Source organism: Nocardia sp. TBRC8007 (assembly GCF_056629435.1).
Window position 1 is genome coordinate 1 of record NZ_JBWSOR010000037.1, and the last position, 40,641, is coordinate 40,641.

At 64.1% G+C, this 40,641-nt stretch carries 38 protein-coding genes and 1 pseudogene; 12 read left to right on the forward strand and 27 right to left on the reverse strand.

The window, feature by feature from the left end:
- Positions 1 to 182: 182 nt before the first annotated feature.
- The 16 genes from ACX4ZE_RS19930 to ACX4ZE_RS20005 form a co-directional block, all read right to left on the reverse strand.
- Complete coding sequence (locus ACX4ZE_RS19930) at positions 183 to 2,432, reverse strand: hypothetical protein (protein WP_480274983.1); 2,250 nt, start codon at positions 2,430 to 2,432, stop codon at positions 183 to 185.
- A gap of 1,522 nt (positions 2,433 to 3,954) precedes the next feature.
- The gene (locus tag ACX4ZE_RS19935; protein ID WP_480274984.1) at positions 3,955 to 4,329 is read right to left on the reverse strand and encodes a hypothetical protein; all 375 of its coding nucleotides are present in this window, start codon (positions 4,327 to 4,329) and stop codon (positions 3,955 to 3,957) included.
- Between the two features lie 167 nt (positions 4,330 to 4,496).
- Positions 4,497 to 4,835 carry a hypothetical protein gene (locus ACX4ZE_RS19940; protein WP_480274985.1) on the reverse strand — a complete coding sequence of 113 codons (339 nt, stop codon included), beginning with the start codon at positions 4,833 to 4,835 and terminating at the stop codon, positions 4,497 to 4,499.
- 94 nt (positions 4,836 to 4,929) lie between these two features.
- Positions 4,930 to 5,073: a hypothetical protein gene (locus ACX4ZE_RS19945; protein ID WP_480274986.1), complete on the reverse strand. Its 144-nt coding sequence runs from the start codon at positions 5,071 to 5,073 to the stop codon at positions 4,930 to 4,932.
- A 98-nt stretch (positions 5,074 to 5,171) separates the two neighbouring features.
- The gene (locus ACX4ZE_RS19950; protein ID WP_480274987.1) at positions 5,172 to 5,837 is read right to left on the reverse strand and encodes a phage tail tube protein; all 666 of its coding nucleotides are present in this window, start codon (positions 5,835 to 5,837) and stop codon (positions 5,172 to 5,174) included.
- Positions 5,838 to 5,877: 40 nt separating this feature from the next.
- Positions 5,878 to 6,330, reverse strand: coding sequence for a phage tail termination protein (locus ACX4ZE_RS19955; RefSeq protein WP_480274988.1), 453 nt, complete (start codon positions 6,328 to 6,330; stop codon positions 5,878 to 5,880).
- A gap of 391 nt (positions 6,331 to 6,721) precedes the next feature.
- Entirely contained in the window at positions 6,722 to 7,018 is a 297-nt protein-coding gene (locus ACX4ZE_RS19960) for a hypothetical protein (protein WP_480274989.1), read from the reverse strand.
- A 1-nt stretch (position 7,019) separates the two neighbouring features.
- Positions 7,020 to 7,232 carry a hypothetical protein gene (locus tag ACX4ZE_RS19965; RefSeq protein WP_480274990.1) on the reverse strand — a complete coding sequence of 71 codons (213 nt, stop codon included), beginning with the start codon at positions 7,230 to 7,232 and terminating at the stop codon, positions 7,020 to 7,022.
- On the reverse strand, positions 7,229 to 7,702 hold the full coding sequence (locus ACX4ZE_RS19970; RefSeq protein WP_480274991.1) for a hypothetical protein: 474 nt from the start codon (positions 7,700 to 7,702) through the stop codon (positions 7,229 to 7,231). Before ACX4ZE_RS19970 ends, ACX4ZE_RS19965 begins: the two co-directional genes overlap by 4 nt.
- Positions 7,703 to 8,217: 515 nt before the next feature.
- Positions 8,218 to 8,355 carry a hypothetical protein gene (locus ACX4ZE_RS19975; RefSeq protein ID WP_480274992.1) on the reverse strand — a complete coding sequence of 46 codons (138 nt, stop codon included), beginning with the start codon at positions 8,353 to 8,355 and terminating at the stop codon, positions 8,218 to 8,220.
- A 375-nt stretch (positions 8,356 to 8,730) separates the two neighbouring features.
- Positions 8,731 to 8,937 carry a hypothetical protein gene (locus ACX4ZE_RS19980; RefSeq protein ID WP_480274993.1) on the reverse strand — a complete coding sequence of 69 codons (207 nt, stop codon included), beginning with the start codon at positions 8,935 to 8,937 and terminating at the stop codon, positions 8,731 to 8,733.
- Positions 8,938 to 9,443: 506 nt separating this feature from the next.
- Positions 9,444 to 10,166, reverse strand: a complete 723-nt coding sequence (locus ACX4ZE_RS19985; protein ID WP_480274994.1) for a hypothetical protein — start codon at positions 10,164 to 10,166, stop codon at positions 9,444 to 9,446.
- Positions 10,163 to 10,909 (reverse strand): hypothetical protein, encoded by a 747-nt coding sequence (locus ACX4ZE_RS19990; RefSeq protein WP_480274995.1) that lies wholly within the window; start codon positions 10,907 to 10,909, stop codon positions 10,163 to 10,165. Before ACX4ZE_RS19990 ends, ACX4ZE_RS19985 begins: the two co-directional genes overlap by 4 nt.
- Positions 10,909 to 11,700 carry a PE-PPE domain-containing protein gene (locus tag ACX4ZE_RS19995; protein WP_480274996.1) on the reverse strand — a complete coding sequence of 264 codons (792 nt, stop codon included), beginning with the start codon at positions 11,698 to 11,700 and terminating at the stop codon, positions 10,909 to 10,911. The genes ACX4ZE_RS19990 and ACX4ZE_RS19995 overlap by 1 nt, the downstream gene beginning before the upstream one ends.
- 186 nt (positions 11,701 to 11,886) lie before the next feature.
- A complete protein-coding gene (locus ACX4ZE_RS20000; protein WP_480274997.1) occupies positions 11,887 to 12,099 on the reverse strand; it encodes a hypothetical protein in 213 nt (70 codons plus the stop codon).
- 288 nt (positions 12,100 to 12,387) lie between these two features.
- A complete protein-coding gene (locus tag ACX4ZE_RS20005) occupies positions 12,388 to 12,612 on the reverse strand; it encodes a helix-turn-helix domain-containing protein (RefSeq protein WP_480274998.1) in 225 nt (74 codons plus the stop codon).
- Between the two features lie 141 nt (positions 12,613 to 12,753).
- On the opposite strand from ACX4ZE_RS20005, the gene ACX4ZE_RS20010 reads away from it, so the two are divergent.
- Positions 12,754 to 13,011 carry a helix-turn-helix domain-containing protein gene (locus tag ACX4ZE_RS20010; RefSeq protein WP_480274999.1) on the forward strand — a complete coding sequence of 86 codons (258 nt, stop codon included), beginning with the start codon at positions 12,754 to 12,756 and terminating at the stop codon, positions 13,009 to 13,011.
- A 96-nt stretch (positions 13,012 to 13,107) separates the two neighbouring features.
- Here the strand turns inward: ACX4ZE_RS20010 and ACX4ZE_RS20015 are convergent, their stop codons facing one another.
- Both ACX4ZE_RS20015 and ACX4ZE_RS20020 read right to left on the reverse strand, forming a co-directional pair.
- Positions 13,108 to 13,290, reverse strand: coding sequence for a hypothetical protein (locus tag ACX4ZE_RS20015; protein WP_480275000.1), 183 nt, complete (start codon positions 13,288 to 13,290; stop codon positions 13,108 to 13,110).
- 262 nt (positions 13,291 to 13,552) lie between these two features.
- The gene (locus ACX4ZE_RS20020) at positions 13,553 to 15,559 is read right to left on the reverse strand and encodes a VanW family protein (protein WP_480275001.1); all 2,007 of its coding nucleotides are present in this window, start codon (positions 15,557 to 15,559) and stop codon (positions 13,553 to 13,555) included.
- 329 nt (positions 15,560 to 15,888) lie between these two features.
- On the opposite strand from ACX4ZE_RS20020, the gene gnd reads away from it, so the two are divergent.
- A complete protein-coding gene (gnd, locus tag ACX4ZE_RS20025) occupies positions 15,889 to 16,917 on the forward strand; it encodes a phosphogluconate dehydrogenase (NAD(+)-dependent, decarboxylating) (protein ID WP_480275002.1) in 1,029 nt (342 codons plus the stop codon).
- A 74-nt stretch (positions 16,918 to 16,991) separates the two neighbouring features.
- Here gnd and ACX4ZE_RS20030 read toward each other — a convergent pair whose 3' ends face one another.
- The gene (locus tag ACX4ZE_RS20030) at positions 16,992 to 18,314 is read right to left on the reverse strand and encodes an acetyl-CoA C-acetyltransferase (RefSeq protein WP_480275003.1); all 1,323 of its coding nucleotides are present in this window, start codon (positions 18,312 to 18,314) and stop codon (positions 16,992 to 16,994) included.
- Positions 18,315 to 18,520: 206 nt separating this feature from the next.
- On the opposite strand from ACX4ZE_RS20030, the gene ACX4ZE_RS20035 reads away from it, so the two are divergent.
- Positions 18,521 to 19,879, forward strand: coding sequence for a 3-oxoacyl-ACP reductase (locus ACX4ZE_RS20035; protein ID WP_480275004.1), 1,359 nt, complete (start codon positions 18,521 to 18,523; stop codon positions 19,877 to 19,879).
- An 8-nt stretch (positions 19,880 to 19,887) separates the two neighbouring features.
- Complete coding sequence (locus ACX4ZE_RS20040) at positions 19,888 to 20,766, forward strand: MaoC family dehydratase (RefSeq protein WP_480275005.1); 879 nt, start codon at positions 19,888 to 19,890, stop codon at positions 20,764 to 20,766.
- A gap of 60 nt (positions 20,767 to 20,826) precedes the next feature.
- On the opposite strand, the gene ACX4ZE_RS20045 is transcribed toward ACX4ZE_RS20040, so the two are convergent.
- Both ACX4ZE_RS20045 and ACX4ZE_RS20050 read right to left on the reverse strand, forming a co-directional pair.
- Entirely contained in the window at positions 20,827 to 21,426 is a 600-nt protein-coding gene (locus tag ACX4ZE_RS20045) for a TetR/AcrR family transcriptional regulator (RefSeq protein WP_480275006.1), read from the reverse strand.
- A 96-nt stretch (positions 21,427 to 21,522) separates the two neighbouring features.
- The gene (locus ACX4ZE_RS20050) at positions 21,523 to 22,683 is read right to left on the reverse strand and encodes a glycoside hydrolase family 3 N-terminal domain-containing protein (RefSeq protein ID WP_480275007.1); all 1,161 of its coding nucleotides are present in this window, start codon (positions 22,681 to 22,683) and stop codon (positions 21,523 to 21,525) included.
- Between the two features lie 105 nt (positions 22,684 to 22,788).
- Here ACX4ZE_RS20050 and ACX4ZE_RS20055 point away from each other — a divergent pair, with 105 nt between their 5' ends.
- The 4 genes and pseudogenes from ACX4ZE_RS20055 to ACX4ZE_RS20070 form a co-directional block, all read left to right on the forward strand.
- Complete coding sequence (locus ACX4ZE_RS20055) at positions 22,789 to 23,262, forward strand: universal stress protein (RefSeq protein ID WP_480275008.1); 474 nt, start codon at positions 22,789 to 22,791, stop codon at positions 23,260 to 23,262.
- Positions 23,263 to 23,351: 89 nt separating this feature from the next.
- A complete protein-coding gene (locus ACX4ZE_RS20060; protein ID WP_480275009.1) occupies positions 23,352 to 24,446 on the forward strand; it encodes an isochorismate synthase in 1,095 nt (364 codons plus the stop codon).
- A gap of 188 nt (positions 24,447 to 24,634) precedes the next feature.
- The gene (locus ACX4ZE_RS20065) at positions 24,635 to 24,805 is read left to right on the forward strand and encodes a DUF2613 domain-containing protein (RefSeq protein ID WP_480275010.1); all 171 of its coding nucleotides are present in this window, start codon (positions 24,635 to 24,637) and stop codon (positions 24,803 to 24,805) included.
- Positions 24,786 to 28,151 (forward strand): annotated as a pseudogene (locus ACX4ZE_RS20070) (alpha-(1->3)-arabinofuranosyltransferase); the annotation flags it as partial. The gene ACX4ZE_RS20065 and the pseudogene ACX4ZE_RS20070, both read left to right, overlap by 20 nt.
- An 830-nt stretch (positions 28,152 to 28,981) precedes the next feature.
- Here the strand turns inward: ACX4ZE_RS20070 and ACX4ZE_RS20075 are convergent.
- Positions 28,982 to 30,217, reverse strand: a complete 1,236-nt coding sequence (locus tag ACX4ZE_RS20075) for an acyltransferase family protein (protein WP_480275011.1) — start codon at positions 30,215 to 30,217, stop codon at positions 28,982 to 28,984.
- 219 nt (positions 30,218 to 30,436) lie between these two features.
- Here ACX4ZE_RS20075 and pgfA point away from each other — a divergent pair, with 219 nt between their 5' ends.
- Positions 30,437 to 31,612 (forward strand): cell envelope lipid trafficking protein PgfA, encoded by a 1,176-nt coding sequence (gene pgfA / locus ACX4ZE_RS20080; protein ID WP_480275012.1) that lies wholly within the window; start codon positions 30,437 to 30,439, stop codon positions 31,610 to 31,612.
- Between the two features lie 103 nt (positions 31,613 to 31,715).
- Here pgfA and ACX4ZE_RS20085 read toward each other — a convergent pair whose 3' ends face one another.
- The gene (locus ACX4ZE_RS20085) at positions 31,716 to 32,957 is read right to left on the reverse strand and encodes a polysaccharide biosynthesis protein (protein WP_480275020.1); all 1,242 of its coding nucleotides are present in this window, start codon (positions 32,955 to 32,957) and stop codon (positions 31,716 to 31,718) included.
- 180 nt (positions 32,958 to 33,137) lie between these two features.
- Between ACX4ZE_RS20085 and ACX4ZE_RS20090 the strand changes: the two genes are divergently transcribed.
- Positions 33,138 to 34,916, forward strand: coding sequence for an MmpA family trehalose lipid delivery protein (locus tag ACX4ZE_RS20090; RefSeq protein ID WP_480275013.1), 1,779 nt, complete (start codon positions 33,138 to 33,140; stop codon positions 34,914 to 34,916).
- Positions 34,917 to 35,004: 88 nt separating this feature from the next.
- Here ACX4ZE_RS20090 and ACX4ZE_RS20095 read toward each other — a convergent pair whose 3' ends face one another.
- Entirely contained in the window at positions 35,005 to 36,177 is a 1,173-nt protein-coding gene (locus ACX4ZE_RS20095) for a glycosyltransferase family 4 protein (RefSeq protein WP_480275014.1), read from the reverse strand.
- A 118-nt stretch (positions 36,178 to 36,295) separates the two neighbouring features.
- Between ACX4ZE_RS20095 and ACX4ZE_RS20100 the strand changes: the two genes are divergently transcribed.
- Positions 36,296 to 37,081: a class I SAM-dependent methyltransferase gene (locus ACX4ZE_RS20100; RefSeq protein ID WP_480275015.1), complete on the forward strand. Its 786-nt coding sequence runs from the start codon at positions 36,296 to 36,298 to the stop codon at positions 37,079 to 37,081.
- Between the two features lie 6 nt (positions 37,082 to 37,087).
- On the opposite strand, the gene ACX4ZE_RS20105 is transcribed toward ACX4ZE_RS20100, so the two are convergent.
- Entirely contained in the window at positions 37,088 to 37,390 is a 303-nt protein-coding gene (locus tag ACX4ZE_RS20105; protein ID WP_480275016.1) for a hypothetical protein, read from the reverse strand.
- A 210-nt stretch (positions 37,391 to 37,600) separates the two neighbouring features.
- On the opposite strand from ACX4ZE_RS20105, the gene ACX4ZE_RS20110 reads away from it, so the two are divergent.
- A complete protein-coding gene (locus ACX4ZE_RS20110) occupies positions 37,601 to 39,046 on the forward strand; it encodes an aldehyde dehydrogenase (RefSeq protein ID WP_480275017.1) in 1,446 nt (481 codons plus the stop codon).
- On the opposite strand, the gene ACX4ZE_RS20115 is transcribed toward ACX4ZE_RS20110, so the two are convergent.
- Positions 39,047 to 39,259 carry a hypothetical protein gene (locus tag ACX4ZE_RS20115; RefSeq protein ID WP_480275018.1) on the reverse strand — a complete coding sequence of 71 codons (213 nt, stop codon included), beginning with the start codon at positions 39,257 to 39,259 and terminating at the stop codon, positions 39,047 to 39,049.
- A gap of 180 nt (positions 39,260 to 39,439) precedes the next feature.
- Positions 39,440 to 40,216, reverse strand: a complete 777-nt coding sequence (locus ACX4ZE_RS20120; RefSeq protein WP_480275019.1) for a hypothetical protein — start codon at positions 40,214 to 40,216, stop codon at positions 39,440 to 39,442.
- Positions 40,217 to 40,641: the final 425 nt, after the last annotated feature.

Consider the following 40,641-nt stretch of genomic DNA (forward strand, 5'->3'; position numbering starts at 1 on the left):
AGTACTGGGTCGGGTTTTCGGGTCCGGCGCAAGGCCATCGGCTTGGCCCCGAATAGGCAATGTAGTCGCCTCCGCTGACGCGCCCGTACACTCGGCCGGAAACGGGGCCTCGGCAGAGCGCCGCAACGAGCCCCCGCCCTTCAACCCCAAGAGCGCGCCAACGCATGACGCCCCCTCCCTGATCACCCCCACCGACTGGTATAGGTCAGCGCGCGTTGCGCTTCCCAGGTCTTGGCTTTCTGGAACGCGGTATCCACATCAGGAGTGGACAGATGGATGGTCGTCGACTGATCGAGACTCTCGCCACCGACACCCGCCCCCGCCAGGGCGCGGGTCGGGATCGGGGTGGGTTGGGTCAGGGTGGACAACGCGCTCGCGTCCTGGTTGATCGCATGCAGCAGTGAGCGGTTGGCGTCTGCGGAGCGGGCGTTGACCACGAACTCTCCATCCGACAACCATGCCGGGATCAGGTCCCCGATCGAGGACCCCGCACCCGACACCGACCCCCCTGCGGCCAGGAACATTCCCGGTGGGAAGTGGGCATGCGTAGTGAACTGCGGGTGGTCGGCGCCGGCGGCGAAGCCACCGTATTGGCCGTTACCACGGCGGCCTCCCATCTCGAAGTGCACACCGTTGGGCAGGGTGGCGGCGGTATGCCCGTCCTCGCCGCCGCGGTGGTACCAGCCGATGTTCAAGCTGCCGGTCGGCCCCAGGCCGGGTCTAGCGCCGCGGGCGGCCAACTCCTCGCGTTGAGTGGCGGTAGCGAAGCGGGAACCGAAGGGCGGCAAGCCCACTGCGAAGTTCGCCAACGCTGATACCGCCCCCGAACAATCACCCCAGTTCACCCCGCCCCGGTCGTAGCGGGCGCCTTCGACCCTTTTGGCGAGATCGATCAACCGCGCGGCCTTCGTCGGCAGACCCGCTTCGTCTTCCGGCATGGTATCGGTGTCGGTCTCCGCGTCACCGTCATCGGTCGAGTTCTCCGCGTCTTCTTGTGCTTTCTGCTCGGCGCGGGCCTCCTCCCCCTCCTTCGTGTGCTCGTCGATAGCGATGCCCGCTTTGACGAGCCCCTGGATCAAGGGCGGGACACGGCTGACCCCCAACTCGGACATGGCATCGCCGACCATTCCCGAGGCGAACACGCCTGCGGCATTGGCGAATCCGACGCGCATACGGTTGAAGACGTCGTCGCGTGCCTGTTCCGGTGTCCGGGGTTTGTCCTCGTCATACTCGGGCTCGGACCATCCTTCAGGTCCGAAGAAGAACTGATTCGCGGCATCGGTTGCCGACTTCCCGGCCCAATCGGAAAACGTTTCGTGCGCCACCAACCCACCGTCGGCGAACTTCGGTGTGGCACCACTGTTGATCGCCTCCAGCAACGGCAGATTCTCAGCAGTCGACGCCGCGTTCACGATGTACTCGCCATTGGAAGCCAGCACCGGAATGACATCATCCCGCGGCCCACCCGGACCCCGTAGCAGACCGCCATCAGCCTTCTTCTCCGGATTCTCCGAACTCACGAAACCCTTCAGGCCGGCAGCGAAGTCCTGCACTATAGGTATCGGAATATTGCCGAGCAGATCCGCGATGGTCCCCACGACACCCTGGACTTTTTCGACGATGCCGTCCCATACCCCCTTGACCGTTGTGCCCATCCCCTCGAAGAACCCGCTGACGGTTTCGACGCTGGTTTGGAACATGGGCACAACAGTCCCGCTCCAGATATCGGAGAACCACTTACCGACCGGGATCAACACATTCTTGTGCACCCAATCGAAGCCCGCCTTGACCTTGTCCCAGTTCTCCACCAACAAACCGATCGCACCGATCGCCGTGGTGATCACGGTAACCATCATGCCGAGCGGATTCGCCCGCATCGCCTTGTTCAGGTTCTTCTGCGCCCCGGTCATACGCTTCGTCGCCGACGACGCGCTCTTGTACGTCTTGGCCGACTTCTTCAGCTCCGCGGAGAACTTCTTGAACCCCTCCGACGACTTCTTCACCGCCTCGGTCGACTTCTTCATCGCATCCGTCGAGGCCTTCGCCGCCTTGGTCGACTTCTTCATCGCATCCGTCGACTTCTTCGCCGCGCCACCACCCTTTGCCTGGGCAGCCTTCCCCGCAGCAGAAGAACCACCCCGGCCACCCCCGGCCGGACCCGCACCCACCTGCCCGCCCCCCACACTACCGAGCTGCCCCGCCATACCGGATACTCCGCCCAGCGGCCGTCCGGCGGCCCCCATGGGATTGTCCATCGCCGCCGACAACTCCGGCAGCATCCCGGCCGACGCTTCCGCACCACCGAGCAGGGCCGCGGTGCCACCAGCGGCACGCCCTGCCTTACCGGGCGTGTTCTTGAATGTGTTGGCTACGGCCGGCGATGCCTTCTTCGACCTACCGGCGAGATTCCCGAGGCGACCCGGCTTCTTCATCTGATCCCGGTGCGGAGTACCTGGACCAGCACCCGGTTGCTTACGCGGCGGGTTGTCATGCTTGCTGATAAGGGATCGGTCTGAAGAGCCCTGGGACCGGATATCGTCGGTTCCTTCCGATTCTTCTGTTGCTCCGGTACTTATACCGGCCAACCGATTGACCCTGGCATTCGTCCGGCTCGAGCTATCGATGATGTATTCATGAGCCTCTTCTTCGGACATTCCTTGACTGCGCTTCTTCTCGACAAGGGACTCGAAGGTCGGTCCATCACCGTGACCGTATTTAGCAAAGTCGCGGAGCTGAACTCCCACCACTCGAGGATACTTTGGATCCATTGCACGGCCGGTCAGACGCGCGCGATGTCGAATCTCTTGCGCTTCCCGCGCCCTTGCCTCGAGTGGTACCCCCTCCTCTTTCCGACGCTCATTCAATTCTGGGATATTCGCTGTCTGCGAGTTGTACCACTGCCTGATCCGCTGGAATGACTCCCCCCACCCTTCCTTCCGATCAGGTGGGGCGAATTCACCCAACTCGGAGTCTGCCGGCACCGGCACATCGGGGCGCCGAAACATGCGGGGAGGCCGGAATTTATTCGGCTTACGCTTCGGCTCCTCAGGAAACTCGCCAGGAGGCAGCGCCTCTCCAATAGAATTCATAATAAATACACCTGTCGTATGTACGCCCTGGAGTCACAATTCGGTATTTACGCACTCGAATCACTCGACCATTTAGCTGTCAACCGCAGACTGAAGAGAATCTGCAGAATAGCGAGGCCCCACTGGCATAGCAGCAGAGAAATCGGCCAACAGAATCACCTGCGCCGATCCGATGGAATAAAGTAATTACATGTAGAAATATCAAAAGCCGATCGGCTTCGATGTCGCACAGAGAGTACTCATCAACCTGTGCGCAAAATAGATTATTTCGAACGTCATTCGAATGAAATTTCGCCACGGCCACAGTGACTGCACAACACGGTGACTATGCTGCTGCATAGTCACCGTGTCGATGCCGGAAACTCCCTGGATGAACAGATCTATCAGAGTGCTGTTAATCCATTTACCGAACGCCTGGTAGCAAGTTTTCTATCGACGTTTCAGGCTTCTCTATGTGTTGCCCAGACGATTCCGACCTAATCCCAATGCCTTTCGTATTTTCCGCGATCGCTGCTCCAGGTTGAGTGCGGACATCGATAGAAATAGTCCTAACGCCCTGAATTTATACCCTTTCTCGGCGCTAAATATACGAGGAAATAACCTTAGTACGGGCCAACGTATTTTCCATTCATCGGGTAGCTCATCGAATTCTTCAACCAGGCGACCGTCTATCGATAGAAAGTAAGCAGACTCTGCAGGGAAGTCGCCTAGAATCAATTCCAAGACCACGCCGTCGACGATGGTGCGAAATTGGAATTCATCGTCTACATCGCTGGCCCATTTCCATACGAGCTCACGGTTGAAGTACTCTGACGAGTCCATCTTTTCCTCTCGCGGAGTCGGCTTCGACTCACCATTTGTTTGTTCAAGCCCGCGCTTCAGCGGCGGCAGCACTGCCGCTGTGCGCGGGGGCCTCGCTGGGTTGCTTCTTTTCGTTATCTTCTGGCGTGTCGTCGGGCGGCTGGGCGGAGAATACTCCGATCAGGTCTTGCATGGATCGTAGTCTGTGTTCTTCTCGGACCTTGTCCAGTGCGGTCACCGGTCGGGGCATGGGTTTGATCCGGGGTGGGTCGGCGCCCGCTGCGGCGATGACGGCGGCTTGTACGCCTTGTAGCCCGTCGATGATTGTCAGTAGCAGATAGGTGTCGAGGGTGTAGCCATCGGGGGTCGGGTCCTCGGCTTCGGGGAATTGGTCATCGGTTTCGAGTGCGAGGAGTTGTTCGGCCAGCTGCAGGTCCATCGCGAGTGCGGTTTTGTATTGCGATCCGCGTGGTAGCTGGTCTTTGAACCGCCAGATGGTGCGCCAATCGCGGGTGCGGAGGTCTTCGGGCCCGAAGCAGTCCCGGATGTCGATGCCGCGTTCGAGTAGGTCGTAGTCGAGCGCGGCACCGAAACGATCCCAGAACTCTACGAGCCCGCTGATCCCCCCGGCAGCTCCGTGGAGCCCTGGCCGAAGAAGTGGGCGTAGAGGTCTTCTTGGAAGGCGATCCACTCATCGATCGGGCGGTCGTCGAACAGTTCCTCGACGGCCTCGTACTGATCGCCGAGCAGGATGGCCAGTTGCTGTTCCTCGTCCTGGGTGTCGCGCAGGGCTTTGGCTTGGCGGCGGGTCATCGGCTGGATGGCGATATCGCTGGTGAGCTGGTAGGGGCCGCGTCGTTTCGCGGTCAGTTCCCGCTGGATTTCGTAGAAGCGGCCTTCGTCGCTGATGCCGGTTTTCGCGGGGTGCTTGCGTGGTGATGCCATGGGTTTTTCTCCGGTTGATGGGGATGCGGACGCCGGGTGGCTTCGCGGCGGGGAAGGTCCGGCCGCGAAGCCACCCGCGCTGTCGCGGGCTTGCTCAGTGCTGATCGGCCGCGGTGGCGGTGATGTGCCGGTGGCCGCGCGAGTACACCGCGTTGACGAAGGCGGTGGCGTCGAAGACCTGGTATTCGATCTCGCCGTCGGTGAGGGTGACGGGGTATTCGGTGGGAATGGCAGACATGGTGACCTTTCTTCATCTCCGGTACTGCGTCAAAGAGATGTGGTTGTTCGCCGCGACCGGAGACACGCGGCGAACAACCACGACTGGGGGGCCGTGGATTACGGGGTAGCGGTTGCGATTCCGGCCTTGGTCAGTAGGCTCTTCCAACCGGTGCCGCCGAAGCCGTGGGCGACGGAGTAGCCTGCGGTGTCGTCCTTGAAGGCGGTCAGGGTGAGCTTCTGGGAGATGATGGTGGTGGGGGTCCACTGCTCACCGGCGTACTTGGTGACCGCGACCTTCGGCATCACCTTGAACACGTAGATCGGCGCGGCGTCGTTGCCGTCCTTGGCGATCACGACCGCGGAGTAGTAGGTGATCTGCTCGGACGACGGCTGCGCGAAGAACACCTCACCGGACTGCGCGTTCGCCTTGACCTGCTCCAGGTTGGCGTTGGTGGTCAAAGCCAGTGTCATGGCGTTGGTCTGCTGCGGCTCGAACTCGATGGTGGTGGTGTCGCTGGTGATGTCGTTGCGGACCGGCTCCAGCTCGCCATAGGACTCGATCGGTGCGGCGACCACGTTGCGCGCGAACGCGATACCGGACTTCTTGTCGATCAGACCGACCGACTTGTAGGCCGTGGGCAAGGTCTGTAGGGCACCGTTCGTATCGGTGAAGGCGGCCGGGGCGGCGGTGTACCACGGGGCGAGGAATACCGCGGCGTCGAGCGGCTTGAGCAGCAGCTCGCGCTGCGCATCCTTCAGCGCGGTCAGATTGGTGGCGGGCATGGATTCTCCATTTCGTGAATAGGGTGTGCGCGCCAGCGGATTACTGGCGACGGGCGTGCAGCGTGAACCCGATCTCGACCATCTGATTGATCGGATCCAGATTCAGTAGATCCGCCACACCCTGGCTGCGCTGCAGGGTGGGCGGGAAGAACTTCACATCGTCTGGAGCCGCTTCCTCGGCCCAGTCGATCAACACACCGTTCACCCGGGTTCCGGGCGTAGCGAGCAGGGCATCGCGAGCACTGGCTGCGAGCTGCTGTGCGGCAGCGCGTGTCTGGGCAACCGCTACCACGCGAACTTTCGCGGTGTAGGTGATCGCGTTGACATCGGTACTTCCGCTCACCAGACGAACCCAGAGGAACGGGAGCTTGGCTTGGATCTCGGCTCCAGTAGCGGGCAGTGTCGATACCGTGGCGGTGATCGGCGTGCACAGATCGACAAGAACTCGTTCGAAATCCGGGAACTGTCCAGGCGTTGGGTACGGGTTTGTCATTGTTTCACCCGCACCTCGACCTCGAGAGTCCCAGTGGTCGAATCGCCGTCGACTTCATCGGCTGCTTCATCATGTACGGTCAAAGTCGAGTCATCTCCATTGAATCGAAAACGAAAACGATCAGCCCGAACCACGTTCGCCTCGGAAAATCGGCAGTCGTGGCCAGGTGGTGGCGCGGCCGGAGAAAGGGCGGTCTTACCCGCGCGTGCGACGCACGGGTAAGACCACCGAGCGCCCCGGACATCCTGGCCGTCCTACAACCACATTCGCTGAACCGCGGGAGGATCCGGCGGGCGGGGCGGGCTTCGGAAACCGTCTCTCAACGGTTTCCTGGTATCGGAACGTCAAATGTTCCGACAGGCTGTGCGCGGCCGCAGCCGCGCTTGTCATGTCAGATCTCTTCCCGCAACGACGGCGGGATACGGTAATCCGGTGTAGGCGGCTGATGACCAGGCAAATGGGTACGCAGGAAACCACGCAGTTCATCGATATGCTGCTGCAACGCACGAATCAACACAATCGCCTCCCGAAACCGTCTCTTGTCATCAACAGCCTGCTGCTCCAACGACTCCACCCGCCGCCGCAGCTTCGACACCTCCCGCGCCTCCCAGGCGGTGACCGCACCGATCACCGACGCCAACGCTATTCCACACGCCTGCACCAACTCGGGGTCCAGCAAGGTATCCACCTCAACCACCACCGTCCAGGCCGTCGACCGGAGTGACCACCGGCCGAATCAACGCCCCGGCCACCACCGGGGACAGCAGGCCGTAGACAGTCAGCACCGGTTCGATCCAGGAGGTATCGAGCTGACGACCCAGCAGATACGCCAGCACACCGCTCACCGCGACCAGCACCGAACGCACCAACGCTGGCTCGGGAAAACGAGTAACCCGCATCACGACACCTCCTCGACCACGACCAGCACCCGATCCAACTTCAACTCCAACGCCCGCAACCGCTGCTCATTGCGGTAATCAGCGGCATCGGAATTCAACACGTACCCAGTGAGGGTGTCGCAATACTCCGAATCGGTCACCCGCGACTGGAAAGCACCGGTCAACTCCAAATGCACTCGCCGCACCTTATCCAACAACTCACGCTGCTCTTGATCCGAAAGCGCCAGCAAAGCAACACCTTTCAAACGATCCGCGATATCAGCGCGGAACTGGTCCATCTCCGTAGCGGCGGAAGGAATCCGGCACGATGCGGCCTGCGGCGACCAGAGTGCGGAAGGCCTGGCGTTTACGCCGGCAGTAGTCAGTGGCGCAGTGACGGTGAACGCGCATAGCGGCATGAGCTTGGTCAAGAGTGAGCGGTTGGGGACAGTCGAGATGATCGACCAGTTCCAGTAACCGCTGAACGGTGTCATCCATGCGTGATCTCGTCTTCGCGCTGGTAGTGAACCCGTCACCGGTGATGGGGCCGGGCGGAGTGCCCCATGCGCATCCGTCTACACCGCGGGCGAAAGGGCAGCGGGCGTCGGGAGCGGTTCGAGGCGGCTTGGCGGCAGGCTCTGGCCCGCTTGTGGTCGCTATCGAGCGAGTTTCGGAGACATGCCACGTACGATCAGAGATTCCCTGTGGCTTGATAGGGAATGACGAAGGCCTCGCCGTTATCGGCGAGGCCTCTATCGAAGCTCTTGGGGTGAGGGGAGTTCCCGGGTTTTCCGGATCAGGGCGCAGCTCTGGCGCTGTGAATAGCTTGGCTTAAGGGTGCCGGAATGTCAACACCGATACCGTTGTCGACAGGAAAAATACAGGTAGAGATGCTGTTCCGGGTCACACTGCGCGAGTAGGCGGACGATAGCGACGTAGCGCGCAGCTCGCGTGTGGATAACAGCTACTCGACGCACCACCTGGCCTCGCTTCCCAGGAGGCAGACGACTCAGAACGACTCCGTATCTACGAAATCGGCGAGTTCGCAGAACATCCGCACACGGACGAGACCGTGTGATTCATCGCGCAGGGTACATGCAAGGGCAACGTCTTCCGCGCCGATCAGCATGTGCTGTTCGTTTTCCACAGCCTGATCCAACAGCGCAGCGAAAGCTTCCCGCTGACGGTCATTTACTCAGCGCAAGCTGGTTTCGGTCTATGTGGTGGCGAGTCGAATACCTTCGCGCCGGGAAAATAGTAAAGGCACGGAAGGGCTAGAAATAGTGAGTCGACGCTTTCGTCTGAATCCGTTTCGATTTCCTGGTCGCCGCTCGAGGTAGAAATTCTTTGTCGTATCGGCAATAACGTTCGATGCCGAAGCACCGGAATTCTCATCCGGCCACGTAGCCGGGCGAATCACCCTGTTATCAGAGTGATTCGCCCAGCGTCGATGCGGCAGAGATCACGCGAATGCGCTCACCGGGCCCTGGTGGCGCGCATTACGCTTATCGACCGGCGACTACTAGGAGTTGGAGGCGCCACCGCCGGGAGTTTTGGTAGCCGACGAACCGGACACCAACAGCTTCACAATGTCGACCATTGCCGACGTAGAACCGGTGTCCACGGGAGCTGCTGGGGTCTTCGGAGCCGCGGCGGCGACTCCCGTCCCCGCCAGCACAATGCCTGCCGTCGCCACGAAAACCGCACCGAGTGTACGAATCTTGCTCACTGAATATCTCCCCGTTTTGGATACTCTATACCAAAGCCGCCAGCAGTTTGCGGGCGACCAGGATTGTTCTATCACGGCAATTGAGCGGTCAACAAATTTCCGGCCACGTGTCGAAGTCCATATAAATAGCCAATCAGTAACGAGCGACTTTTCCTGCAAACCTCGAAACGTACCAAAAGTTCTTCAGCTACCCAACTGAACCTCATAGTGCACACCTTTCGCACACACTCGCGATCACGCATAATCCAGGTATCGGACCCAGTCGAGACCGATTGCTGGTGAGCGGAATCACCGGAGAGCATCGCTATGCATGTGATAGGACTCACCCAATAGATACTTCAGGCTATCATTTGTCATCGAATCGCAGGCTCTTTCGGCAATCAAAGAGCAATCCCCGTGATTCGCTTGACCGAGTTCACCGCCAATACTCACATCAAGTGCTAAAAGTGCCGCACAACACCTGATTCAGATAGATGCTTTCCAACAATCGATGAGGATGTTCTTGCTCAATTTCGTACTCGTTTCCGCATCGGGTATGTCAGATGCGCGTCCAGCACTTCGCCCACGACGTACAGCTCCGGCCAGTGCGGCGCCCACGGCCCCGGTACGGGCACGACCTTCCCTACATCGCGTAGCGTCCGCACTCGCCGCGCGGTGAGGCCTCGGTAGGGCTCATCGAGTTCTTTGGCCAGTGCGACGATTCCCGAAACATTCAGCCGCTGTTGCCGTGCCTGTTCGATCCTGCTGTGATCCAAAGTGATTGGCGCTTCCGCTGGACAGATCACCTGCCACGCGGCCTGGACCACAGCGCGGATATCGGCGGGCGCGTCTTGCGCGCCCTCGGTCATCGCCAGCGCGATGATATTGCGGTCGAGCCAGCGGGCCAGGCCGGATGTCGAGGGCGCACCGGAGTATTCGATGCCACGTTGTTCACAGATCAGCCGCATCCAGGACACCACTACCGCGTGCAATTCGTCCGTGGCGAGCGCCGCCGCCTGGTTGTAGGGCAGCGGCTGCTCGCTCGGTCTACGATGCATGCGATAGTCGCCGGGGCTGCTCAGCCGCGCCTGCTTGGTCAGCGCGATGCCGAGATCCTCGACCAATTCCGGTATCTGCCGCAATAACTCGACCAGTTCGCGTAGCTGGGCGCGGTCGAGGTAGAGGTGGTTCGGGTCGGTATTCCGCACGGGACCGCCATGTCGCACCGACGTTGGACGGTGGGTCTTCATGGTGCCGTTTCCTCTGCGATGGAATGCCAATGATCCAGCGTGGTGGAAGTGGTGTGATCGCATCGCAGGACCGGTGGATCGGGATTCACCGCGAGCAGTTCGGCTGGGGCATGCCGCCACCCCGCGTCGTCACACATCCCGCAACGGCGGGCGGCTTCACGACGACTGATCGCCTCGGCATGGCGCTCGGCGCCGTGCCTGGCGTCCCAGCGTTCCCGCGCGCGACGAGCTTCGGCACAGGCACCGCAGGGCGGTGGCGCCGGGTGGTCGTGGTGCAGCGAGCATCGGCGGGCCGGGGCTTCATCGGCTGGTCGCACTCTCCCCGAGCTTTTCTCGAGGGCAGGGACAGGGACAGGGGTTCGCTGATGCCGCACCGGCCGGGTAGCGGCTGCTGAAGCATGTGCTTGCGCACGCCGCGCCTGCCCGGATATCTGTCCACCCTTACGCCCGGCGGCGGCGCGCTTGCGGCGACGCTCTTCGATCTCGGCTTTGGACATCTGCCGCTCACCCCAGCCGTGGAACTGGTAGCCACCGTCTTCTTCCGCCCACAGACCCACCGCGACCAGCTTTTTCGCCTGCGCGGTCGAGCCGAGCCCGCGCACGATAGCAGTGGGCACGAAACCCTCGGTGAGCTGCTGCATGGACCAAGAACCAGCACGCACCCACAAGCCCATGGCGGTATTGCCCGCGGCGATCACCTTGGGATGGAAACCGAGCTGATCGTCCACTTGGAACCAGGGCATCAGCGGGCTCCTCCGGCCACAGCGTGGTTGATCACCTCGGCGAGCCGACGCGCGTGACCATGGCGGATGTAATCATCGGTGTGCCTGCCATCGAGCAGATAGCCGCGCAAATAGGCAATAGCGCCGCCCCAACTGTGCCAGTTCCGCAACGACCACCAGCGCTGTAGCCTGTGGTCGATCGCGACTTCGATCAGGCTCTGTCCCCAACGCAGCATCGCCTCAGGACCGCCCAGACTGAAGTAGGTCGACAGGTCGGCGATACTGCGCAGCGGATTGCCCGCAGGCAGCGCGGTGATCGGATCGCCTGCCGCGGCCGCCCAGTAGGTAGGGATACCGATGATCGGCCGCTGCCCGGCGATTCCGTAACCGCCTGGATCGGTATCGACGCAGGCACCCGCCGGACGCAGTGGATCGGCGATGAGCGCGCAGGCCACCACTTCGAGCGTCGGAAACTCACCGCGCCCGATCTCTGCCGCGAGATCGCCCACGATCCCCGCGCCTTGTGAGTAGCCGGCGAGCACTACCCGGTTTTCGGCGGCCGCGACGGCCGCGATGAGCGCACGCCTGCCTACGGCCACACTGTCGGCGTAGGTCACCTGGTCACCGTAATCAGCGGGATACGGAACAAACTGCGGTACAAACACTTCCGGATCCAACGCGTCGGCAAAGACACGGCACACGCCTGCGCCATCGGAGTTCCAGGTGCCGCCGACGATGAGTACGTCGAATATTTCGTTCGCGATGCGGGCAGGTCGGAAGCCGTAGCGGCGCGGTGGCTCGAATCTGGTCATGGCTGAGTCCCTTTCGTAAACATGCTCGACCGGACGCGCACCAGATGGCGGGCGTCGATCAGGGAATTCGGTTGCCGCGCGTACCGCTCAGGCCGCGGTACGGAACGGACCGCGTGCCGAGCAACCCGCGACGGGTGTCACATTGCGAGCGGAATCCGGGATATCTTTCTTCCCAGAAGCTTTCAGCTATTCCGCAATGGATTCCACATACAAGTTGGCTGGATGCGTGGCAATGGAATGGCCCAGCTCGGGCCACACCGGATTGGGATATCCGTAGTCGACATAGACCATCCGGTGGTCGACCGAGGTGATCACACCGTGCTCGACGGTGCCGCGACCAGGACCGGTGGGAGGAACGAAGACAACACGGCGACCGATGTGCCGACGGAACAGATCCACCGTGGGATCGATACATTCTGGACGAATTCGGGGCGTCACGAGTTCCGCACCGCGCCGTTGGTTCGACTGCGCGACTCTCCACCGCACAGGTATGACGATCCGGCCACCCCGGTACACCATCCCTCGAAGCCATCCCACCGCAAGGGCTCCCGCTGAGCCCGGTCGCAGACCATCCCTGCGGTAGCTACCAGTTCGCTATTCAGCCGCTTTTGGATCGAATAGAATTTGTGATTCATATCACACTCATACAGAGCGGGGGCATATATGACGCGTCATGGACCCGGGTGGTCAATCCAATCCCTCCGCCTCAGGCATCAGATCAGCTACCCGGCAGTCCAGCACCGCCGCAAGGCGAACGAGCTCATACAGGTTGAACGAATCTCGGGCGTCGAGCCTGTCCAGCAATATCTCTTCCGAGACGCCAGATAGTCGCGCGAGTTCGGCTCGGGTCAACCCAGCCGCAGACATGGCGTGCCGCACCAGGTCCGCAACCATACGGTCCAGATGTTCCATATGGAGCACAATAAGTTCCGTTTGGACTTGTCGCAACTCACGAAGGTATATAGGCTGGGTCGCACCGAAGATTCAGAGCAGCCAGGCCGAAGTTTGCCATTTCATTTGCCACATAGCCATTCGGACCTCAGAATAGTCCGTATGGGTGTGAACAGGGCGGCTTCGGAGATCAATCGCGCGGTGGGTAACGAACTACGCGCCGCGCGGGCACGGCGGAATCTGACTCGCCCACAACTGGCGACACTGACCAGATTGGGGATCAGTACGATTCAACGCTTCGAGAACGGCGAACGCTCGCCGGATATGCAACAACTGCACGCGCTGTGCACCGCGCTCGGCATACCCATGCGCGACTTCGTCGCTCTGGCATTGCGCGATATGGAACGCCCCGGCGAGTAAGCCGGGATGCGATGAGAGACGATAGCCGCCGTGGTCGTCGGCGGCCATCGTCGAATCAGGGCAGCGGACGAACCGTGCCCGGCATCTGTTGCTCGCTCAAGCGCAGCGCTCGCCTCCATTCCGAACGCGCCCCGCGGCCTCGGCCACCTCGGCGTACTGCACAACCGCCTCGGCCGGATCCACACACGTCGCCCATGCCGCGAGGACTACATCGCAGAGCGTGCCTGTGCCCTGCGCGATCCGCTGTGCGGCCTCACCGCCGATGACCACCCCGAGCAAGTTCGTCGCACTCCCACTCCACGCGTGTACGGACTCCGTTAGCGAGTCGATACCATCCACAACCACTGTTCCCCTTCACATTCGAGCCCATGTTCCAGAACAGAGCTGAATGGGAGTCCTGGAACATGGCGTAGTTATACCGCATGTATCGAGTACCCACGTACCAAAGCAACGCTGCTGCAGCGGTATTCATCGGAAAAAGCGGTGTATAACGGGCTTTTTCGTAATCGCTGTGTATTTGCCAGTGCAAGACTCGCTACGCTCACTCACATTTGACGATCGGGATCGGGTCGTACTTGACGGTGCGGGTGGCGCGGGAGATCTCCTGACCGGTGCGACGGTCGGTGATAATCCTGGTATCGGAGACGGTGAAGCCGGAGGCACCCTCGGTGGCGATGCAATCGTGGCCCTTCGGAAGCTCCACGGTAGTGGGCTCGGTCGGCTTGGTACGCTCGCCGGTGATGGATTGGACGTCGACCGTTTTCACACCCCATAGGCGCACAGTGACATTGGTCGCGGTGGCGAAGGCCTCGATATAGACGCCGTTCGGGGTGTTGTTGCGGAACTTCAGGTCGATGACGCCATCGAACACCGTAGCCTCGCGAGCAGCCGGGTATCGCGAGATGTAGTAGCTGTGCTCGGTATGCCCCGCGTCCTCCAGGCCTGCGAAGTACGCGGCGTTGTAGAGCGTGGTGGCGAACTGGCTGATGCCGCCGCCGACCGCGGTACTCGGGCGGCCGTGATCGATGATGCCGGACTCTACATAGCCTTCCGCGATGCCACGCGGTCCGGTGAAGTCGTTGAGCGAGAAGGTTTCACCCGGTTCGACAATGGCGCCGTTCACCTTTTCGGCGATGGTGCGGATATTGATTCCGGAAGGACCGCTGAAACCGCTGGTGGTGAACTTGCCCATCACCTCGGTGATATTGAGTGCCTTCGCCGCTTCGGTGGTGAACTCTGGCTCTACCTTCTCGTAGACGGCTTGTCCGATGCGTTCCCCCGACGCGATGATCAACGCTGGCAGCTGTTCGAGCGTCTTCGGCCAGTTGATCTTTTCTCCGACCCGCGCAGGCACCAATCGTGCGGTGCCGCTGGATAGTTCGAAGGTCGCGTCTTTCGGTTCCACCTCGGAGCCGGCCAGCTGTGGAGCCAACAATCCGGTCGTGATCTTCTGATCGAAGACCGGTACGAGGCCGCCTCGCCCATCCGGCTCGAACGAGAGCACATCCGCGATCTGCGCCGGTTCGAGGGTGGCGGCGGTATCTTTGCCCGCGAAGCCGATCGGCGCGCGCACCGCGGGCTCGGCGATGGTACGCATCGCCTGATCCACTGCCTCCGGCCGCACGATCATCGGTGCGGCGGTTTCCGGCAGCTCGAGCGGACGACCGAAAGCCCAGTTGTCCAACAACAGAGCGCGTGCTGCGGGCACATCCAGGATGCGTCCCGGAATTGGCTGCACTGCAACAGGTTCGGCATCTCGGAAGACAATGGTTCCCGCTACCGACGGCCGGTCGTGCACCTGGAGCGCGGTGAACTCACGCGCTAAAGCCGCCTCGTCGACCGTGCTCGCCACCGGCACACCGTGCGTGCGGAACAGCGAGGTGAGCCGGGTGATCGGATTGAGCGGTCGACCGCCGATGCGCGACCAGGTGGCGGGCCAGTCCACCGCGAGGCCCGCGGCGCTGGGCACGATAGTGCTCTGTTCATCCCCTATCGTGACCGCCAACGGCGTGGTGGCCCTCGGGTCGAGTTCGGCGCGCAGCCTGGCATCGGCGGCGGCGGTGTGCATACCACCGATGTCGATACCAGCGACCACGGTGCCGCGCGGCACCTGACCGGCGGTCAGCAACAGATCGGCGAGATAGGCCAAACCGGCGAGAGAGACCGCCACACCGAACGCGATGCCGATCCGCTTGGCCGGCGGTGCTGGATGCGATGGCTTCCCCGACCGCGCCGACCGCCCAGCACGCGCGGCAGTCCAGCGCCCGGACGGTCCTGGCGCGGTAACCGCCCGCGCAGCGGGCACCTCGTTGTCCGGTGTGGAACCGGGACGTTGCATGGCCAGCGGGACGGTCGGCGACGAATCCACGGCTCGCCGATCGGTCGGTGCGACGGTCGTGGCATAGGGCAGCCTGCGAGCCTGCTGATCCCCTCCACGCCACGGAAGCGGCTCGGTCTGCGACTCGGGCGCCTCGGTGTTCGACTGCCCGACCTCACCGCCCTGCGAACGGCCTCGTCCCTGATGTCCAGTAGTGGACTCGCTCGTCACGAACCTCCCTCTCCGTTCGGTTGCAGTGTGGTCTCGCCGGTACGGATTCCTCCGCCAACCATAGTGGCGACTACTCACTCGCGCCGGGGCAGCGCATACGTCACACAACAAGTCGGATGCGATGCGATGCGTGAAACCACAAGGCCCCGCGCGGGTGCGGGGTCGGGGTCTAGCACCTGCGCGGAGCTGACCCATGTATCGCTGTCGCGCTTAGTGCGTTACGAGTCGGGCGTAGATACCTTTCCGGGCAATACGAGAACAGACAATGCGAGGACAATCGACACCGGCTCCCGCCACAAGAACTCGGACAAACGAGGGAGATGGATGGTATGCAGCTGGGAATGATCGGCCTGGGCCGGATGGGCGGCAATATCGTGCGCCGCATCATCGAGGACGGGCACACCGCTGTCGGTTACTCGCTTCGTAAAGAGCAGGTCACACAGCTCACTGAGGAGCTGGGTGACAGCTTCCGGGGCGCGGCGGATTACCTGACTTTTGTGGCTGCGCTGGAGAAACCCCGCGTAGTCTGGGTGATGATCCCGGCCGGAGCCACGGGCACGGTCATCGAAGAAGTCGCCGAAATGCTCGAACCAGGCGACATCATCATCGACGGCGGCAACAGCCGGTACCATGAAGACATCAAGCGAGCCGAATGGTTGCGGCTCAAAGGCATTCACTACATGGATATCGGCACTTCAGGCGGAGTCTGGGGCTTGGAGCGCGGATACTGCCTGATGATCGGCGGAGAGCACGAGCCGATCGCGCACATTGATCCGCTGCTGAAATCGATCGCCCCCGGCATCCACGCGGCGCCGCGCACATCGGGCCGCACCGGTGAGCCGTCCACCGCAGAACAGGGCTACCTGCACTGCGGACCCGCCGGCGCCGGCCACTTCGTGAAGATGGTGCACAACGGTATCGAGTATGGCGCCATGGCGGCCTATGCCGAAGGCTTGAACATCCTGTACAAAGCCGATATAGGGGCGGCGAAGGCCGATGCGCACTCGGCCGAGGAGACCCCGCTGGACAATCCCGAATACTACCGATACGACTTCGATGTGCCCGAGATCGCCGAAGTATGGCGACGCGGATCAGTGGTCGCCTCGTGGTTACTCGACCTCACCGCCGGTGCGCTGTTCTCCGATCCGAGCCTGGATTCGTTCAGCGGCCGAGTATCCGATTCCGGTGAGGGCCGCTGGACCCTCGACGCGGCGATCGACGAGGGGGTGCCCGCTCCGGTGCTTTCGGCCGCTTTATTCGCTCGTTTCTCCTCGCGTGATGAGTCCGAATACGCGGACAAGATGCTCTCGGCCATGCGCAAGGCATTCGGTGGGCACGACGAGCTTCCTGGCACGTAGACCGCGCCGACATGACACGGCCCCTGGTCCGGCGACCTGGGGCCGTGCGTACGCTGGTCCCGAACTACCCCGGATCAGCGCTCCAAGATCGCTACCACGCCCTGACCACCCGCAGCGCAGATGGAGATCAGCGTGCGACCGGAGCCCTTCTCCGCCAGTGCCTTCGCCGCGGAAGCGACGATACGGCCACCGGTAGCGGCGAACGGATGGCCCGCAGCGAGCGAAGAGCCGTTGACATTGAGCTTGCTCCGGTCGATCGAGCCCAACGCACCATCCAGGCCGAGGCGCTCCTTGCAGTACTGATCCGACTCCCACGCCTGCAGCGTGGCCAACACCACGGAGGCGAACGCCTCATGGATCTCGTAGTAGTCGAAATCCTGCAAGGTCAGGCCGTTTCGGGCGAGCATACGCGGCACCGCGTAGGTCGGGGCCATCAGCAGGCCGTCCGGGCCATGGATGTAGTCGACCGCGGCGACCTCGCTGTCGACCAAGCGAGCCAGCACCGGCAACTTGCGCTCGGTCGCCCACTCCTCGCTGGACAACAGCACCGCGGAGGCGCCATCGGTCAGCGGGGTGGAGTTGCCGGCCGTCATGGTCGCTCCACCCGCCTTCACCCCGAAGACCGGCTTCAAGGTGGCCAGCTTCTCGACCGAAGAGTTCGGACGTAGGTTGTCGTCGCGGGTCAGTCCCAGGAACGGCGTGATCAGATCATCGAAGAAGCCGCGAGCGTATGCCGCGGCCATATTGATGTGCGACAGGTAAGCCAGTTCGTCTTGCGCCTCGCGTGCGATCCCGAATTCCTTGGCGGTGCTGGCGGCGTGCTCCCCCATGGACAGCCCGGTGCGCGGCTCAGCATTGCGTGGGATCTCGATGCCGAGCATGCTCGGGCGCAGCTGCCCGACCAGCTTGAGCCGGTCGGTATTGGTCTTGGCGCGATTGGCTTGGAGCATCCACTCGCGCATATCCTCGCTGACCCCGATCGGAGCATCGGACGTAGTGTCGGTGCCGCCTCCGATGCCTGCCTCGATGCGCCCAGCGGCGATCGCGTCGCCGACGGTGACGATGGCCTGCAGACCGGTACCGCAGGCCAGCTGCAGATCATGCGCGGGGGTGTAGGGGCTGAGCGTGCTGCCGAGCACGCTTTCCCTGATCATGCCGTGCTCGCCGACCCGCTTCAGTACAGCGCCGCCGACAACCATGCCGAGCCGCTCGCCTTGCAAGCCGAAACGGCTGACCAGCCCGTCCAGCGCGGCAGTGAACATGTCCTGGTTGGAGGCGCGTGCGTACGCCTTGTCCGAGCGAGCGAATGGGATCCGGTTACCACCGACGATCGCGACCTGACGAGCGGTCTTGGCGGGCTTGGCGGCGCTCTTCGCCGAACGGGCTTTGCTGGTCACTCGAGTCTCCAAGGTCTCGTAGATGGCTGCCCGGCGGCCGGTCGAGCGCGGAGGAATCCGCGCAGATCGGCGCCCCGTCGCAGTTGTTTACTTTAAACTTACTCTGGAGTAAGTTTAAAGTCGATACATACCCCGCAAAAGTGCGCGAGCAGACCACGTCGGGGCGACCCCCAGACCCGAGACAGAGCTCAGAAAAGGTAGGAATAGTGGCCGCCAGCAAGAACAAGGGTGCTCCCAGCCTGTATGGATCATTCGTGAACTCCGCTCCCGGCGCGTTTCTCGCCGGCAAGCTCGGCCTGCCGCAGCCGGAGACTCTGCGCCGTTACGTCAAGGGCGAGCCACCGCTGCCCGGTCCGATATTGCTCGGCGGCAAGGGACGTGTCGCCGAGCCGATCCGCACCCTGTTGGCGGATTACACTTTCGCCGACGCACTCAACGGCGCAACCAAGTACGGCGCCTTGGTATTCGACGCCACCGGCATCGGCACGATCGAAGACCTCTCACAGCTGTTCGAGTTCTTCCAGCCCGCCATGCGCAGTCTCGCCCCATCCGGTCGCGTCGTGGTCATCGGTACCACACCGGAATTGGCCACAAGCGTGGACGAGCAGATCGCCCAGCGCGCCATGGAAGGCTTCACCCGCTCGGTAGCCAAAGAGCTGCGCCGCGGCGCGACCGCACAGTTGGTGTACCTGCACCCCGAGGCATCGGCCACCACAACAGGATGTGAGTCGACCCTGCGCTTTCTGCTCTCGGCCAAGTCGGCGTTCGTCGACGGGCAGGTCATCCGGGTCGGTAAGGACGACGCGACCGCTCCAGCCGACTGGGACCGCCCGCTGACGGGCAAGGTCGCCGTGGTCACCGGCGCGGCGCGCGGTATCGGGGCGACTATCGCCGAGGTGTTCGCCCGCGACGGCGCTCAGGTGATCGTGGCCGATATCCCCGCCGCGGGCGAGGCACTGTCGCAGACTGCTAACAGAGTCGGCGGCACCGCGCTCGCGCTCGACGTGACCGCCCCTGATGCCGCCGAGAAGCTGGCCGAGTTCGCCACCGAACGCTTCGACGGCATCGACATCATCGTGCACAACGCCGGGATCACCCGCGACAAGCTGCTGGCGAATATGGACGAGGGCCGCTGGAACGCAGTCATCAACGTGAATCTCGCGGCGCCGCATCGTATTACCGAAGGTCTGGTGGCCAGGGGCGCGCTGAAAGAGGGTGGCCGCGTGATCGATGTGTCCTCGATCGCGGGCATCGCGGGCAACCGTGGCCAGACCAATTACGGCGCATCCAAAGCCGGAGTCATCGGCATGGTGGGGGCCGAGGCGCCGAAGCTGGCGGAGAAGAACATCACCATCAATGCTGTCGCACCCGGTTTCATCGAGACCGCGATGACCGCGGCCATCCCGCTGGGCACCAGAGAAGCGGGTCGGCTGATGAGTTCGCTGTCGCAGGGAGGTCAGACCGTCGACGTCGCCGAGACCATCGCCTATTTCGCCAGCCCTGCCTCGAACGCGGTAACCGGCAATGTCGTCCGGGTCTGCGGGCAGAGCCTGATCGGAGCATGATGGTCGGCATGGCGCAGCGAGGGGAGAAAGCACAGGTGATCGCCCTCGACGAACCACCGAAGAACAGTCGCTTGTTCGCCAAGGCCGCGCTCGGAGCGGTGCCGCTGCTGTCGGCCCGCAAGCCGACGCTGCCGGATCGAGCTGTTCAACTCGATGGGTTGCGTGTGAACCCGGATCACCTGGCCGCATACTGCAGGGCGACCGGCCTGCGGTTCGGCGACGCACTGCCACTGACCTACCCATTCGTCCTCACCTTCCCGCTGGCCATGCAGCTGGTGGTGGCTCGGGATTTCCCGTTCGGCGCGGTGGGCGCGGTGCATGCGCAGAACTTGATCGAGCGCACCCGGGACATCTCGGTGAGCGAGCCACTGGATATCCACACCCGCGTCGAGAATCTGCGCGAACATCCCAAGGGTCTGCTCGTCGATGTGATCAGCGATGTGCGGGTGGGGCGGGAACTGGTATGGCACCAAGTCACCACATTCCTGCACCAGCAGCGCACTTCGCTGTCCGGCGGACCGAAACCGAAACCGAAACCGGACGAGGTCCCGCCGCCGCCACTGCGCACACTCCGGGTGGAGCAGAAGATGATCACCCGGTACGCGGCCGCGTCCGGTGATCACAACCCGATCCATACCTCGGCATTGGGCGCCAAGGCATTCGGTTTCCCGAAATCGATCGCACACGGAATGTGGTCGGCGGCAGCCATCCTCGGTGCCATCGAGGGCCGTATTCCCGGACAGACGAGATATGCGGTCAAATTCGGGAAGCCGATTTTGCTGCCCTCCACCGTGAATGTGTACGCCGACCAGACAGATGGCGGCTGGGATCTGGCATTGCGCCACCCGAAGAAGGGATACCCGCACCTGACTGCCACCCTGCGCTGAACAACCGCCGTGCTGCCGCATCCCGGCCCAGTGGATCGGATGCGGCAGCACGATGCGGGGCTACTCGGACTTCTTCCGGCCCGCCAAACCGCGCCAAGCCAGGTCATCGAGAAGGTCGACAGCCTGGCCGACCTCGATGCGACCACTGGCCAACCGATCGGCGATGGCCTCACCGGCACCGATCACGGCAGCCGCGATAAGATCGAAGTTCGTCTCCGGTTCAGCGTGTTTGGCATTGGATTCCAACAATTTGGCAGTCAGCTCGATGACTCGTTCGCGCGCGTTCTCGATTTCCGAGGCGAACATCTGCTGGCCGATGGCCTGTCGGTAGAGCACCTGCCAGGAGCGGCGATTGCGGTCGACGAAACCGAGAAAACCCTCCAATGCGGTGCGCAGTTGCTCATGCGGCGTCAGTAACGGATTACCCGCAGGAGTGACGGATTCTATGAACCGCATCTCCTCGCGCTGAACGCAGGCCCGGAACAGCTCCTCCTTGGAGCCGTAATACAGATACAGCATCGGCTTCGATATCTTCGCCTCAGCGGCGATCGCGTCCATCGACGCATCGTGAAAGCCTTTACGCGAAAGGACCTCCACGGCGGCATCAAGCATCTGCTGCTCGCGAATCGCTCGCGGGAGCCGCTTTGTTCCGCCCGCCATCTACACTCCTACCACAGGTGAACCTCATATATTACTCCAAGGTAAGTTCCAGCGGTGAGACATCGTCCAGTCGCCCGAGGCGACCGGACACAGCGGTCAGCAACGCGGCAGCGCGCCTTTGAAGGCAGCCATACGCAGTACCGAGGCATCTACCCGAGCCATCGGTAGTCGTCCGCTCGACACCGCCTGCTCCAATCGATCGAGCACTTGCGGCACCGCGTCGGTGGTAATCCACAAGGCATTGTCCGCCCCGGCGACCAATGCGGCCTCGACGGCGTCCTCGATCGACATCCGGTCGGCGATCGCCGCCATCCCGCTCAAGTCATCGGTGAAGATCGGCCCATCGAACGGCGCGGCCCCATAGCCGCTGCCTTTTCGCAGCAGCGCCATCGCCTCCGGACTGATGCTGGCCGGGACACCGGGAGCGGTCAAGCCTGGTACGTCGAGATGACCGACCATCACTCCCGCGCCCGAGCCGATCAACTCGCGGAACGGCACCAGATCCACAGTCCGCAACTGCGCCAGCGGCGGAGTGTGAACCGCACCGACGTGCGAATCGCCGGAGGCGGAGCCGTGTCCGGGAAAATGCTTCAGCACCGTGCCGACCCCAGCAGCACGCATCGCACGGATAAAAGCATCCGCATAGCGAGTGACCACAGCGGGGTCATCGGAATAGGAGCGGTCGCCGATAACCGTGTTGTCCGGCTGGGAGCTGACATCGACATCGGGGGCGAAGTCCACCGTCACCCCTAGGTCTCGCAGCGCACGCCCCCGGGCCAATACCTCGTCGTAGTACTGCTGCGGGCTCATGGTCCGTGCCGTCACACGCGCCGAAGGAGCCGGACCGATCAGATCGCTCACGCGGGAGACGCGGCCACCCTCCTCGTCGATGCTCACCATCAGTGGCACCTTGGCCACCCGCTCGACCTGCCTGATCGCACCAGATCTGAGAAGCGCCTGATCGGTCCAGCCGCCCACGAAAATGCCGCCGACTTTTTCATCGCGCACCACAGCGGTGGCGTCCGCTGTGCCGGTAACTCCGACCGTCAGCAGTTGGGCCAGCTTCTCTCTCGTGGTGAACTGCGCCAGGTATCCGGCGGTGCAATCCGGCCGGGACGAGGCAGTGGCCGGGGCCGCGGTGGTCGTCCCCTCCGAGGCGACGCTGCGCGACGAGGCCGGTTCGGCGCCGCCTCCGCTCGAGCAGGCGGTCGTTATGGCGGCGAGGACGGTGAGGACGAGCAGAGACGTCTTCCGCATAGGGCTCAACCGTACTCGGCACAACATGCCCGAAAGCCGGCGACGGTGCTACCCGAACAGAGGGTAGTCTCGGAACACCACCGTGTCCCTCCCCAGGAGGTCATTGTGCCCTGCGATCAGATGCTCATCGCTTACGATGGCTCCGCGAACGCCAAACGTGCTATCGCATACGCCGGGCGGTTCCTCGACGCGGGGCGCACTATCGTGCTGACCGCGTGGGAGCCCTCGGTGCGGCAGGCTGCCCGCCTATCCGGATTGTCCGGTGTTATGCAACCAGAGTGGGTGCCCGACGAAGAGCTGGAGGATGTCGCCTACCTGGATGCCCGCACTACCAACGCGGAAGGCGTGTTGCTGGCCGAACTGGCCGGCCTGAACGCTGAGGCGCGCACCGCCGAATGCGCGACAACCATCTGGAACGCCATTGTCGACTGCGCCGATGAGCTGGACGTCGACCTCATCGTCGCGGGCACCAGGGGCATCACCGGTATCCGTGCGCTGTGGCACAGTAGTGTCGCCAACGCTGTCCTCAAGCACTGCCATCGTCCCGTCCTGCTCGTCCCACCCGGTAAGAATCCCTGACCGGCACGGCGCGTTCGACACGTGCGCGACCGGCGTACCGAGTGCGCCAGTCGTGCGGGCACCGATCCAGCCGGGGCTAGGTTGGGGGGATGGATTGGTTCCTGCTTGCTCGGGCTGATGAGGTTGTTCGGGGGTATGGGAGCCGTATCGTTTTCGATGACGTGCAACAGGCGCTGGGGGCGCTGCGCACGGGGCACGCGGAGTTCGTCGTGGGTGCGCTGCCCTTCGATCCGCGCAGGCCTGCGGCCTTGAGCGTGCCGAAGCGCACTGAGCACACCGCGGGCCCGTGGCGACCAGCGGCACTTCCCGATCTGCCCGCAGTGCGGGTGGTCGCCGAACTGCCGCACCCGGCCGAACATGTGGCGCGGGTACGAGAACTGGTCGAACAACTCAACGATCCGGCGCAACCGCTGCGCAAGGTGGTCGCGGCACGCTCGGTACTGGCCGAGGCGCAGGCCGAACTCGACCCCGAACTCATCGCTGGGCACTTACTGACCAAGCATCCGCACGCGAATATCTTCGCTGTGGACCTGACTCCAGCCGGACGCGCGGGCGCGACATTGGTGGGTGCCACGCCGGAGGTACTGATCGCCCGTCAGGGCGACATAGTGACGTTGCGCCCGCTTGCGGGCACACTGCCGCGACTGCCCGACCCCGACACCGACACCGCCCAAGCCCAGGAACTTCTGACCAGTACCAAGAACCGAGCCGAGCACGCCTTCGTGATCGAGTGGATCGGACAACGGCTCCGCCCAATCTGCGCCGAGCTGACCATCCCGGACAGCCCAGAGCTGATCAGCACACCTGAGGTGTGGCACCTCGCGACGCCGATCACCGGCCGCCTCCGCGACACCACGACTACCGCGCTGGATCTAGCGGTGCTCCTGCACCCGACGCCCGCGGTCTGCGGCACGCCGACCAGCCTCGCTCTGGACGCCATCACGCACGTCGAGGAAGACCGCGGCTTCTACGGCGGAGCCGTCGGTTGGTGCGATGCGAAAGGGGATGGCGTGTGGGTGGTCGCGATCCGCTGCGCCGAACTTTCCGCCGATGGCCACATGGTGCGCGCGCACGCAGGCGGCGGCATTGTCTCGGCCTCCGACCCCGAGGCCGAACTCGACGAGACCACCGCCAAGCTGCGCACATTACTGGGCGCGCTGAACTGCGACCTGCCCGCACAGTGAACGGGAAAACTCGGCACCACCTGGGCCTAATGGATACGTAAGGGGCGGGCCGACCGCTGGTCGCCGCGCTCATGCCACGGATCCACAGGAAAACCGATCATGATTTCGCGGCCTGAACGCACACAGATACCGGCTGTCCTGCTAGGTTGACCGGGAACATGCCCGCGCTGACGTATTGGAGTGCCGCGATGAAGTTTGCTGTCCCTGGTGTTGCGAGCGCGGTCGGCGGCGCCGTACTCGGCGTGATCGGCGTCCTCGTCATCACCATGTCGCTTCAGCAGAACACGCGACCGGATATCGATCACAGCGGCAAACAGGACTCCGCGCTGCTGAACAACGTTGAGTACGGGTCCCGCTGAGGTTCTTTCCCCTGCCGATTCGCTCGGATCTTCCGCGGCGCTGGGGCAGCGCGGCACCGCGCCGCTAGGTCGACGGTGGTTCGCGGCCACCGTCGTCGCGGCATTTCTGCTGACTTTCGCGCAGGCGCCCGGACTCACGGTCGCCGATACGAAATACGACCTGACGCAGAACCCGTTCGGCTTTCTGGCCCGTGCGAGTCACTTGTGGAGTAGCCAGGCGCCGATGGGCCAGGTACAGAACCAGGCCTACGGGTATTTCTTCCCGCACGGCGCGTTCTTCGCGGCTGGGCACGCGCTCGGTGTGCCTGCTTGGATGACCCAGCGCATCTGGTGGGCACTGCTACTACTGGCCGGATTCTGGGGAATTGTCCGGCTCTGCGAAACCCTCGGTATCGGCACTCGCGGGTCGCGCGTCATCGCCGCGATCGCGTTCACGCTGTCGCCGCGGGTGCTGACCACGCTCGGGTCGATCTCTTCGGAAACGCTGCCGATGATGCTGGCCCCATGGGTGCTGCTCGCGCCTGCCGCACTCGGCGTCGCCCGGCATGGTCAGCCGCACCGCGGCAGAGCCGCCACACCTGCGGGCAGTGCGCTGGCGCTGGCCCTGATGGGCGCGGTCAATGCGGTAGCGACAGTGGCGGCCTTCCTGCCCGCACTGTTGTGGTGGGCGTCCTACCGACCGAACCGGCGCTGGTGGCGCTTCACCATGGCGTGGATTCCGCTGCTCGGACTCGCCACGATCTGGTGGGTGGTACCACTGTTGCTGCTCGGCACAGTGAGCCCGCCATTCCTGGACTACATCGAGTCCGCGGGCGTAACCACCCGATGGACTGCACTCGGCGAGGTACTGCGCGGCACCAGCAGCTGGACGCCATTCATCTCACCGGAACGCATAGCGGGCGCGGTACTGGTGGCCCAACCCGCGGCGGTACTCGCGACCGGGCTGGTCGCGGCAGCGGGCCTGGCGGGCCTGGCGCTGCGGTCCATGCCGTATCGCGGCAGACTCACACTGATTCTGTGTGTCGGGCTCGTCGGCATCTGCGCCGGGTTCACAGGCGAGCTGGGCGGGCCGTTCGCCGAATCCGTGCGCCTGTTCCTGGATTCCGGTGGCGCCCCGCTGCGCAATGTGCACAAGCTGGAGCCGCTGATCCGCATCCCCCTCGTGCTCGGGCTGGCCCAGCTACTGGCACGGGTTCCACTGCCCGGCTCGGTACCGATGCCGGTATGGCGCCGTGCATTCGCCCATCCAGAGCGCAACCGCCTGGTCGCGCTCGCCATGCTGATCCTCACCGCACTCACCCTGTCCACCGCATTGGCCTGGACCGGCAAGCTGGCGCCGCGCGGCGCCTACGATCAAGTGCCCTCCTACTGGCAGCAGACCGCGAACTGGCTACGTGACAACGCCTCCGACACCCGTGCCCTTGTGGTGCCCGGCGCCCCGTTCGGCAGCCAAGTCTGGGGACTGACTCGCGACGAACCGCTGCAAGCGCTGGCCGACACCCCGTGGGCGGTCCGCGACGCCGTGCCACTGAATCCACCAGGCACCATCCGCGCGATGGATTCGATTCAGCGACTGATCGCTGATGGCAGGCCATCGACCGGACTGGCCGCGACACTCGCCGCACAGGGCATCGGTGTGGTGGTGCTGCGCAACGACCTCGATCCGGAAACCTCCCGATCGACGCGGCCGATGTTGGCCCACCAAGCGCTCGACGGCTCACCAGGTCTGACCAAGGTCGCCGAGTTCGGCGGTCCGATCGCCCCGGCGGTGCTCGCCGAAGGTCTGGTGGCCGACAGCGATCTCCGCCCGGCCTATCCCGCGATCGAGATCTATCGGGTGGACGTGCCAGGACCAGGAAAACCCACCGAGGTACGCAGCGGCATCGGCGCCCCGGCCACATTCCCCGGCGCGTATACCGTTCCGCTAGCAGACGTCCCAGTAGTGCAGGGCGGCCCTGAGGTGCTGGAGCGGTTACGCCGGAATACGGGCGCGGCAGCGACGCCTACTGTGCTCGCCGCCGACGCGATACGCGCCGGGCTGCCCATCGGCCCGGTGATCGTCACCGATACGCCAATGGATCGCGAAACCGATTTCGGCCGGGTCGACAATCACAATTCGGCACTGCGGGCTCCCAGCGACGCGCGCCGCACCTACAACCGAGTACCCGACTATCCGGTGCCTGGCGCCGAGCTGGTGCGCGGCGAGTGGTCGGGTGCGACGATCACCGCCTCCAGTTCGGCCGCGGACGCCACGCAGCTCGGTGGCTCGGCACCGGGCAATTCGACTGCCGCCGCTGTCGACGGCGATCCGACCACCGCTTGGCTCAGCAATGGCACCGAAACCGCACTGGGGCAGTGGCTTCGACTCGATCTGGATCATCCGATCAAGGCCGGGCAGCTGAGCCTGACCACCAGTTCGGCCGCGATCGGCGACCCGGTCGAAATGATCGAGGTGCGCACCGCGAACGGCACCACTTCGGCCAAGATCGGCAAGCCAGGCACACCGGTCTCGGTTTCGCTGCCCCCCGGCACAACCGACTGGCTGACCATCACCGCTATCCGGACCGCGAACGGTACCTCTGGAGGGCAATTCGGTATCAGTGAACTCACCCTGGACGACTACTCCGAGCGTAGCGCTCCGGTTCGCGTCGACATCCGGCATCGAACCGTGTTGCCACCACCCCCGCCGGGCGCGCAGGTGCGCGCATGGGACCTCGGCCAAGAATTCCCTGGCCGCAATGCCTGCTTCGATGCCCCCGATCGGGTCCGGTGCAGCAAGGGACTCCGGCTGGCGCCAGAGGAACCGGGAACTTTCCAACGCACACTCACGACCACGGAACCGATATCGGTCGCTCCGGAGCTCACCGTCCGCGCTGAGCCGGGCCAGGCGTTGCAGGCACTGCTCACCGACCCCAACCGTCCAGCGGCTCTGGGCAAGAGCGATGTCACCGACCTGCGTGGAAGCGCTTTCGCCGCAACCGATGGCGATCCCCGCACGAGCTGGACAGCCCCGCAGGACTCTGTGCACAATCCGACCGGCGGCAGGCCGACACTCACGATCGAACTGCCCAAGCCGGTCTTGGTGACCGGCCTAGAACTCACGTCATCGCGCGGCGACCTGCCCGCAGCGCCTTCTTCGGTGACAGTAAACCTCGGTGCGGGCCCGCAGGTACGCGAGCTCGGCGACAACCCACCGGGCAGCCGAACGCGAATCTCCCTGTATCCCACTGTCACCAATCGAATCGAACTCAGCATCCGGACCTGGCGGACGGTATTGGACAAGACCGCGCTCGGCTTCGTACAGACCCAGCCGCCCGGCCTGGCGGAAGTGAAGGTACTCGGACCGGATTACCCCGAAACCGCACTCACCGACCGCGAGATCACGGTGCCGTGCGCATTGGGACCGACGATCGAGGCAGGAGGCCGGATCCTGCACACCACCGTCACCGCTACCGTCGAAGAACTGCGCTCCGGCGCACCGGTTTCCGCTCGGGTATGCACCAGCGCCGCGGCCGGGGCGCCGAACGAGTTCACACTCCGACCCGGTCGCGACGATGTGACGGTCGAGCCGACCAAGCTGTTCTTCGTAGACCGGTTGCGCTTGCACCGCACCACGGGAGAAGCCCTGGTACCGCACCGACCGGACACCGGCGATCGCCTGCTCGCTGTGCCGCTGAGCACCAATGTCGGTTGGCGTGCCACGGCCGCGGATGGGCGCACACTCCAACCGGTGGTGGTCGATGGCTGGCAACAGGCGTGGTTGCTGCCGGCTGACACCACCGGTCCGGTTACGATCTCGTTTCCGGTCGACCGCTGGTACCGCCTCGGCATCTTCGGCGGATTGCTGCTACTCATCCCCCTCACCGCTCTCGCGGTTTATCGGCGCGCGCCAAGGGCAGGCCGTCCGGCCGCTGTGGGCGAGCCCGGTCACGTGACACCGGATTCGCCCAACGGATCGGTTCCTGGCACCTGGGGGCGGCGGCTGGGTGTCGCCGGGCTGATCGGCGCGACCACGCTGATCGCGGGCGCTGTAGGTGCGATCATAACGGTGACCGGGTTGGTCGTACTCTATTTCACGCCACGCCTCGCCCCGCGTGCCCTCGTCGTAGTAGCCGGTGCTGGCATGACCCTGTCGGCGGCCGTCTTGTCCACCGGTCCCTGGCGCTCACCCGAGGGCTACCTGGGCGGATCGCTGCTGGTACAACTGCCCGCGCTGGTCGCGATCGTCGCGGTGGGAATCGCCGCGTTGCCGCGGCGGGAGGATTTCACCTGGTCCCGCGCGCGGGCCCAGCGCCGCACCGGAACCTCGACCAGCGCGTAACTGGCCGCCGCGACCGGAAGAGTGATGGCGATCGTCAGCACGAGGACATAGCTGAAGTCGCCGTGGAAGGGCACGATCCCGAACACGGGGAATACGATCGACAGCACCGCGAGATGCCAGATGAAGATTCCATAGGACCAGCGTCCGAGCATCGCGGCCACCGGCGATTCCAGCCAGCGGTGCGCGCGCGTGACCGGATCACACAGCACCAGCGGCGCGAGCAGTGCGAACCCGATGATCGCGCCCAGCCCTACCTTGAGCACGTACTGCCAGGGCTCGGCCCGAGTCAGCCCCGCAGGTCCCGCCAGATCGGTTGCCGACAGCGCGAAGGCAGTCAGCGCCACGGTCCACATCGCCCGCTGATTCGCCACGACTTTCCACCATTTTGATAGCCGACAGCCATGATCAGCGAGCTCGGCGAGGAGCATGCCGGACAAGAACCACGGCAGATAGCCAGGCAGCCAATTGTCCGCGTGGATGCCCTCCGGCGTCGGCACCGGAAGAAGATTCCAGCCGAGCGCGAGCACAGCCGCGGCCAGCAGCACCGGCACCCGCATCCGGGCCGCGGGACCGCGCAACCGAACCAGCGTCCAGGCCAGCAGCGGCAGTACCAGGTAGAAAGCGACTTCGACCGAAAGGCTCCACATCTGGGTGAGCCCATCGGTCAGGGTCAACGGAATAAACACTTGCAGCAGAGCCAGATTCGACAACCACACCTGTGGCCCTGCCGTCCTGGCGGCACTGGGCAGCAACAACAGCACCACACACACCACCACCCAATACGCGGGCAGAATGCGCGCGGCGCGATGTCGGAGGTAATAGCCGACCGCCGGGGCATTGCCGAGCCCGCGCGCGGCCAGCGCATGCGGACGCCAGAGGAGAAATCCCGACAACGCGAAGAACACCGCGACCGTCATGTCGAACCGCCCCCACACCCTACCGATAACCGGCGTGCTCACCGCCCCGGTCTGGAAGGCGACGTGGGTCAACAACACACCGAGCGCGGCCATCCCACGCATGCCTTCCAGTGCGGGTAGGAAAGCACGCGAGCGCACGTCACCGGGCGCGGCGGTGAGTGGAATCGTGTTCATCGCGCTCCAGTCTGCCGTGCCCACACGTCTGCCGTGCCTATACGGTCGGTAGCCCGACGTTTCGAGTTTCGCGGTGGAATTCAGGTGATTTCTCGATCATTTCTTGCCTCGACGCCGCATGGTACGACTTCGGGCTGTTAGTGTCTGGGCTCACGAGTGCCGCGGCCCGCCCGCAGTACTCGTCGGAACGACGCGTGTTCTACGACGAGGAGAGTTTGTATGGCACTGAGTGCCGGTACCAGACGGATGGTGGCCTGTGTACTCGTGGGTCTCGGCGCGCTGCTGATCACCGCCGCACTGATGATCCCGACTTACACCGTTGACAAGATGGCGAAAACTCCTCTCGATCTGGAGATCACCACACTCGCACACAACCAACCCGGCGAAGAGAGCCTCTTGCTCGATCGCAGGTCCTTGATCGCGAAGGAAGGCCCGGTCAAGATCGATTCCAACGTACCGCTGGTCTCGCAGCGTTATCTCACCTCAGAGGATCCAGCCAACGCCACGGAGGTGACGTTGCAAGCAGGCCAGACACTGCGCCGAGACGATCTACCGGAGAACACCGGCTTGCTGAGCGCGCTCATCGACCGCGTGACCATCGACCGCAAGACCGGCATGCCGGTCGACAAGAACCCCAACGGTTCCATCGCGGCCTCCGTGAACAAAGAAGGTCAGACCGTCGCCGAGCCGATTCAACGCAGAGGTCTGCAGTACCGGTTCCCGATCGGCACCGAGAAGAAGTCCTACCCATATTTCGATCTCACCGCGCGCAAAACCTTCGACGCGAACTTCCTCGAAGAGACCGAGGTCAACAACCTGAAGGTCTATCACTTCCAGATGTCCGCACCGCCCACCAACTTGTACGATGTGATCCAGTCACCGCGAAACCGGATAACCCTGCCCGCCGCCAAGTGGGATGTCGACCAGCGCGACGAGACTCCAGTGACCATGACCAGGTACTACACCAATACCCGCGATATCTGGGTCGAGCCGCGGACCGGCACAGTGGTCAAGGGCTCTGAGCAGTTGCACTTGTACTTCGCACGCACCCCGGACAAGCCGGAAGTCACCGCGCTGAAGTCGCACCTGGTGTTCGACGAGAACACCATCGAATCGCAGGTGGAAAGGGCCAAGAGCTACAGCGATATGCTGTCGCTGTACGGCCGGATCATGCCGATCGTCCTCGGTGTCCTCGGCGTGATCGCGCTGATCGGCGGGGTATTCCTCGGTCTGCGCGGCGATGGCCCAGCCCCGACGCCGGCGCGGCTCGGTGGCAGCCCGAGCCGACGGCCGAGCGGATCAGCTCCGACCAGTGGCGCTCCAGCTCGTGGCACGGTCGATCGTGGCGAAGACGACGCGCCCACCGAGCAGATCCACCTCAATAAACCTCAATAAACAGCCCTGAGCCGACTGAACTCATTGCCTCCGGCTCCCCTGCTAATTCGGCGGGGGAGCCGGATCCGTATGCGCGGCGGCTTCCCGAGATACCGGATAGATATCAGCCGATCGAGTGCAGCGGCGCAGGACGTGCCGTGCGGTCTGCCGCGCGCAATACGAGGACGGCGACCAGAACAGTCGTGCCGACCGCGACCGATACCGCTGTGGTGATCAAGGCCGGTACCGATCGGGCCGCCAACACCATCAGCGCGACTTCGATCGCCAGCCCCAGCCAGGTGACCACCGCGAGCGACGTGCGGTCGACAGCGATGGCCGAGAGCACCGCGCCCTGCAACACAGCGAGCACCGCGCCGTGCAGCGCGAACAACCACAGCAAACCCTCGATGGGGGCGTAGTCCGCACCCGCGAACAGCACAGCCAGCGGCGCTGCGACCGCCGCGCCGAGCACCGCGACCAGCCCGATCCCGCTGAGCACCGCCAACGCCGCTCGAATCACACCCGCCGAATGGGTAAGCTGCGCCATCCTCGGGTACAGCACCACACCAACCGCCTGCGGCAGCCAGAACGCGATCTTGGTGGCGATGGTGCCGAGCGCGTAACGGCTGGCGTCCGCGTCCTCCAGCACGATCCGGACCACGATCAGATCCGCCGACGACAGCGCCATCAGCGCCGCCTGCACTTGAGCGGCACGCAGCACCGGCAGCACGCCGGCGACCTGAACCTCCTGCCGCGCAGGCTCGGTGCGACCCAGCGCCGCGGGCGAACCGGCGATCATCCTGGTCAGCAATGCCGCCGCCGCGACTCCGCAGGCCGCGGCCAGCAGCGCGAGCGTAGCGCCGCCTCCCAAGGCCAAGACTCCCAGTGCGGGGGTCACCCGCAGGGTTCCCGCGGCACCGAGTGCCACACCAAGTGCCCGGAATCGTCTACCACCCTGGAGGATGCCCTGCTCACCGGATAGCAGCACCAGCAAAGGCGCCGCACCCAATGCTGCCGCAGTAGCGGTCACACCGACATCCAGCATGCCGGACACCAGCGGCACCAATACCGCCGCCACCACCACGACGATCACCGCGCACCGCCACTGCAGCCCGCGCAGCGCCGTCACCCCCGCACCACGAACCCACTCTCTGGCCACCACATTCTGCAATGCCAGCGCAGGCACCGCGCAGAGCAGCTGTACCGCGAGCAGGCTCGCGAACTCGCTGTAGCCGGTGACCCCCAGCCATCGTCCGGCCAGTAACTGCAATAGATACCCGGCCGCATTGGCGGTCATGGCCCCTGCCGTCACCCACGTCAGGTCCGCCACTCCAAGCAATCGACGGACAGCAGGCACGCCGCCCATCGTCGCACCCGGCTGCGCCCCAGCGGACATCGACCACCGGAAACGCGGGCAGCCTGGTCTATCCCGGCGCCGGGAACGATAGAAACGCGACAGTCGCCGCACCTATCCGCCAGCCGCGGCGGCTATCCGGATGCCGCTCGACTCCCTTACGACGGTGTTCAAGACGTACAGTGCTCAGGCGTGAACGCGAGCAGTAAGGAACGATCGATAGTCGCGGGCGCCTGCGCAGCCGGAGCGCTGCTCGTGACCGGACCGCTGCTACGGCCGGGATATCTGCTGCTGCGGGATGCGGTGAGCACACCGCGCAACTATCCGACCGACTCGGCACTCGGGCTGAGCGACGCGGCACCACGGGCAGTGCCACAGGATGCCTTGCTCGCGCTGGGGTCGACGATCGTGGACGGCGGGCTCCTGGTCAAGGCGATCCTGATTATCGCACTGTGGGCCTCGGCATACGGGGCGGCAGTACTCGCACGCGAGTTGCTGCGCGCGCCGGTCGGGGCACAACTGGTCGCCGCCACGGTCGCGCTGTGGAACCCGTATGTGGCCGAACGTCTTTTGCAAGGGCACTGGAGCCTGCTGGCAGGCTATGCCGCATTGCCGTGGACGGTACTTGCCGCTTATCGAATCCGCTCAGCCGCCGTGGCCGAACCGTCAGGAGGCGCTCGCGCGGCATCGGCCTGGGCCATGCTGGCGACGTCGCTGGCCGGGGCTGGTCTCACCCCTACCGGTGCGCTGCTCGCGGGCTGCACTGCGCTCGCCCTGGTCCGTCTGCGACAGCTACCCGCGACGGTGGCTCTCTGGTTCGCTACTTCGGCGCCGTGGCTGGCCGCGACCGCGCTGTCGGGTGCGGCGGGTGCGCCCTCCGATCCCGAGGGGATCGCGGCCTTCGCGGCGCGTGCCGAACCCGGCCTTGGCACGCTAGGCAGCCTGGCTGGGCTCGGCGGGATCTGGAATGCGGCGGCTGTACCGGATTCACGCACGACCCTGCTCGCCGTGGTCGGCACCTTGGTGCTGCTGGTGATCGTCGCGCTGGGGATACCCATTGTCGCGGCCGGCGGCGCAGCCCCGGACAATCGACACGTCCGCCGGGTAGTGCTCCTGCTCGCCGCGGCGGCGATCCTACTCCCAGCGCTCGGCGCTACGCCGTGGGGTATGCACGCACTGGAATGGCTGGTCACCCATGTTCCAGGTACAGGTCTGCTGCGCGACACACAGAAGTACGTGGCCTTGGCTATGCCCGCCTACGCACTGTGCGCCGCGGCCGCATGCACCGGACCTGGCCGACGTCTCGTCGGTGTGACCACCCGTCATCCCGTATCGGTGCATCCGGCCGTGACGTCCACGGTCGCGGCATTGTTCATCGCTTTATTAGCGCTGCCGCTGTACGACCTGGCGTGGGGGGTCGGCGGAACCCTTCGCGCGGTGCACTACCCGAACGGGTGGCAACGAGTCGCCGACCAGGTGGATGACTCCGGCGACATCGCCGTATTGCCGGCCGGGATGTTCCGCAAATTTTACTTCAGCGGCCCAGCGCCAGTGCTCGACCCGGCGCCGCGCATGCTGCCCAATGATGTGCTGCAGACCGGTGAACTGCCGGTGCGCGGGCATACCGTCGCCGGGGAGGGAACTCGGGCCCGTGAGGTGGAGAATCTGCTGCTACGTGGTGGTCCTGCCACAAAGCTGGCCGATCTCGGCGTCGGCTGGGTGCTGATCGAACGAACCACCCCTGGCCCGCTCGGCGCCTCGGCGAAGACCCTGACCCAGCTCGAACTCACCTACCGGGACGCCGACCTCGCGTTGTATCGCGTGCCCGGCGATATCGCGCAGCGCGGGTCGACGACAACGCGACGTTCGATCGTCTACGCGGCCCATATCCTCTGGGGCGCCACTGTCCTCGCAGGCCCATTCGTCATACTCGGCACACGCGCACTGTCCCGCACCAGAGTTCCGCGGTGATACAGTCCCGATAGCACAGCACGGTCGACTCGGTGTCGCCGGAGCACACGGCGGCCCTGATACACGCCATCAGCCCGAGGCAAATGGATCAACCCACCGGCCGCGGTGCGATCAAGCCCTCCAGGTACTCGCCGCGCGCGATCGCGGCCAGCACCTCGTAGACTCCGTTTCCGGTCTGCTCCCAGGAGAATTCACGAGCGCGGGTCCTGGCCTTCTCTCCCATGACCCCACGCCGGGCCGGATCGTCCAGCAGATCTCCGAGGGCATCGGACAGGTGGGCGACATCGTCCACCAGAACGCCGGTCACGCCGTCGACGATGGAATCGGTGAGCCCACGCGAACTCCGATAGCCGATGGTCGGCACCCCGTGCTGGGCGGCTTCGATCACCGCTAGTCCCCATCCCTCCTTACGGGAAGGAAGCACATGCACCCACGCTCGGGCGAGCAATTCGTGTTTACGGCGTTCGTCCACGTGACCGTGAAAAGTAACCGCTTCGGCAATATCGAGCTCGCAGGCAGTGGTCTTCAGATTGTCCGCCCACCAACCGTCACCGATCACGTCGAGTCGCAGCCGTGGAATGCGGGCGCGCAGCCGGGCGACGGCGATCAGCGCATCCTCGATCTGCTTGTGCGGAACGAGGCGGGAGAGCACCGCGATCGTGGGCGCCTCGGCACGTGTTTCCGCGGTTCCGGTCGGCGCGCCGACCGGAACCGGTTCGGCTCCATTACGGACCACCGCGACTCGCGCGCGGTCCACACCGAGCGCCGCTAGTTCCTCGGCCGAAGGCAGCGAAACTGTCAGATATTGGTTGTCCCGATGCACGCGAGGTGACAACTGGGACTCGATCCACCAGCCGATCCGGCCGATCAGCCGACCAGCCACCGGCCACTGCTCACGATGACCGTGATGCACGAGCAGCACCGACGGAGCCCTGGTGGCCACTGTGGCGAAGAATGGAATGCCGTTCTGGGTGTCGATCACCACATCGGGGCGCACGTCCCGCAAAGAGCCGAAACCGATCCTGCCGAGCAGCAGGTCGACGAGCGCGCGGGGATATACGGTATAGCGTCCGCCCGCCCGGCTGACGTCGATGCCGCCGAGCCGCTCCCGCCGCGGCGCTCCCGGATAGCGCGCGGTGCGCAGAGTGACCCTGACCCCTCTGGCCGCGAGGTGCGTGCCCACTTGCTCGAGATATCGTTCGCTGCCACCACCCTGCGGATGCCCGGTGTCGCGCCAGCACAGCAGGAGGACTTCGCGCACAGTAGAGCTCTCTCGGTCGGTGAGGTATCCCGGTAGGGACGGTCGGATGACGCGGTACACCCTAACCCGAGTACCCGCCCGACATGCCGATCATCGGGGTTGTGCCACACTCGGCGCCGTGCTCGAAGTCGAAACGAAGCTCAGATACCGCAGCACAACGCAGTTCGCCCGTCGGGCGACCCTGCGCCGATCACTGCGGCTGCTCGGCAGCTTCCGGTTCGAACAGACCGATCCCGCGCTGTTCTACGGTGGCTTGGCCGTCGACAGCGCGGCGATGATCGCCGACTTCTACGCGGAGCTCACCGACCGGTCACTGGACGGCGCGACGGTTCTCGATGTCGGCGGCGGACCAGGCTACTTCGCGGACGAGTTCAGTAGGACCGGGGCGCGCTACATCCCGGTGGAGCCAGACCCCTCGGAAATGCACGCGGCGGGGCTGTCGGTGGCGGGCATGGTACGCGGCTCCGGAATGGCGTTGCCGTTTCGCGACAACGCGGTCGACATCTGCTTCTCCTCGAACGTCGCCGAGCACGTCGCGCAACCGTGGGCGATGGCCGACGAGATGGTGCGAGTGACCAGACCGGGCGGGTTGGTCGTGCTCTCCTATACGGTGTGGCACGGCCCGTTCGGCGGGCACGAGACCGGACCGTGGCACTACTTCGGCGGTGAATACGCCGCGCGCCGCTTCCACCGCAAGCACGGCCGGGAACCGAAGAACAGGTTCGGCACGTCGCTGTTCGCGGTGCGCGCCGCGGACGGAGTGCGCTGGGCGGCAGGCACTCCAGCCGAGGTACACACGATCTTCCCGCGCTACCATCCGCGCTGGGCCTGGTGGCTGGTGCGAGTACCGCTGGTACGGGAGTTACTCGTAAGCAATCTGGTCGTCGTGGCTACCAAGAATTAGCCGCTTTCAGTGCTCCAGCCACCCGCGACGCCGATTCCGCTTGCCGCACGGCCCGTGCGCGGGCTCGCTCCACGGCGATTCCCGTATAGCCAGCCCGACGGTCTCCAGTGTGGTCAGGCCGACCAGGTCGGCCAGCGCCCTGACCGCGGCGACTGCCTCGGCGGCCTGGATAGCCGCAGTCGCCTGCTCGATGGTCAGAGTACGGCCGGGTAGAAAAGAGACCACCCATCCGCCGCTGCCGACGCACTTCGCCTGATGCTCGGTCTGGTCACTGGTCATCAGCGACCGGTCGATCACTTGCACCGCCATGACTCGGACTCCCCAGTTTGCGGAATCGGTTCGGAAATGAAGCGAGCAGATATGTCGATACAGCATCCCCTTTCCAGCAACAGAACGCAATAGTGCGTTCTGCGAAAAGCGAACCGAGAGGTCGGAATTCACACTGAGCAAGTGCAGCATTCCACCGTAAAACTGAAACAGGTTGCAGACAAGGCGAGCGTAAAACTGTAACGTGTTCCTATGCACTATGACAGCTTGTTCATCGGCGGCCGCTGGACCGCGCCAGCCACCGCCGAGCGCGTCCAGGTCATCTCACCGGCCACAGTCGAACCGGTGGGCAGCGTCCCAGCAGTGAGCAGGGCCGACGTCGATGCCGCGGTAGCCGCGGCCAGACATGCTTTCGACCACGGCCCGTGGCCCGCCACACCGCCACAGGAGCGTGCCGAAGTGCTCACCCGCGCCGCTCGGCTGATCGAGCAGCGTTCCCCCGAACTACTCGCCGCGTTGACCGCCGAGGTCGGCGCTCCGCAGATGGCCGCGATGACGCTGAACCAGATCCCCGCCGTCGCCGCGCTGGACACCTATGCGGGGCTCACCGAATCCTTCCCATGGCAGGAGACCCGCGTCGGCCTATTCGGCACCAGCCGGGTCACCCGCGAGCCACGCGGTGTGGTCGCGGCGATCACCGCGTGGAACGTCCCGCTGTTCCTCGCGGCCAACAAACTCGCACCCGCCCTGCTTGCCGGCTGCACCGTGGTGCTGAAACCCGCCCCGCTGACTCCGATCACGGCTAATATCCTCGCCGACATCTTCACCGAAGCCGGACTGCCCGAAGGCGTGCTCTCCGTGCTACCCGCCGAACCGGATGCCGCTGAGTACCTTGTTTCGCACCCAGGGGTGGACAAGCTGACTTTCACCGGAAGCACCGCGGTCGGCCGGAAAATCGGCGCGATCGCCACCGGTCAGCTCAAGAGCGTCTCACTCGAACTCGGCGGCAAGTCAGCGGCAATCCTCTTGCCCGACATGGATATCGCGGCAAGCATCCCGACCCTCGCATTCTCCGGCCTGATGAACAGCGGGCAGGGCTGCGCCGCGCAAACCCGCATCCTCGCCCCGCGCGGCCAGTACGATGAAATCCTGGACGCGCTGGTCGAACACGTGAAGACAATGAAGGTCGGCGATCCGAACGATCCTGAGGTGCAGCTGGGCCCGCTGATCTCCGAACGCCAGCGCGACCGGGTCGAAAGCTACATCGCCAAAGGCAAAGCCGAAGGAGCGCGGCTGGCGCTCGGCGGCGGCAGGCCGGCGGGCCTGGACCGGGGCTGGTACATCGAGCCGACCATCTTCGCCGACGTGGACAACAAATCCACCATCGCGCAAGAGGAAATCTTCGGCCCGGTGTTATCGGTCATCCCGTATGAGACCGAGGACGAAGCCGTGGCCATCGCCAACGACTCGGTCTACGGCCTCGCAGGCTCGGTGTGGACCACCGACATCGAACACGGCGCCGAGATCGCGGCGCAGGTACGCACCGGCACCTACGCGATCAATTGGTACGCCTTCGACCCGAGTTCACCCTTCGGCGGCTACAAGGCATCCGGACTCGGCAGGGAGAACGGCCCGGAGGGCCTCGACTCGTTCTGCGAGCAGAAATCCCTGCTCATGCCACTCGGCTGGAGCGAATGATCAGTCGGTCTGCTTGAACGCCCGGAGGATGGGCCCACGGTCGCCGTTCTGCCCAGGCGGCGCTTCGACGATCTCGATGCGCCACCCGGACGGAAGCGCCGAGCGCATCCGCCCGGCAGCTCGGCGCAATGGAGTGCTCACAGGTGAGAACCCGGATCCGGCGACCATTGGGCCGGCCGGGGCAACATATGTCTCCGTCTCCATATCGGTCATGCTTCGACCACCTCTCGTGCATCGATCTCGCCGTACACCGCGGCATCGCGGAGCCCAGCGTCGATAAGGAAGCAGTTGGGTAGATCAGTTATCCATCAGCGATCAGACTGGCTCGACAGAATAGAGCACAGGTCAAGCATAGTTTATGAGCTCAATAGGCCACCCGTGGGGCAGTATTTCTCACTCTATGGCAAACATGTGGATGCGCACGAGTCCGCGCACCGGTACTCGGCGCGCGCCGTATCGATTCCCCGGAATACCGACAGCAGATCTCGGAGATGATCGAACCCGCTGTCCTACAAGGAATCCCACTCTACAGTCACTTCTCTCTACCACATCAGCGGAGAACTGATGCGATCCTGGGCAGGTGTCAGGCAGACTCGCCGGGCGCAAACGCTTGATGTCATCGTGTTGACCGACGCTCTGGCTCATGGTGAACAAGTGAAACAACTCCCGTTCTGGAGGCATCAGCCACGCAAAGTCGGCGGACTCGGGGCCGGCTGCCTGAACCAATGGTGACCCGCGGAGTTCACTGAAAACGGTTCGACCTTCCCAACGGCCGGACACCCCCGAGAAGCCAAGTCCTTGGGTCGCCGGATCAGCGGATTCGACGAAAAGCTCTGGGAGAAAAAACGCTACGGGTTCGTAGTCACCGGAAACATCGCGAAATTCGGTCAGTACGAAGTCCTTCTCCGCTTCCTTCTGCATACCGATGACCAAGTACTCGTCGAAGCCATTCCGGTGGAACGGATCTAGGGCATCGGCCTGGCAGCCGAGGATCCTCGTATCGAGGATCCGACTCAGTGGCAGGGACTGAACCTGCTCGGGTTCGCGCTGATGGAGGTACGCGCGGCACTGCGATCCGCACCGCCGATCCTGGACGCCGATGCACAGGTAGGCCAACACGAGCAGGGCTTGGCGGCCCGAGTCGGGCTTACACCACACCGAACCGAGCATGTTATCGCCCAACACCTCTCACCGAGGAGGAAAAGGGCTCACTATCGGGACTGAGGACGCTCCGACAAGCGAGAAACGCTCCGACAAGCGAGAATACGAACCGAGGCACAGGCGGAGTCCGCGCCTACGTTTCAGTACTGGAATAAGCTTACCTGGAGTTCTCGCGCAAGAATACGCGACCGAGCCCGAAATTGCCAGCAGCCAAAGGTATCCGCTTCACGGCCATTGAATTGGACTGGCAGAGTACCCGAACCACTCCCCACCCATAATCAAGTCACGGTCGAGGACCGCCGTGAAGAAAGTACAAAACGGACTTCTTCGATAATATCTCACGGGGCATGTCTACTGATCTCTGCCGGAAAGGCTTTGAAGGAAATACGATCGCGAGCGCGAAGCGTTACCGTATCGAATTCCTCTCGCCGCGA

Excerpts from the sequence above, each read along its gene's own strand:
- ACX4ZE_RS19930 (WP_480274983.1), bottom strand. The coding sequence starts at position 2,432 with ATGAAGAAGCCGGGTCGCCTCGGGAATCTCGCCGGTAGGTCGAAGAAG.
- ACX4ZE_RS19935 (WP_480274984.1), bottom strand. The coding sequence starts at position 4,329 with ATGGACCTGCAGCTGGCCGAACAACTCCTCGCACTCGAAACCGATGAC.
- ACX4ZE_RS19940 (WP_480274985.1), bottom strand. The coding sequence starts at position 4,835 with ATGGCATCACCACGCAAGCACCCCGCGAAAACCGGCATCAGCGACGAA.
- ACX4ZE_RS19945 (WP_480274986.1), bottom strand. The coding sequence starts at position 5,073 with ATGTCTGCCATTCCCACCGAATACCCCGTCACCCTCACCGACGGCGAG.
- ACX4ZE_RS19950 (WP_480274987.1), bottom strand. The coding sequence starts at position 5,837 with ATGCCCGCCACCAATCTGACCGCGCTGAAGGATGCGCAGCGCGAGCTG.
- ACX4ZE_RS19955 (WP_480274988.1), bottom strand. The coding sequence starts at position 6,330 with ATGACAAACCCGTACCCAACGCCTGGACAGTTCCCGGATTTCGAACGA.
- ACX4ZE_RS19970 (WP_480274991.1), bottom strand. The coding sequence starts at position 7,702 with ATGACACCGTTCAGCGGTTACTGGAACTGGTCGATCATCTCGACTGTC.
- ACX4ZE_RS19985 (WP_480274994.1), bottom strand. The coding sequence starts at position 10,166 with ATGAAGACCCACCGTCCAACGTCGGTGCGACATGGCGGTCCCGTGCGG.
- ACX4ZE_RS19990 (WP_480274995.1), bottom strand. The coding sequence starts at position 10,909 with ATGCCCTGGTTCCAAGTGGACGATCAGCTCGGTTTCCATCCCAAGGTG.
- ACX4ZE_RS19995 (WP_480274996.1), bottom strand. The coding sequence starts at position 11,700 with ATGACCAGATTCGAGCCACCGCGCCGCTACGGCTTCCGACCTGCCCGC.
- ACX4ZE_RS20005 (WP_480274998.1), bottom strand. The coding sequence starts at position 12,612 with ATGGAACATCTGGACCGTATGGTTGCGGACCTGGTGCGGCACGCCATG.
- ACX4ZE_RS20010 (WP_480274999.1), top strand. The coding sequence starts at position 12,754 with ATGGGTGTGAACAGGGCGGCTTCGGAGATCAATCGCGCGGTGGGTAAC.
- gnd (WP_480275002.1), top strand. The coding sequence starts at position 15,889 with ATGCAGCTGGGAATGATCGGCCTGGGCCGGATGGGCGGCAATATCGTG.
- ACX4ZE_RS20040 (WP_480275005.1), top strand. The coding sequence starts at position 19,888 with ATGGCGCAGCGAGGGGAGAAAGCACAGGTGATCGCCCTCGACGAACCA.
- ACX4ZE_RS20045 (WP_480275006.1), bottom strand. The coding sequence starts at position 21,426 with ATGGCGGGCGGAACAAAGCGGCTCCCGCGAGCGATTCGCGAGCAGCAG.
- ACX4ZE_RS20050 (WP_480275007.1), bottom strand. The coding sequence starts at position 22,683 with ATGCGGAAGACGTCTCTGCTCGTCCTCACCGTCCTCGCCGCCATAACG.
- ACX4ZE_RS20060 (WP_480275009.1), top strand. The coding sequence starts at position 23,352 with ATGGATTGGTTCCTGCTTGCTCGGGCTGATGAGGTTGTTCGGGGGTAT.
- ACX4ZE_RS20065 (WP_480275010.1), top strand. The coding sequence starts at position 24,635 with ATGAAGTTTGCTGTCCCTGGTGTTGCGAGCGCGGTCGGCGGCGCCGTA.
- ACX4ZE_RS20075 (WP_480275011.1), bottom strand. The coding sequence starts at position 30,217 with ATGAACACGATTCCACTCACCGCCGCGCCCGGTGACGTGCGCTCGCGT.
- pgfA (WP_480275012.1), top strand. The coding sequence starts at position 30,437 with ATGGCACTGAGTGCCGGTACCAGACGGATGGTGGCCTGTGTACTCGTG.
- ACX4ZE_RS20085 (WP_480275020.1), bottom strand. The coding sequence starts at position 32,957 with ATGGGCGGCGTGCCTGCTGTCCGTCGATTGCTTGGAGTGGCGGACCTG.
- ACX4ZE_RS20105 (WP_480275016.1), bottom strand. The coding sequence starts at position 37,390 with ATGGCGGTGCAAGTGATCGACCGGTCGCTGATGACCAGTGACCAGACC.
- ACX4ZE_RS20110 (WP_480275017.1), top strand. The coding sequence starts at position 37,601 with ATGCACTATGACAGCTTGTTCATCGGCGGCCGCTGGACCGCGCCAGCC.
- ACX4ZE_RS20115 (WP_480275018.1), bottom strand. The coding sequence starts at position 39,259 with ATGACCGATATGGAGACGGAGACATATGTTGCCCCGGCCGGCCCAATG.
- ACX4ZE_RS20120 (WP_480275019.1), bottom strand. The coding sequence starts at position 40,216 with ATGCTCGGTTCGGTGTGGTGTAAGCCCGACTCGGGCCGCCAAGCCCTG.